This window comes from Chlorobiota bacterium (assembly GCA_016710285.1).
Lineage (GTDB): Bacteria > Bacteroidota > Ignavibacteria > OLB7 > OLB7 > OLB7.
The window spans coordinates 1-57,671 of record JADJXR010000001.1 but is presented as its reverse complement, the minus strand read 5'-3'; the positions used below and the strand labels follow the sequence as shown (position 1 = coordinate 57,671).

Annotated in this window: 45 protein-coding genes and 1 tRNA gene (1 of these 46 running past the window's edge); 32 read left to right on the top strand and 14 right to left on the bottom strand. The window is 57.3% G+C overall.

The window, feature by feature from the left end; all coding sequences use genetic code 11:
• The 23 genes from IPM61_00230 to IPM61_00120 form a co-directional block, all read left to right on the top strand.
• On the top strand, positions 1–558 hold the end of the coding sequence (locus IPM61_00230) for an O-antigen ligase family protein (GenBank protein MBK8909733.1). Its footprint begins 963 nt before the window's first position; the window shows 558 of its 1,521 coding nt (coding positions 964–1,521); its start codon lies beyond the left edge, outside the window; its stop codon occupies positions 556–558.
• On the top strand, positions 515–2,017 hold the full coding sequence (locus tag IPM61_00225) for an oligosaccharide flippase family protein (protein ID MBK8909732.1): 1,503 nt from the start codon (positions 515–517) through the stop codon (positions 2,015–2,017). The genes IPM61_00230 and IPM61_00225 overlap by 44 nt, the downstream gene beginning before the upstream one ends.
• Complete coding sequence (locus tag IPM61_00220) at positions 2,014–2,985, top strand: glycosyltransferase family 2 protein (protein ID MBK8909731.1); 972 nt, start codon at positions 2,014–2,016, stop codon at positions 2,983–2,985. The genes IPM61_00225 and IPM61_00220 overlap by 4 nt, the downstream gene beginning before the upstream one ends.
• 30 nt (positions 2,986–3,015) lie before the next feature.
• A complete protein-coding gene (locus IPM61_00215) occupies positions 3,016–4,227 on the top strand; it encodes a glycosyltransferase (GenBank protein ID MBK8909730.1) in 1,212 nt (403 codons plus the stop codon).
• Positions 4,224–5,423, top strand: a complete 1,200-nt coding sequence (locus IPM61_00210) for a glycosyltransferase (protein MBK8909729.1) — start codon at positions 4,224–4,226, stop codon at positions 5,421–5,423. The genes IPM61_00215 and IPM61_00210 overlap by 4 nt, the downstream gene beginning before the upstream one ends.
• Before the next feature lie 34 nt (positions 5,424–5,457).
• Positions 5,458–6,957: a sugar transferase gene (locus IPM61_00205; protein ID MBK8909728.1), complete on the top strand. Its 1,500-nt coding sequence runs from the start codon at positions 5,458–5,460 to the stop codon at positions 6,955–6,957.
• Between the two features lie 27 nt (positions 6,958–6,984).
• Positions 6,985–7,740, top strand: a complete 756-nt coding sequence (locus tag IPM61_00200) for a polyprenol monophosphomannose synthase (protein MBK8909727.1) — start codon at positions 6,985–6,987, stop codon at positions 7,738–7,740.
• A 33-nt stretch (positions 7,741–7,773) separates the two neighbouring features.
• Positions 7,774–9,723, top strand: coding sequence for a glycosyltransferase (locus tag IPM61_00195; protein MBK8909726.1), 1,950 nt, complete (start codon positions 7,774–7,776; stop codon positions 9,721–9,723).
• Between the two features lie 71 nt (positions 9,724–9,794).
• Positions 9,795–10,757, top strand: coding sequence for an acetyl-CoA carboxylase carboxyltransferase subunit alpha (locus tag IPM61_00190; GenBank protein ID MBK8909725.1), 963 nt, complete (start codon positions 9,795–9,797; stop codon positions 10,755–10,757).
• A 39-nt stretch (positions 10,758–10,796) separates the two neighbouring features.
• Entirely contained in the window at positions 10,797–11,711 is a 915-nt protein-coding gene (locus IPM61_00185) for a DNA adenine methylase (GenBank protein MBK8909724.1), read from the top strand.
• Positions 11,698–12,828 carry a restriction endonuclease, SacI family gene (locus IPM61_00180; GenBank protein ID MBK8909723.1) on the top strand — a complete coding sequence of 377 codons (1,131 nt, stop codon included), beginning with the start codon at positions 11,698–11,700 and terminating at the stop codon, positions 12,826–12,828. The genes IPM61_00185 and IPM61_00180 overlap by 14 nt, the downstream gene beginning before the upstream one ends.
• 143 nt (positions 12,829–12,971) lie before the next feature.
• On the top strand, positions 12,972–14,801 hold the full coding sequence (locus IPM61_00175) for a hypothetical protein (GenBank protein MBK8909722.1): 1,830 nt from the start codon (positions 12,972–12,974) through the stop codon (positions 14,799–14,801).
• Between the two features lie 150 nt (positions 14,802–14,951).
• Positions 14,952–17,420: a T9SS type A sorting domain-containing protein gene (locus IPM61_00170; GenBank protein ID MBK8909721.1), complete on the top strand. Its 2,469-nt coding sequence runs from the start codon at positions 14,952–14,954 to the stop codon at positions 17,418–17,420.
• Between the two features lie 24 nt (positions 17,421–17,444).
• The gene (locus IPM61_00165) at positions 17,445–19,931 is read left to right on the top strand and encodes a T9SS type A sorting domain-containing protein (protein ID MBK8909720.1); all 2,487 of its coding nucleotides are present in this window, start codon (positions 17,445–17,447) and stop codon (positions 19,929–19,931) included.
• Positions 19,932–20,293: 362 nt separating this feature from the next.
• The gene (locus tag IPM61_00160; GenBank protein MBK8909719.1) at positions 20,294–20,737 is read left to right on the top strand and encodes an NUDIX domain-containing protein; all 444 of its coding nucleotides are present in this window, start codon (positions 20,294–20,296) and stop codon (positions 20,735–20,737) included.
• Positions 20,738–20,786: 49 nt separating this feature from the next.
• Positions 20,787–21,584: a tRNA pseudouridine(38-40) synthase TruA gene (gene truA, locus IPM61_00155; GenBank protein ID MBK8909718.1), complete on the top strand. Its 798-nt coding sequence runs from the start codon at positions 20,787–20,789 to the stop codon at positions 21,582–21,584.
• Positions 21,585–21,673: 89 nt separating this feature from the next.
• The gene (locus IPM61_00150) at positions 21,674–22,516 is read left to right on the top strand and encodes a M48 family metalloprotease (GenBank protein MBK8909717.1); all 843 of its coding nucleotides are present in this window, start codon (positions 21,674–21,676) and stop codon (positions 22,514–22,516) included.
• A 75-nt stretch (positions 22,517–22,591) separates the two neighbouring features.
• On the top strand, positions 22,592–23,404 hold the full coding sequence (gene pyrF / locus IPM61_00145) for an orotidine-5'-phosphate decarboxylase (GenBank protein MBK8909716.1): 813 nt from the start codon (positions 22,592–22,594) through the stop codon (positions 23,402–23,404).
• A gap of 68 nt (positions 23,405–23,472) precedes the next feature.
• On the top strand, positions 23,473–24,756 hold the full coding sequence (locus IPM61_00140) for a DUF2851 family protein (GenBank protein ID MBK8909715.1): 1,284 nt from the start codon (positions 23,473–23,475) through the stop codon (positions 24,754–24,756).
• Positions 24,725–26,236 carry a carboxypeptidase M32 gene (locus IPM61_00135; protein ID MBK8909714.1) on the top strand — a complete coding sequence of 504 codons (1,512 nt, stop codon included), beginning with the start codon at positions 24,725–24,727 and terminating at the stop codon, positions 26,234–26,236. The genes IPM61_00140 and IPM61_00135 overlap by 32 nt, the downstream gene beginning before the upstream one ends.
• A gap of 56 nt (positions 26,237–26,292) precedes the next feature.
• Positions 26,293–28,692: a bifunctional (p)ppGpp synthetase/guanosine-3',5'-bis(diphosphate) 3'-pyrophosphohydrolase gene (locus IPM61_00130; protein ID MBK8909713.1), complete on the top strand. Its 2,400-nt coding sequence runs from the start codon at positions 26,293–26,295 to the stop codon at positions 28,690–28,692.
• A 51-nt stretch (positions 28,693–28,743) separates the two neighbouring features.
• Complete coding sequence (locus tag IPM61_00125; protein ID MBK8909712.1) at positions 28,744–29,394, top strand: RNA methyltransferase; 651 nt, start codon at positions 28,744–28,746, stop codon at positions 29,392–29,394.
• Positions 29,395–29,457: 63 nt separating this feature from the next.
• Positions 29,458–29,895, top strand: coding sequence for an SRPBCC domain-containing protein (locus IPM61_00120; GenBank protein MBK8909711.1), 438 nt, complete (start codon positions 29,458–29,460; stop codon positions 29,893–29,895).
• Positions 29,896–29,898: 3 nt separating this feature from the next.
• Here IPM61_00120 and IPM61_00115 read toward each other — a convergent pair whose 3' ends face one another.
• Genes IPM61_00115 through IPM61_00095 form a run of 5 tightly spaced genes read right to left on the bottom strand, consistent with a single transcriptional unit; the run spans position 29,899 to position 34,235 of the window.
• The gene (locus IPM61_00115; GenBank protein ID MBK8909710.1) at positions 29,899–30,528 is read right to left on the bottom strand and encodes an ABC transporter ATP-binding protein; all 630 of its coding nucleotides are present in this window, start codon (positions 30,526–30,528) and stop codon (positions 29,899–29,901) included.
• Positions 30,525–32,267 carry a hypothetical protein gene (locus IPM61_00110; protein MBK8909709.1) on the bottom strand — a complete coding sequence of 581 codons (1,743 nt, stop codon included), beginning with the start codon at positions 32,265–32,267 and terminating at the stop codon, positions 30,525–30,527. The genes IPM61_00115 and IPM61_00110 overlap by 4 nt, the downstream gene beginning before the upstream one ends.
• 57 nt (positions 32,268–32,324) lie before the next feature.
• On the bottom strand, positions 32,325–32,825 hold the full coding sequence (locus tag IPM61_00105) for an acyl-CoA thioesterase (GenBank protein ID MBK8909708.1): 501 nt from the start codon (positions 32,823–32,825) through the stop codon (positions 32,325–32,327).
• Positions 32,826–32,833: 8 nt separating this feature from the next.
• On the bottom strand, positions 32,834–33,589 hold the full coding sequence (bamD, locus tag IPM61_00100) for an outer membrane protein assembly factor BamD (protein ID MBK8909707.1): 756 nt from the start codon (positions 33,587–33,589) through the stop codon (positions 32,834–32,836).
• A gap of 40 nt (positions 33,590–33,629) precedes the next feature.
• Positions 33,630–34,235, bottom strand: coding sequence for a hypothetical protein (locus IPM61_00095; protein MBK8909706.1), 606 nt, complete (start codon positions 34,233–34,235; stop codon positions 33,630–33,632).
• Between the two features lie 214 nt (positions 34,236–34,449).
• Here IPM61_00095 and rpsT point away from each other — a divergent pair, with 214 nt between their 5' ends.
• The 6 genes from rpsT to IPM61_00065 all read left to right on the top strand — a co-directional run bounded on the left by rpsT (position 34,450) and on the right by IPM61_00065 (position 40,961).
• Complete coding sequence (gene rpsT, locus IPM61_00090; protein ID MBK8909705.1) at positions 34,450–34,707, top strand: 30S ribosomal protein S20; 258 nt, start codon at positions 34,450–34,452, stop codon at positions 34,705–34,707.
• 17 nt (positions 34,708–34,724) lie between these two features.
• Positions 34,725–34,801: transfer RNA gene (locus IPM61_00085), tRNA-Arg, on the top strand.
• Between the two features lie 63 nt (positions 34,802–34,864).
• A complete protein-coding gene (locus IPM61_00080; GenBank protein ID MBK8909704.1) occupies positions 34,865–36,040 on the top strand; it encodes a glycosyltransferase family 4 protein in 1,176 nt (391 codons plus the stop codon).
• 28 nt (positions 36,041–36,068) lie between these two features.
• Positions 36,069–37,127 carry a dihydrodipicolinate synthase family protein gene (locus IPM61_00075; GenBank protein MBK8909703.1) on the top strand — a complete coding sequence of 353 codons (1,059 nt, stop codon included), beginning with the start codon at positions 36,069–36,071 and terminating at the stop codon, positions 37,125–37,127.
• Positions 37,128–37,188: 61 nt separating this feature from the next.
• On the top strand, positions 37,189–38,187 hold the full coding sequence (locus IPM61_00070) for a Gfo/Idh/MocA family oxidoreductase (GenBank protein MBK8909702.1): 999 nt from the start codon (positions 37,189–37,191) through the stop codon (positions 38,185–38,187).
• Entirely contained in the window at positions 38,184–40,961 is a 2,778-nt protein-coding gene (locus IPM61_00065; protein MBK8909701.1) for a hypothetical protein, read from the top strand. Before IPM61_00070 ends, IPM61_00065 begins: the two co-directional genes overlap by 4 nt.
• Positions 40,962–41,339: 378 nt before the next feature.
• Here the strand turns inward: IPM61_00065 and IPM61_00060 are convergent, their stop codons facing one another.
• The 9 genes from IPM61_00060 to IPM61_00020 form a co-directional block, all read right to left on the bottom strand.
• A complete protein-coding gene (locus IPM61_00060; GenBank protein MBK8909700.1) occupies positions 41,340–45,839 on the bottom strand; it encodes a choice-of-anchor D domain-containing protein in 4,500 nt (1,499 codons plus the stop codon).
• A 260-nt stretch (positions 45,840–46,099) separates the two neighbouring features.
• On the bottom strand, positions 46,100–46,681 hold the full coding sequence (locus IPM61_00055; protein ID MBK8909699.1) for a septal ring lytic transglycosylase RlpA family protein: 582 nt from the start codon (positions 46,679–46,681) through the stop codon (positions 46,100–46,102).
• Between the two features lie 23 nt (positions 46,682–46,704).
• Entirely contained in the window at positions 46,705–47,790 is a 1,086-nt protein-coding gene (locus IPM61_00050; protein MBK8909698.1) for a mannose-1-phosphate guanylyltransferase, read from the bottom strand.
• Positions 47,791–47,876: 86 nt separating this feature from the next.
• Positions 47,877–48,989: an alanine racemase gene (gene alr, locus IPM61_00045; GenBank protein MBK8909697.1), complete on the bottom strand. Its 1,113-nt coding sequence runs from the start codon at positions 48,987–48,989 to the stop codon at positions 47,877–47,879.
• The gene (locus IPM61_00040) at positions 48,989–49,324 is read right to left on the bottom strand and encodes a DUF971 domain-containing protein (protein MBK8909696.1); all 336 of its coding nucleotides are present in this window, start codon (positions 49,322–49,324) and stop codon (positions 48,989–48,991) included. Before IPM61_00040 ends, alr begins: the two co-directional genes overlap by 1 nt.
• Before the next feature lie 12 nt (positions 49,325–49,336).
• A complete protein-coding gene (locus IPM61_00035) occupies positions 49,337–49,678 on the bottom strand; it encodes a hypothetical protein (GenBank protein ID MBK8909695.1) in 342 nt (113 codons plus the stop codon).
• A gap of 144 nt (positions 49,679–49,822) precedes the next feature.
• A complete protein-coding gene (gene folP, locus IPM61_00030; GenBank protein MBK8909694.1) occupies positions 49,823–50,761 on the bottom strand; it encodes a dihydropteroate synthase in 939 nt (312 codons plus the stop codon).
• 117 nt (positions 50,762–50,878) lie between these two features.
• A complete protein-coding gene (locus IPM61_00025; protein MBK8909693.1) occupies positions 50,879–51,355 on the bottom strand; it encodes an OsmC family protein in 477 nt (158 codons plus the stop codon).
• 24 nt (positions 51,356–51,379) lie between these two features.
• The gene (locus tag IPM61_00020; protein MBK8909692.1) at positions 51,380–54,370 is read right to left on the bottom strand and encodes a hypothetical protein; all 2,991 of its coding nucleotides are present in this window, start codon (positions 54,368–54,370) and stop codon (positions 51,380–51,382) included.
• A 168-nt stretch (positions 54,371–54,538) separates the two neighbouring features.
• On the opposite strand from IPM61_00020, the gene IPM61_00015 reads away from it, so the two are divergent.
• From IPM61_00015 to IPM61_00005, 3 genes are all read left to right on the top strand, one after another.
• Complete coding sequence (locus tag IPM61_00015; protein MBK8909691.1) at positions 54,539–55,162, top strand: N-glycosylase; 624 nt, start codon at positions 54,539–54,541, stop codon at positions 55,160–55,162.
• A gap of 111 nt (positions 55,163–55,273) precedes the next feature.
• Positions 55,274–56,485, top strand: coding sequence for a tRNA (N(6)-L-threonylcarbamoyladenosine(37)-C(2))-methylthiotransferase MtaB (mtaB, locus tag IPM61_00010; GenBank protein ID MBK8909690.1), 1,212 nt, complete (start codon positions 55,274–55,276; stop codon positions 56,483–56,485).
• Complete coding sequence (locus IPM61_00005; GenBank protein ID MBK8909689.1) at positions 56,451–56,996, top strand: M28 family peptidase; 546 nt, start codon at positions 56,451–56,453, stop codon at positions 56,994–56,996. Before mtaB ends, IPM61_00005 begins: the two co-directional genes overlap by 35 nt.
• Positions 56,997–57,671: the final 675 nt, after the last annotated feature.

Below are 57,671 nucleotides of genomic sequence, written 5' to 3'. Positions count from 1 at the left end.
GGGATCGTCAAACGAATGGCAACCGTGAACCAAGCCAGCAGCGACCGCTCGCTCCAATCCCGCGCACGCGAACAAGCCGCTGCGCTGAAGTATATCGAACGCTCCCCCCTGATTGGATATGGCTACGGGGTTCTTTATCACTATTACGATAACGCACCGGGCCGCCGGGGGACCATCTACTCCTCCTTCTTTCACAATGGTTGGTTGTGGCCTTTCTACAAGTTTGGGATACCGCTGGGCCTCTTCTTCCTGTTTATGTACTTCTATCCACCTGCCCGGCTGATGCTTCGGTATCCGCCAAGCAGTGATCGGTTCCTTCGGGCGGCGGCTGTCTGCGCGCTCTGTTTCTTTGTTGCTTCCTCTCTTACAAACACAACGTCCAACCAAGTGAGTGAGTTTAGCGGGACGTTCACAATCCTGCTGTTTTGGGCAGTGCTTGATTATGTGAACCGAAGCATGACAGCAGCGCAGTTGCCGCAGGCCACAACGGAGCGTTTGTTGGCGCAGCCGACGGATGGTTCCATGCCGAACGCTTCAGCCGCAACGGGGAGCATTTAAGGTGATCGCCAAACGTTTCCGTGGCGTTGGCGTTGGTCCCGATATGCTGTTGGGGGTGATCCTTCAAGGGCTGAATGCTGCCACCGCGTTCGGCCTGATGCTGGTGCTGGTGCGCACGCTGCCAAAGGAAGAATTTGGGTTATACAGCCTTGCGCTGGCTCCGTTGGGAATCGCCACCGGCATTGCCGACTTTGGCCTTGTTGCAACGCTGATGCCCCGAATGGCGGTTGCCCGCCACACCCCCAACCCAGCCTTCCGCACCGGGTTACTGCTGCGCGGATTGCTGATCCTGCTGGCATGGCTTGGGATGAACCTGTACCTGATAACCGTTGCCGAACCCCGCTTTTTGCTGCTTGTCAATTTGGGCTATTTGGCCATCTTTTTCTCAAGTAAACTCACCGGACTTCGCCAGATATTTGAGGTGGTCTGGCGGCTGAAAGGTAGGGGGTACATGGTTAGCTTGTTCGCACTGCTTGATGGGGTGCTGATCCTTGCCCTGGTGATGCTGCTTCGTTGGCAAGGGATGCTTACCCCCGAGCGTGTGATGGTCTGCATTGCGGTGGCCAGCGTCCCTGGGTTTCTTGCAATCATGCTTCCGGTGGTTGTTCGCCTGCGGGGGCGCGGGTTGTGGGTGAAGTCCCCCAAGCGATATTCCATGGCCGTGGTGCGTGCCTCGTTGCCGATTGCCCTGTTCGGGGCCGTTGCCCAGATGCAAGGGCAGATTGAAACGCTTGTGGTGGGGCATTTCGGCGGGCTTCAGCAGATTGCGGCCATCAGTGTGCCGATACGGGTGCTGCAAGGGACGTTGTTCATTGCCATTATCGCCAGCATCACGTTGGCCCCGGTGGTTGCACAGGTCTATAAACGGCAGCGCGTGGATATTTCCCTTGCCCAAGTCGGCTCGGTTGGTGTCCGTGTGATTGGGGCGGTTGGGGTGGGTATCTCCCTGTTCTGCGTGGCGTTGGCTCCGCAGATCATGCTGATCTTCGGCGCGGAATATGCCGCCGATACCCAGCTGCTGCGGCTGTACAGTTTTGCCAATATGCTCACCTTCCTTGTTGTCACGCTGGACCAGTTGCTGATGGCTATGGGCCGCCGTCCGCAGGTGCTGTACGGGGTGCTGTTCGGGCTTGCGGTCTCCATCATTTTCGAGGTGGGCGCGGTGGTAATCTTTGGCACGTTGGAGTCGGTGGTGATTGCAAAAATCTTCTCGGTGGCGATGCTTGTTATCCTGCAAACCTTCTTCCTTCCCAACGCCATGCGTGGCGCGGTGCGGAGCGCGCTGCTTCGTGTGTGGGGGGTGGCGGCTGCGGTTGCGGTTGCCGCGTGGGTTCTTCCGCAGGGGCAGGTTTGGTGGCGGATTGCATTGCTGGCCGTGGCCGTCCCGTTGGTGGCTGCTGTGGTTCGGTTGGTGACGGCAAGGGACGTGCAATTGCTTCGGACGGTGCGCGCATCATGAACATTCCTGTGGCCGGTTCTTCCCCCGATGTTAGCGTTATCTTCGTCAGCTACAACACCCGCCAGCTGACGCTGCAGGCCATTCAGTCCGTGTTCGATTCGCTGGCGGATTCGGCGGCGTTCGGCCTTGAAGTGATTGTGGTGGACAACGCAAGCCACGACGGCAGCGCCAACGCCGTTCGGGAACAATTCCCAACCGTGAAAGTGATTGAAGCCGGTGGAAATGTGGGCTTCGGAAGGGGGAATAATTTGGGCGCGGAAGCTGCCACCGGCGCGGCCTTGCTGCTGCTGAACACCGACACGGTTGTGCAGCCCGGAGCCATTCAGGCAATGGCCGCAACCTTCGGCCAGCAGGCGCAATGCGGCGTGGTGGGGGCGTTGCTGCTGAACCACGATGGAAGCTACCAGGATTGCATCCTGAACTATCCCACAGCATGGCGCACGTTCTGCGATTACTTCTGGCTAAGCCGCTTCTCCCGGTGGCTCCCGTTCCTCAGCGGATTTTTTGCGCCGAAGCCGAAGCATGGTTTTGGGGAACTCCACGCCGTCCAAGCGGTGCACGGTGCGGCGTTGATGATCCCCAGATCATTATTCCGAGACATCGGCGGGTTCGATCCCGCCTTCTTCATGTACTTTGAAGAATGCGACCTTTGCAAACGGGTCGCCGACCGTGGGTTGCAGGTGGTCCACCAGCCGGAAGCGCGGGTGGTGCATCTTATCAGCCAAAGCTCCCGAAGCCACCCGTGGTGGTTTTATCGGGTTGTTCGCCGCTCGCGCCGGGTGTTTGCACGCAAGCATCTTACGCTTCCTGGAAGAATCCTGTCGGAGGTTTTTGTTCATGTGGGGAACGTGCTGCGTGCGGTGCTGTATCCAATCGCTGGATTGGTTCGCCCAAATGCCGCCAACACCGGAAGGAACATCGCAAATTCATACCTGAAACGGGATAGCCCAATCGCTCCCATTCAATAACAGCCGCGCTGTGAATCCCTTGCTCTATCCATGAACATTCTTGGCATCACATCCCGCGTTCCCTACCCGCCAACCGATGGTGCGCGCATCTGCATGTACCAAGCGGTTCGCAGCCTTGCCGGGCGTGGCCACACGGTGCATCTGGTGGCGGTGGAGGATGAAGAAATTGATACCAGCCCGTTGCAGCCGTTGTGCCAGCTCCATCAAGTGCGGTTCACCCCGCTTCCAACCGCGATTGGCGCGGGGCTGACCTTGTTCAACGAATGCCCATACACCGTTTGGAAGAAGGACCTGGACCGTGTCTATCCGCTGCTTGATTCCTTGCAAGCCAAGCACCGGTTCGATGCCATGTATGTGGACCAGGCGCACGTTGCGCAGTATGGAGCCTACATGAAATCCCGCTACGGACTTCCCTATTTTTTGCGAAGCCACAATGTGGAGCATGAGATTTACCGCCGCCATCTTTCCCGCGTCACCAACCCGCTGATGCGCCGCTACCTTGCGCTGCAATGCCAGCGCTGGGAACGCTTCGAGGTTGCGCAGACGCGCCGCGCCGACACCTGCGCAGCAATTACCCAGCGGGACCTTGAGGCAATACGCGCCTTTGCCCCCGGGCTTCCATTGCGGACGATACCAGCCGCGGTGGACCTTTCGGCGTTTCCGTTCTGCCCGGTTGCCCAGCGCGAACCCAACTCCATGATTATGCTGGGGAACATGGCCTGGGCTCCAAACCGCGATTCTGCAATCTGGTTCGCCAACGAAATCCTTCCGCTGATTACCCAAAAATTCCCCATGGCAATCTGCCACCTTGTCGGTGCCGATCCGCCGCTGCGCCAGCTTCCCACTGATTCTCCAAACCTGAAGATCCACGGCAAAGTGAACTCCATCGGTGAGTTCTACAGCCGCGTGGGGATTGGCCTGATTCCGCTGCGCGTTGGGGGGGGGATGCGGGTGAAGATGGTGGAGATGATGTCCGCCGGAATCCCAATCGTCAGCACGGCAATCGGTGCCGAAGGGAACGATGCCGAACCCGGAATCCATTACCTTGCCGCCGACCACCCTCAAGATTTTGCCGACGCAGTGGTCCGCCTGTTGAACGATGCCGAACTTCGCGCAAGGCTCTCCGAAGCATCGCTCCAGCTTGCCCAGCACACCTACTCGCTTGACTCCGTTGGGGGGAAGTACGAGGCGATGATTGAACTGGCGGTGCAACGGTCCAAAGGGGGGAGCGTGGCCGCATGATGACTGCGATAACCATTCTGTTTTACCTGTCGGTTAGCTGGTTGGTGTATGTCTTCATCGCCTACCCATTGCTGATAGCGTTGCTTGCCAAGCTACGCCCACGACCATTGCGTTCCGGTGCGGCGGATTGCCCGCTTCCTTCGGTGACGATTGTGCTGGCGGCCTACAATGAGGAACGCTTGATTGGCGCGAAGTTGCAGAACTATCTGGAGCTTGAGTATCCCCGCCATTTGCTCCGGTTTATGATCGGTTCCGATAACTCCACCGACCGCACCGATGAGATCATCCGTGAGTTCATGGCGAAGGACCCAACCATTGAGCTTCACCGTTTCAGCCGGCGCGGCAAAGCCAGGATTGTTTTTGGATTGGCGGATCAAGCTTCATCGGATCTGATCGTGTTTACCGATGCCGACGGAACCTTTAACTCCGATGCGATGACGATCATCGCTCGCTGCTTTGCCGATCCCGATGTTGGCGGTGTGGTTGCACGAATGATCACGATTGACGAGACGGTGAACGCCGGAAACGTCGGAGAGAAAAGTTACGCGGGAATGGAGGATCGGCTGCGTGCCAACGAGTCGTTGGTGTGGACCACTGTTGGCCCAACGGGGCAGTGTTTTGCCGTGCGGCGTGGCAGCTATGTTCCCCCCCAAAACTATTCCATGTCGGACGATGCGTATCTAGTCCTTAACATCGCGCTTCGGGGGAAACGGGTGTGGTTTGAGCCATCGTTATTGATCCGGGAGATCAACCGCCGGACGCTGTGGAGCGAGACAGGACGGCGGCTACGGATTGGGCGACAATCGGCCGTAACGCTTCTTGCCTTCCCGGGGACCCGCTTTCCGTGGCGTTCGTGGGTTGGTTTCCAGATTTGGTCCCATAAACTGCTTCGGCATTTGGCATCAATCCCGGCAGTGGTGGTTTTCCTAACCAGCATCCCCCTTGCATTAGCTGTTGGGGGGATTGGCTACTACGCTGTTGCGGGGTTCTCGGTCCTGTGGTTTCTTGCGGTTGCCATTGGGCTGTTGCTTGAACGGCTGCGGATCAATATCCCGGCGGTGCAGTATCCCACCTTCTTCACGCTGATGCTGCTTGGCTTAACCGCCGGTTGGATTCGGACGCTCTTCTTCGGCGGACTTACAACCTGGACAAGCCCGCGATTGGAAGACGAGCCGGCAAGCAAGGGCACTACATAAATTCAAACGGAAAAAGCAGACAGAACGCTCGTGCATGAACAACACCATTGCTGAACATCCAACACCAAGCGGACGGATTCCCAACACCGGGGGGGGAAGCCTTGCCGGGGCGTTGCTTCGCCCGTTCCGCTCGCCGCGTGCGGTGTTGTGGTTGGTGGTGGGGGTGGATGCGGCAATGATGATGGTGGCGTTCACCCTCTTCTATCTGGTTCGTGTCAACAGCGGCCTGTTCTCGGACCTGCAAGGGATGCCCGTGTTCCCGGTGCTGATGGTGGTGGTGCTGGCCGTGGCTCCGTGGCTTCTGCTGTTTTGGTTCAGTGGTGTGTACGTTGCGGTCCATAACCGCAGCTTCTTCGATGAATTCTACCTGGTGCTGAAGGTGACGCTGGTGGGGTTTGCGGTGCTGTTTGTGGCGGTCTATCTTGATGCCGTTAGCGGAACCGGTGGTATGGAAAGCCGCCGCGTGATCTCCTTGCTTATCTACTTCGCGTTTGTGGTTGCTTCTGTTGGCATTGGCCGCAGTGCCGTCCGCCGCATCGTTCGCCGATTGCGACGGCTTGGGCTTGGGCTGCGCCGCACGGTGATTATTGGAGACTCCCCCCAAAGCCGCCAGCTTCTGCAGATGCTGACCGAGGACCCAGAGCTTGGCTACGCTGTTGTTGGAACCGTCACCACGCCAATCGGCGCAACCGATGCTTTTGCACGATGCGCGGTGGGAACCGTGGACCAGATCAACCAGATTATTGACAACCACGCCGTCGAGGTGACGATTTTTGGAATGAAGCATGAGCACGAAATGGCCATGCGGCTGATGACCGAAACTGCCGTTGCCGACACCGCAATCAAAATCATCCCCGATATGTACGACCTGGTGAGCGGGCAAGCGCGGGCGCAGCACCTGTACGGCGTTCCCCTGATCGAGGTGAACCCGCAGATTATGCCGGTCTGGGCGCAGCGGCTGAAACGTGCCTTCGACCTTGTTTTTTCCGTTGCCGTTCTGCTGCTTGGCCTTCCGGTGTGGCTGGTGCTTGGCGTGTTGATCTGGCTGGAAGATCGCGGGCCGGTGATCTACTCGCAGCAGCGGGTGGGGCTTGGGGGGAAGCCGTTTATGATCCACAAATTCCGCTCGATGCGGGTGGATGCCGAAAAATATGGGATCACTTGGGCGGCAACCAACGACCCCCGCGTTACGCGGATCGGGCGGTTTATGCGCCAATCACACCTTGATGAAATCCCCCAATTCTGGAATGTGTTGTTGGGGGAGATGAGCATTGTTGGCCCGCGCCCTGAGCGTCCGTTCTTTGTTGAAAAATATACCGGGTTGCTCCCCTCGTATCCCCGCCGCCACCGTGTGAAGCCTGGGCTGACGGGGTGGAACCAAATCCAAGCCGAAGAGCTTGTGGAAAGCGTTGAGATCGTCAGCGAAAAACTGCGCCACGACTTTTTCTACATCGAGAATATGTCGTTGCGCCTGGACTTCGAGATCGTGCTCCGCACGGTCATCCGCATCCTGAAGCGAAAAGGACAGACCTGAAAGCAGAAACCTGAACGTAGGAATCCCGTGCCGAACCATTCTGTACCGCAACGTGCGTTGGTAATCATCCCCACGTACAACGAAATTGACAACGTCCCCACCTTAATCGGCGACGTTCTACGGACCGATCCCCGGGTCCACATCTTGTTCGTTGACGATGGATCGCCGGACGGAACCGGCGACTACATCCGTACGGTGATGGAAACTGAACCGCGTGTGCAACTGCTGCAACGCCCCCGTAAAATGGGGCTTGGGACCGCCTACTGCCGCGGGTTTGAACACGCCATGGCCCAGGGCTACGACGTTGCCATGGAGATGGATGCCGACTTCAGCCACAACCCCACCATGATCCCGCAATTCCTGAAGGAGATCGAATCTGCCGACCTTGTTATCGGCAGCCGCTACGTCCGCGGGGTGAACGTGATCAATTGGCCGATGAGCCGCTTGCTTCTTAGCTACTTCGCCAACGTCTATTCCCGCTTCGTCACCGGAATGCCTTTGCACGACGGAACCGGAGGCTACAAATGCTTCCGCACCGAGGTCCTCCGGAAAATTGATCTTTCCCAAATCCGCTCCAACGGCTACAGCTTCCAGATTGAGATGAACTTCCTGGTTTGGAGCATGGGGGGGGTGATTAAGGAGATTCCGATCGTCTTTGAAGAACGCCACAATGGCGTGTCGAAGATGTCCAAAAACATCATTTACGAAGCCGCCGGGCTTGTCTGGAAACTTCGCTTCTCCAAGCTGTTCGGGCGGCTGAAAAAACGGTATTTGCCCGGGTAGCTTAGGCGCACGCTGCCAACCTTCTTTCCCCACATGGAACTTTCCGTCATCATCGTCAACTACAACGTGCGCGAGCTGCTGCTGAACGCGGTGGCCTCGCTGCGGGTTGCCATGCGCGGAATTGAAGGGGAGATCATCGTGGTGGATAACGCCAGCAGCGATGGCGCAATCGCCGCGCTCAATCGTGAGTATCCTGAGGTTATCACCATCCCGCTGGATGTCAACTTGGGGTTTGGCGGGGGGAACAATGTTGGGATTGAACGCGCAACTGGGGAGTTCATCCTGCTTATCAACCCCGACACGATCGTCCGCGAGGACACGTTGCGGGTGATGCTGGATTTTATGCGTTCCCACCCCGATGCTGGCTTCGCCGGGTGCAAAATCCTGAACCGCGATGGCAGCTTCGAGCCGGCCTCCAAACGTGGATTCCCTTCCCCCTGGTCCTCCTTCTGCCGTGTGTTTGGGCTAAGCCATTTGTTCCCGCAGTCCAAGCTGTTTGGCGGCTACAATCTTACGTGGCTGGACGACAACCAAACCAGCGAAGTTGATGCCCTTTCCGGCTGCTTTATGTTTTGCCATGGCGCGTTGCTGAAACAGCTTGGCGGCTTCGACACCGATTTCTTCCACTACGGCGAGGACCTGGACCTTTGCTACCGCGCCACCATGACGGGGAAGAAAAACTACTACCACCCGGCAACCTCCATCATGCACCTGCAGGGGGAAAGCACGCGGCGAAGCTCGCTGGATGCAATCGCGATGTTCTACCAGGCGATGGAGATTTTTGCGCGGAAGCATTTCCGTTCGCGGCTGATGCTGCTGCCGATTCGTTCCGGCATTCGCCTTCGCCGTGGGATGGCGCGGGTGAACCAGCGCATCCCCAATTGGCCGTTTGTGATTGTTGACATTGTGGCCACGCTGATCGGTTTCAGCATCGGCGCGCAAATCCAGTTCGGCGGGCTGTTTACGCTTCCGCCATATGCCTATCCTGAGGTCCTGCTGGTCCCGCCGCTGCTGTTTGTCCTAACCGGAATGATTGCCCGCAGCTACGACGAATCGGACCGGATTCCCCGCAACGCTGCGTTCGGGTTCCTGCTCGGTTTCTTTGTGCTGAGCGCGCTGACCTATTTCTTCAAATCGTACGCCTTCAGCCGCGGCGTTGTGCTGGTGACAACGGGGGTTGCGGCAAGCATCGGCGTTGCAAGCCGATTCTTGTGGCTGCTGTACCAACGGACGTTCGGCGGCGATGCCATCCGCCGCATTGCCTTCCTTACGGCCACCGAGCCAAGCGACGAAATCCAAGCTGCGGTCCGGAGGAATTTTTTTGGCAAACCGGTTTCGGTCCAGGGGCGGATTGCGCTTACCTTTGGCCAGGCCAGCGGCGGCGCAATGCCACTGCTGGGGTCCATCGAAAACGTTGGGAAGATTGCCCACTCCCACCACCTTACCGACATCTTCGTGCTTGACACCAGCGTCAGCTACGGCGATGTGGTGCGGGCGTTGGCCAACAGTTCGGGCCAGCCAACGCGGTTCCATATCTTGCGCGAAGGGGGGGAATGGCTTGCGGCAGATGCAGCGGTGCGAAGCAGCGGAACAGGGGATGCCGACGCGGGCGCGTTCCTTTCCAAACGCACCCGTGGGCGAATCCTTGCCGGGGTGATGCTCTTGTTATGGCCAGTTGTATATTGGGCGCGCCCTTCTTCCGCCACCATGCGTGCAATTGCCAGCGCGTTGTTGGGGAAACGCCCGTTGGTGGGGGGTGGGGTTTCGCGCTTTGGTGCGCCGGTCTTCACAATGGCCGGGCTGTGCGGCGACGAACGCCTAAACGAGCGCGAAGTAGCGGCCATTGAAGGCTACTACGCCGCGCACCAATCGCTGCTGCTGGATTGCGAAATTATCCTGGCAACGTTCCGAATGAGGGGGACCCAACAGCCGCGCCCCCGCCCAGCCTCACCACGATTAGGGGAGGAAGCTGGCAGGCAATAGCCGACCGCCGGGCAAAAGCAAAGGGGGGGCGAGCAACAGAAGAACAGCCGAACACAACATCAACAACAAGCATGGCCAAATACGTCCTGGAGTTCGAAAAACCAATTTTAGAGATTGAAGAAAAGATTGCCGAGATGCGGTCAATGTCCGACCAACTGGATATTGGGCCGGAGATTGAGGTGCTGGAGCAGAAAGTGGAGAAGCTCCGCAAAAGCGTGTACGAGCAGCTAACCCGTTGGCAGCGGGTGCAGCTTGCGCGCCACCCCGACCGGCCTTACACGCTGGACTACATCGCCATGATCTGCGACGATTTTTTTGAGATGCACGGCGACCGCAGCTTCGGCGACGACAAAGCGATTGTTGGCGGGCTTGCCCAAATTGGTGGTCGCAAAGTGGTGCTGATTGGCCAGCAAAAAGGGCGCGACACCAACGAACGGAAGGTGCGGAACTTCGGAATGCCGAACCCAGAAGGCTACCGCAAAGCCTTGCGGCTGATGAAACTGGCCGAGCGTTTCTCCCTTCCGGTCGTCACGTTTATTGATACCCCGGGGGCCTATCCCGGAATTGAGGCGGAGGAACGGGGGCAGGCGGAATCAATCGCCCGGAATTTGTTCGAGATGGCGCGATTGCAGGTGCCGATCATCAACGTGGTGATTGGCGAAGGGGCAAGCGGTGGCGCGTTGGGAATTGGAATGGGGGATACGCTCCTGATGATGGAGAACACCTGGTTCTCGGTCATCTCCCCCGAATCCTGCTCCAGCATTCTTTGGAAAAGCTGGGATTACAAAGAACAAGCCGCCGAGGCATTGCGCCTAACCGCCAGCGATTTAGTGGAGATGGGGATTGCCGATGGCATCATCCCCGAACCGATTGGCGGAGCACACCGGCTGCCAAAGGAGGCTGCCGACAATCTAAAAACCGCAATCCTTGAAGCGTTGGACACTCTTGCCAAGCAATCGCCCCGGCAACTGCTGCGCCAACGCCGCGACCGCTACGCCGCAATGGGGGTTTTTAATGATGGGGTAACGGCATAGCTTGCAAACATTCAAAAAGCGATTTTTCTTCCTGCAATTTTGGAGAACTCTGTAAAAAATAAACGGGTCGCGCTCCCCATCCAAAAGCTCACAAGGCCGAAAAAGCTGATTGCTTTTGGATGGTACGGTGGGAAATTCTCCCACCTTGACTGGTTGCTTCCCCAGCTTCCAGATTGCGTCCATTACTGCGAACCGTTTGCTGGCTCGGGAGCAGTATTGCTTAACCGAGAACCCTCTTCGGTGGAAACCTACAACGATGTTGACGGAGAGGTGGTGAATTTTTTTAAGGTTCTTAGGGAAGAAAAAGAAGCACTGATTGAACAAATAACCCTTACACCATTTTCAAGAGAAGAATTTGCTGCTGCCTGCGAGCTGGATCCAAACCTGTCGAATCTTGAACGAGCAAGGCGATTCTACGTTCGTGCAAGGCAGGTGCGGACGGGGTTGGCCCAAACGGCATCCATCGGGCGCTGGGCAAATTGTAAAAATACCAGCCGAGGGGGGATGAGCGGGGTGATAAGCCGGTGGCTTGGCGGGATTGAGCAGTTGGAGTTTATTGCCGAGCGGCTATTAAGAGTGCAAATTGAAAATCGCCCAGCAATTGACGTAATTAAACTCTATGATAGCAAAGAAACGTTGTTTTATTGCGACCCCCCTTATATCCATCAAACGCGGGGGGACACTAAATCCTATGGCTTTGAAATGAGCGATGATGACCACAGGATTTTAGCTGAAACACTGAACTCAATTGAAGGGCTTGCTGCGGTGTCGAACTACGAATGTGAGTTGATGGAGGAGTTGTATCCATCAAATAAGTGGCAAAAAATATACAGCCCTGAAAGGGTGATTCACTCAACAAAAGGTGTTCGGCAAGAAGTCCTTTGGGTGAATTACCAGTTGAAAGCCGTTCAAATGAAGAGGATGCATTCTTTATTCGCTGATGAGCAAGGATAATCCGGCTGAATTTTTAGAAAGGATATACCAAGCAGCAATCGGCAGTGGGTCGAAAAGCGTGGTGAGGTCTGCAGTTGTAAGGGGCAAGGTCGAGTCTGTCTGCCGGTGCAGTGTAAACAAGGCCCCTATTCGGTTCTTGCTATCATGCCTGCTTGCTAAAATTCATAACCCGAACGTGGATATTCGGAAACCATACACGGAAATCGAAGGCGAAGGCACATATTCTGGAAGATTTTACGATGAAAAATTTATTGAACCATTGATTCGTAAATATCAGCTGCCTTGTAATCCAACAACTGCATTCCTCACTCCAGCATTCAGAAATCTTGATCGCATTTTATCTGGTGATGTTGTGCTAGTTGGAAGACCAAAGGAAATCTACAAGCATACACTTGAGCTTCTAGAGGTCGTTCATCTTAAAAAGGAGACTCCTAAAAATACCTTGCAAGAAATCCTACGATTCCTTGCCCTTATTAAGCTGGAGAATGAGCGACGGATGGAGCAGCTAGTTGCCGATCTACAGCAAGCGGGTGATGCTCTGCCGTTATCAACTGAAGAAATTCTGAATTTGCTGATTCAGCATTTGAACTGTAAAGGCTCAAGTCGTCTTCCGGTTCTACTTGTTGCTTCAGCATACCAAACGGTTAAGGATCAGATCGGAGAAGTGAATAAGCTGCTACAATCGCATAACGCAGCCGACAAGCAGACAGGGGCTATCGGTGATATTGAAATCACCCTGATAAACGATAACCATATCGTCACCTGCTATGAGGTTAAAGATAAGTTGGTTTCCAAGTTAGATATTGACATCGCGCTCCAGAAACTATCAAAACTCAAACACAGTATTGACAACTATATTTTTATCACTACAGACATTATTGATATAGAAGTTGCCAATTACGCGAAATCTCTTTACGAAAAAACAGGCGTTGAATTCGCAGTGCTGGACTGCGTTGGATTTATTCGGCATTTTTTGCATTTCTTTCATAGGCAAAGAATCAGATTCTTGAATATCTATCAGGCAATGGTTCTATCCGAACCAGAAAGCTCAGTTTCTCAACCATTAAAGGAGGCATTTTTAGCACTACGAAGAGCTGCCGAGGCAGATAGAGCGTAACGACAACGGGGACAATAATCGTTACCTCACAGTGAAAAATGGGACTGATCGGAATTTAATTTCTGATTCTGCCATTTCAACGGCGCACACATCGTCATCAATGCGCCCAACCCAAGACAACTACTTTCCACCCAAGGGGAACCGTGAAACAACAACGCAACTACGGGTATGCCAATAATGGAGACAGGGCGAATGGCTACCCACAACGGAACGGCAATGGAGACCGCTCCGAACGCAAACGCACCGAAGGTGCCCACCGCCGCCCGCCACGTGGTGGCCGCCGCCCAACCATGCCACTTGTGGATGAATTCGCCACGCGGAAACGCCGCCCGCGCGTCTTCTTCCACCAAAGCAACACTCGGTTGCTGCTCCCGAAACTTCTGACAAAGGCACGCTATCTATCGCCAGCGTTGGCCAAGCAGTTTATCCTGTCCGGGCGGATTCGTATCAATGCCCGTGTGGTGACCTCACCCTTCTACGAAGTCAACCTTCGGAAGGAGCGCGCCACCATTGATGAACTCCCCACCGAATACCCCCGCCAATGCTACTACATGATCTTCCATAAACCGGTTGGAATGGCCTGCGAGCGGGGCGACCCAAAATTTGACGAACTGTTCGAGCCGGAATACACCTGGAGCTTCCCGTTTGGCCGCCTTACCCGCGCAACCTGCGGGTTGGTGATACTCACCAACGACCCCCGGTTCATTAAATCGCAGCACCGCACCGATTCCGAAATCCAAAAGGAATATCTGGTGAAAATCAACAAAGTGCTGACCGAGCAGCAACTGTGGGCATTGCGCTCCGGCGTGATGATCGGCGAGGATTATTTCGTCCCGTTTAGCGTTGAGGTGGTCCAAACCAACAAGGACTCGATGTGGCTTCGCTACATCCTGCTGGAAGATTCGTACCAGAATATCTTTAGCTCCCTGAAGGTGGTTGCTGCCGAAGTTCTCAGGATAGAACGAACCCGCATTGGGATGCTCAATACCCAGATGATCCCGAACGGGGAATGGCGCGAACTTCTCAGCTTCGAGGTTGCGGCCTACAGCCTTGATCGCTTCATGTTTGGTGAGCTTCCTCCAGAGCCACCCCCGCCCCCGCGCGAATACCGCGACCGCGACAATTTCCGCCGCCGCAAACCGGAGTCACCCAAAGAACGCCGCCGCCGCATTGCCGAGGAAAAACGCAAGGCCGAAGAGCGGGAGATGATCTTGCTGGACAACCCCAACGCAGTCTTCGACGATCGGCCCCGGTTTGGTGGGCGTGGTGGTGGTGGCGGCGACCGCGACCGCAACCGTGGGCGTGATGCCGGGCGCGACAACCGCCGCGATGCCCCGCCGCGCAGTGGCGACCGTCCCCGCGACGACCGCCAGCGCAGCGACCGCCCCCGTGACGACCGCCGCGACACCAATCCACGCCGCGACGCACGCCCCAATGGTGGCAAAGATTTCCAAAGGGAGCGTGGCCCGGGGACCGGAACAAGACCGCCCGGAAGGTATGATGGGGGAAGCCGCGACAAGCAGGAATTCCGCCGCGACAGGCCCGGCCCACCACGTGACGCACAACGGCCCGGTTTCCGTAGCGACCGCCCAGAGCGGCGCGGCGAGGGGGAGCCACGGGGAAGAGGGCCAGAGCAGTATGGTCCGCCACAATCGGGGGCGCGCCCTGAGCAACGTGCGGGCGGAAAGCCGTTCGCGCCCACCAGAAGTGACCACCGCGATGGCGGACCTCAGGCCAGGCATGAAGCAAGGCCCAGGGATGGTGGGGCAATAAGACCCGGCGCTCCGCCCCGCCCGGCTGCACGCCCTGCACCGCCCCCGCCACAGCCACCGGAACGACCGAAACCGGAGCACCGCCAACCACAAGATGCGCGCCCGCCGCAAGGACCCGCTGGGGGGGAAGGGCAACCGCAACAAGAGGGACGGCAGAAATTAGGAATGAGGTCGCGCCGCAGCGGAGAGCGAGGGGAATAGAGGCCCAGCACCAATAACTACAACAGCTACTTCCCGCAGGTGGGAAGTAGCTGTTCTTTTTTTGAGGGCTTTATCCTCGGCGATTGCACGGGAAGCAAGGAAATTGCTTGACAAGGGGGACTTGGCATAGTAGTTTTATAGCCGCTAATAATGGAGATAAATACACCGTTGCAGGATTTCAGCGTAACGATGCTAATGGACAATAACATGAAAATGCCAACGTGGTTGCTTGCGTATGTTTTTATCACTCTATTTGTTCCAACTGTGGGTGTGGCGCAGCAGAACAGTGGTTGGGAAAATCCATTTGGAATTCCCGGAACAAATGGTGAAATAACTGCGATAGCAAGATTAGGTGAAATTATCATCGTTGGCGGGAAATTCTCACACATTGGGGCGATACCAGCAAATGGTATCGCCCTTTGGAATGGGAGCCGGTGGCAGCCCCTGGGGGAGGGGAATAAGAATGGAGTAGATGGCAATGTCTATTCGATTGCAGTAAAAGGTGATGAAATTTATGTTGGTGGGAGTTTCACCAGTGCTGGCGGGTTTCCAGCAAAAAATATCGCTGTTTGGAACCGATCAACACACCAATGGAATGCAATGAAAGGGGGAGTGAGCGGTGCTGCGTTCCCATACGTTGCGGCGTTGACTGTGGAGAAGAATAACATTTATGTTGGCGGCTTGTTCACCCAAGCTGGCGGAGCGTTGGTTTCCAATATCGCCATTTGGGATGGTGAGCAATGGAAGAGAGTAGGCACTGGAACCAATGATGCTGTTCTCGCAATGGCGATGTATAATGACACCCTGTATGCTGGAGGAAAATTTTCAACAGCTGGGGGGATTGAATCTGGGAAAATTGCTGGCTTGGATATCGGTTCCCAACAGTGGTTTGGGCTAGGAAGTGGTGTGCTTGGAAATTCAATCCATGCAATTATCGCAAACGACACCGCACTTTTTGTTGGTGGAGATTTTGTTGAGGCAGGGGAGAAGCCCATGAAAAATCTTGCAGTTTGGCATCCAAGTTCCAAAAGCTGGGATAGCATTATCTCAATAACGAACAGGGTTGGCGCGTTGGCATTGCAAAGCCAAGATTTGATTATTGGCAGCACGGAGCTTCGTCGAATTCGCAGCGGGCGCGAGGTTCTTCTGGATTCTTCCGCTGCGAAGATAGCCTCAGCCGATGGAGTCTCATCAATTTCCGCACTTCACGTTGGGGCGAATAATGAGATCATTATTGGTGGTGTGTTCAACGCGGTATATTCAGCGCGGCATCAATCAGTTGTTGACACGCCTTTCGTATATGCTCAAAACCTGTGCGCACTCCACCATGATTCGATCTCCATTTTTTTTAATGGAGTAAATGGTGCAGTCCATAGCCTTGCTTCAAATCATGGGAGCATCTATGTTGGCGGAGAGTTCACCAACACAGGAACTCAGAAATCCCGAAATCTTGCAAGGTGGGATTCAAAAAACCAGCAATGGCAATCCACCGGTCTTTCAATTACAGCGAATCCAAAAATCAAGGAAAGGGACGTTGTTCAATCCATTTCAGTAATTGAAGATAGGGTGTATGCTTCTGATCTTGGAATGCTTTGGAGGTGGCAGAGCAGTGATGGAATGAAAAATCTTACCAGAGAAAAAAGCATACGTGGAGGTGTGTTGCTGAAGCATAATAATACCCTTCACGTTGCAAACGCATTCGGTTTGTTCTCTGTTCAAAACGACATCCAGACGCAAATTGCACCGATACCTCCAAGCAGTGAAGGGGATCGCTATATTTACTCAGGGTTGAGTAATGATAAAAATGTCTATTTCGGTGGATACTTCAGTTACGACACTGCCGGAAAGACAATTTCGAAGGCATTAGCACGGTGGGATAGCGAGGCCCAGAAATGGTATCCCGTTGGAGGTCCAATTGATAGAACGGTTCATGCCATCGCTGTGGGTTCAGCAGGGAAAATAATTATTGGGGGAGTGCTGAAAAAAGCTGGAGAGACTGATGTACGCAACATCGCAATGTGGGATCCAGCCACGGAGCGTTGGTCCGATATGGGGGGTGGAGCAAACGATACGGTGTTCGCACTGCTGGTGCATAACAACAACATCTATGCTGCTGGCACATTTACCGAAATTGGTGGAGTAACCGCAAACCGGATTGCCCGATGGGACGGAAAACAATGGCATCCTTTAGGGCTTGGCATCCAAGGTGGAAATGGTGTGTATGCGCTGGCAATTGGAGATAGCGGGTATCTGTATGCAGGCGGCGAATTTTCCAGCGTTGATGGAACACCCGCTTGGAACCTTGCTCGTTGGAACACCTCATCATTATCATCATCAGCAACAATAACTTTATCTCCAAATTATTTGTTAGAAGTGAAAAGCATCCATTATGGATCACCACGGCACGCCATTATTACTTTTGCAAACCCTCTGCGTGGCGAAGCAAAGGTTGAATTATTCACGATTCTTGGGCAAAAAGCAAAAACCGTAATAAGCCACGTACCACATGGCAGTAGTCAATTCCCATTGGATTTATCAGAGATTCCTCCCGGGTACTATTTCTGTAGAATTTCTGGAAATGGAGGGACAACCACTCAACGCCTGATTATTACCCAGTAATATCCACCCTATGGAGAATTGTTCATGCTTCATGTAGCACACCGTTGGCTGCTCCCGTTATTCTCTGTCGTGGCTGTTTTCTCCGCCCACGCGCAGCCCACCGATCTTGGGTGGCAAGCTGGATATGGCCGGGGTATTGAGCAGTCAGGAGTTAATGGTGAGGTTTTTGCGATTGCGGCACAGGGCAACCGCTTATTTGTTGGAGGCACATTTGACCGCCATGCTGATCTATCCCTTCAAAATGTCGCCGAATGGAATGAGGAGAACAGCCAATGGTCTCCATTAGGAAATGGCGACAGCAATGGAGTAAACGGGCCAGTTTTTGCTATTGCTATTGATGGCTCTTGTGTGTACGTCGGTGGGCGGTTTACCCGTGCTGGCGGGGTTGTTGCGAACAACATCGCTTGCTGGCGCACGGACCTTCGCGCATGGATGCCCCTGAATAATGGAGTGACAGGCGGAAGCAATGCCTACGTCGCTTCGTTGGCGATAATGAATAATCACCTGTTTGTTGGCGGCGAATTCTCGGCTGCTGATACGGTGGCGGCAAATAATATTGCTGTTTGGAATGGCGACTCGTGGAGCTGTTTGGGAAATAAAATAAATAACGGAGTTGGCGGCACCGTTACCGCGTTGACGGTTGGGCATGGAGTGCTGTACGTTGGTGGAACATTCACCCGTGCCGGAACTCTATCGACTGCAAGCTTGGCCAGTTGGGATGGAGCAAAATGGAGTTCGTTGGGGGAAGGCGTTAATGGATATGTAAACGCTCTTGCAGTTGTTGGAGATCGCCTTGTTGCTGGCGGGGAATTTAACCGAGCCGGCGATACCACTGCGAATAACATTGCACGTTGGAGCGTTACCGCCCGAAAATGGCTTCCCCTTGCTGCCCCGAAAGGAAATGACGGAGCGTCGCATAATTATCAGGGAAATGGAGTTGCAGGGGTTGTGCGCGGTATGGTTGCTGATAAAAACCGAGTGTTTGTCACCGGAACATTTCGCACTGCCGACCCGGGCGATTTAACCTCGGCTCCAGTAGCTGCGCAATACGTTGCTCGGTGGTACGAATCCGGCTCCGATCTTGATAGCGGTAATATCTGGTGGGGAAATTTAGGGCTTGGATTGAACGGCTATGGAAACGCAGTTGGGATGATAAAAACAAAAATTTTTGTTGGCGGGGCATTCTCCCAAGCGGGGCTGGTGAACGCAGGCCATATTGCCCGCTGGGATGGCAAGCGGTGGTCCTCCCTTTCGGTTGGAATTAACGGGCCAATATCTGCGCTTGCGGCCTTGAAGAATCGCGTGTGGGCTGCCGGCAGTTTTAATTCCGACGATGGTATCACCTCTACCCATCTGGCGATGGCCTCGGGAACCTTATGGCAGCTTGCGAACGGAGGAATTCGCGGTTCAATTTTTGCGCTTGCTGCCGATGACCAGCACCTGTACGCTGGCGGCCAGTTTGCCGTTGCGGGAGCCGCCACGGCGTTAAATATCGCCCGATATTCCCCCGAACTGGAACGTTGGAGTGATCTTTCCTTTGGCGTGGGCGGAGGGGAAGGGGCCGCCGTTCATGCAATTGCTCTTCATGCCGATAACGTGTATGCTGGCGGAAGATTTACCGTTGCCGATACCGTAAATGCCCAAAATATTGCTGTGTGGGATCGCCAAGCACAACGCTGGAAATCGCTGGGGAGCGGAGTGAATGGAGTGGTGAACGCGATTGCAGTTGCTGCCGATGGAACCCTCTTTGCCGGTGGCGATTTTACACGCGCGGGCGACCTTCCAGCAAAAAATATTGCCAAATGGGATGGCACGCGATGGCTCCCGCTTGCCGAAGGGGTGAACAAGCCTGTCCATGCGCTAACAATAGATGGAACCCGCTTATATGTTGGCGGCGAATTTAGCTTGGCGGGTAGCAGCCCAGCTTCATTAATTGCCAGTTGGGACCTTGGAACCCAGCAATGGGAACCGTTAGGCGATGGGCTGCGTGGGCATTTTATTCCGCACGTAGCTTCAATCGTTGTTCTGGAGGGAAAAATAATTGCTGTCGGGAATTTCTATCAGTCTGGAAATGATAGCCTTTATCATGCTGCGGCCTGGGATGGCAGCCGATGGAATCCATTAGAAAGCGGGCTTGATCGCAGCGCAAATGCTGCCGTTGCCACTTCCGATGGCCTGTTTGTTGGCGGCGATTTTCTCCGCGCCGGAACAACGGATTCCTACTACTTTGCTCACTGGAAAAACGGAGTTTCAGCAAGTGATACAGATGCGCCTGCAACGGCCCTGCAGCTTGTTCCTAATTCTGCATCGGCGGGGGAGAACGTTATGCTTACCGGAATCCCTCCTTCAGCATCCATTGCCATGTATGATCTGCTTGGAAAGCAAGTTTGGTCCCTGCAAAGCGCGGGGTCATCGGCAATGATTCCAATTTCCAATCTTCCTCAGGGCCTCTATCTCTGCTCAGTGAAGTCCAACAAAGCATCCTCCATTCTGCCACTGATTGTTCGTTGAGGCGCAGCTGGGGATTCGATGGATCGGGGTCAAGATGACGCCGAAGGCTAAAGACCTTCGGCTACCGTCGGGCTGCTGTCGAACAAAGCATTCTCCATTCTGCCACTGATTGTTCGTTGAGGCGCAGGGGGTTCGATACGCTTCGTGCTGCTTGTGCCGCGCCCCCCTGCTTCGCCGCAAGCGGCTACGCGTCCCCCCAATGCTGGGGGAAATGGGTTTTAGGAAGATTTGTTGTTCTCTGCTGCCCGAGGGCATCCTGTGCCAGCTCCTCCTCCAGAATTGGGGGAGGCGGGGAGGGGGCTACTGCGGTGGCGGGTTTGTAGGCTTCCCCCGTTTCCACGCTCACTCTAAACCGAACTCCATTGGCTTCCATTGCTACTCACTTTGTTCAGGTGCATCCTATCCGGCTGGGTGGGGGTGGGGTGGAGCATTTGCTGCTTCGCCGCGCCGGGGCCGAATCGGTCTATCCTGGCATCTGGCAGGTGGTTACTGGAAGGAGCAACCCTGGCGAAACCACCTTGCAAACCGCTCTGCGGGAAACGGTGGAGGAGATCGGTATCCTGCCGATAGAGTGGCACGCCAGCCCCCACGTTTGCAGTTTCTATTTTCAGTTGGAGGATGCGATCGTCCTGACCCCCGTCATCGTTTGCCTGCTTCCTTCCGATGCCTCCGTTCTTCTTTCCGAAGAGCATTGTGAGTATTCTTGGGCCACCGCTGCGGAAGCCGTGAGTATCTTGCCCTTCCAAACACACCGCGACGGAGTGGCGATTGCCGAGAAATGGGGAATATCTTTGTTGAAGATCTGAAGGCAACCGATTGGGCCAGCCCGTTGCAATCAACCCGTTGAATCCAACCATGACCGAACAGCCGCAACCACCTGCCCAAGAAGATGAACCGCGCAGAATCGCGATGGCCGTGGCCTACGATGGCACCGACTTCCACGGCTGGCAGCGGCAACCGAACGGAAGAAGCGTGCAGCAAACTCTGGAAGCGATGCTGACGCAACTGTGCAGCGGCACCCCCGTGACCGTTGTGGGAGCGGGCCGGACCGACACCGGGGTTCATGCCGATTGGCAAGTTGCCCATGCCGACGTTTCCACAAGGTTCGACGATGCCCGCCTGCTTCACGCGCTGCGGCGAATGGCTCCGCAAGATTTGGCGGTTCGCAACCTTGCCACCGCACCCCCTGATTTTCACGCCCGGTTCCGTGCGTTCCGCCGGACGTATCGCTACCGCATCATCACCGCTCCCAACCCGTTTCTTGCCCGATACGCCTACCGCTACGATGCGCCGCTGAACGTCCGGGCGCTGCACCGCGCCGCGCCCGCTTTTCTTGGCACCCATGATTTCACCACCCTGAGCAAGCACAATCCCGACACCCCAAACCCCGTGTGCACGGTTGAACGAAGTGAGTGGAAAGAGGTGGAGGGGGGAATGGAGTATTGGGTCTCCTCAAACCGATTTTTGTACGGGATGGTCAGGCTGCTGGTGGGAATTCAGATGGAGGTTGCGCGGGGGAAGCGGAGCGCGGAGGAATTGCCCGAGCTTCTGGCCCTGCGCGACCGCTCGCGGCAGGGAATGGCCGCCCCGGCGCAAGGCTTGTCGCTGGTGAATGTGGAGTATCCAACCCAAATTTTTCCGGCAACGGGATAACGCCAACGCCACCCCCCCCCAATGTCGCAAACCATGATTGAGGCCAAACCGTTATCTTCTCACCACAAACCGATCAACCGCTAACTACCATGAACAAGCGCACCATGTTCACGACGCTTCGACGCGCAACCACGGCACGGCTGCTGGTTGCGATTATCGCTGTTTCTTCCCCGTTTCTCCTTTCGCAATGTGGGCTAAATCTGTTCCCCGTCAGCGAGGACTCCAACATCGGGAAGCAGATGGATGCCGAAATCCAAAGTTCCCCCGACCAATACCCGATCTTGGAAAATGAGACCATCCGAGCATACGTGCAGGGGATTGTTGATAAGATCGTTCAATCGCCACAGGTGAAGTACCGCGGCAAATTCCCGTACAAAGCCACGGTCATCAACGACGACAAAACCTTGAACGCGTTCTGCACCCCGGGCGGCTACATCTATGTTTACACCGGGCTGATGCGATTCCTTGATGATGAGGCATCGCTGGCCGGCGTGCTTGGCCACGAAATCGCCCACGCCGAGGAACGCCACGGGACCGAACGGATGACCACCGCACTTGGTGCCCAAGTGGTGCTTTCGATTGCCTTGGGGGATAATCCCTCCAAACTGTCGGAAGTTGCCGGGAACGCTGCCGCGCTGCTGGCGATCCTGCGGAACAGCCGTGATAACGAGCTTGAGGCCGACACCCGCTCCTTCCAATACTTGCAATCCACGCAATATTGGCCAGGGGCAATCAAAGGGTTCTTTGTGAAGATGATCGAAAAACGTGGCGGATCGGGGAGCGCGCTGGAGGAGTGGACCAGCACCCACCCGCTGGACCAAACCCGCGTTGACAACGTCAACAAGCTGCTCCGCGAAAACAACACCCCCGCGCCAACCCAGGCCTCGCTGATGGGGGAGCAATACAAACAGATGCTGAGAAAGCTGAGATAAAAATGTGGGGGGGGGATGAGAATCCCTCCTCCACCAATCACCGATTGCCGACAACCGAAACCCAACATTCCTGATATGTCATTTCTTGATCGCTACGCCCAAGCGTTTGCGCGCACCGGAAGCCGGTTGTGCGTTGGGCTGGATACCGACCTTGCACTGCTCCCAAGCGTTGTGCGCGAAGCCGACGACCCGATGCTTGCGTTCAATCAAGCAATCGTGGATGCCACTGCCGATTTGGCCATTGCCTACAAACCAAACCTTGCGTTCTACGAAGCTGCCGGGCAACGGGGGATGGACGCGCTGCGCCAGACGCTTGCGGCAATCCCCCCACACGTCATCAAAATTGCCGATGCCAAACGGGGCGACATTGGCAACACCGCCGAACGCTACGCCCAAGCATTCCTTGAAGCAATGCCGTTCGATGCCATCACCCTGAACCCGTACATGGGGACCGACACCTTGAAGCCATACTTTAAGTTTGAAGGGACCTGCAAATTCGTTCTGGCACTGACCTCCAACCCTGGCTCGCAGGAATTCCAGCGGATTGAGTCGGGGGGGAAGCCGATCTACTTGCACGTGATTGACCGCTGCTTGGATGCCTTTGCTTCCACCGGCGACCTGGGCTTTGTGGTGGGCGCAACCCACCCGGAAGAGCTTGCCCGAATCCGCGAACACGTTGGCCCAGATATTCCATTGCTGATCCCGGGCGTTGGGGCGCAAGGGGGCGATGCGGCGGCGGTGATGGCCGCCAACAACGGCGGCGCGGCCTTCATCAACGTTTCGCGGGGGATTATCGCCGCAAGCAAAGGGGATGATTTTGCGCAGGCCGCACGCGCCGCCGCGCTGAAGTTTGCCGAAGAATTGCGCGATGGAGTTCCGGCCGCCTGAGTGGCTTCCCACAAGCCAGTTCCCCTTTTCCACCAAAGGTTGTATTGACACCGATCCCACGCGCTGCAATGGCCGAACCCTGCACCAAAGAATCCACACTCTACCCGCTCTGGACCCAGCGGGCAATCCCCGGGACTGAGTTCCTTTGCCGGGGCGGGGAGCGGATTCACCTGCTGTCGCCGGGGCATCGGAACACTGGGCCGGGGCCAGATTTTTTGGATGCGGTGATGCTGGCCAACGGCGTGCTGAAAACCGGTGCGGTGGAGATGCACCGCCACGAGAACGATTGGTTCCTGCATGGCCACCAGCACGACCCCGCCTACCAGCAAGTGATTCTTCATGTTGTTGCCCAGCCCGCAGCAACGGCGCGGTTGCCAATCCCAACGCTCTGCTGGGACCAGCTTCTTCGCGTGCCGGAAACCGAACCGCCGCACGCCGTGTTCCCCGATTCCGTTTCTGCCGATCTTCTTCGCGACCTTTCGTGGGGAAGGTTCCTGCGGCGCGCAACGGAAATTTTGCGGGCGCGGCAGGGGGGGGCAACGGTGGGAACGCACCTTCGCCACGAATTCCTTCGGCGGACGTTCGACGCGCTTGGATTCAGCCGCAACCGCGCCCCGATGCGAAGCCTTGCGGAGCTTGCCATCGGCCAGGAAGCGGACCTCCGTTCCGCTACGTTCCAGCAACTTGCGCGGGCGATTCTTGGCGGAGCGGGATACCCGTCCGAGCGGTTGCAACGGGTTGGCGAAGGGATGTTCGGGGCGGCGCGAACCCGGGCGATTCTGGCAACGCTTGGCTCCGCCGCAATTCCCGCGCTTCAGTGGGACGTGCGGTCCCGCCCGCACAACCTGCCGGAGTATCGGTTGTGGTCGGCGGCGTTGCTTCTGTTTGATCTGCATCAGCATGAGCTTCTTCCCAATCTTTTCCAGATTCTTTTGAACGAAGCAACGCCGTTCCAGCCGCTGGTTGCGCGGCTTCAGCAGTGGGGAGGGATTGGGGGATTGCTGGGCGATGACCGGGCTGGCGAGGTGGTCCTGAATGCCTTCCTTCCGGTTGCGCTGGCCGGAGGATTGCTGGCCGAACGGAACGATCTGCTCCGTGCTGCGTGCATCTGCTACCGCAGCTTGCCAACGTTCGCGACCAACCGGTTGATCCGCACGGTTGAGGAACGCTACCTTCGCCGCGAAAGGCTGGTTGGTGCGTTCTGGCAGCAGGGGGCCATCGAGTTCTACCAACGCTACGTCCAGCCGGACCGCTCCGGCCTTTCGTTTGTCGCCGATCCGTTCGGCAATCCGTACACTATTCAACGACGATTTTCCGAGTATGCCAACAGCCACATTTACCAACTTCCTTGACCGCGCCCGCACCGTCAGCGATCTGCGCGCCGCCAGTTCGCTTCTCCATTGGGATCAAGAAACCTATATGCCGGATGGAGCCGCTGCCGTCCGTGCCGAGCAATCGGCCACGCTGGAGACCCTGACCCACCAAATGGCAACCTCGGACGAATACGCCGCCATGCTGGAGACCGTCCGCCAGGAATCGGAGCGGGGAGAGTTGGAGGGATGGGAGCAAAAATTGGTGGAGGAATCCCACCGCGAGTTCGAGCGTTCCCGCAAGTTGCCCGATGAGTTCGTGCGGGAGATGTCGCGGGTGCAATCGCTGGCCCACCATGCCTGGAGGAAAGCGCGGGCGCAGCAGGACTTCAGCATTTTCGCGCCATTGCTAGAGCAGATTGTTGGGCTGAAACGCCAGGCCGCGGAGTACTTCGGCTATGCCGAAAATCCTTACGATGCCTTGATTGACCAGTACGAGCCGGGGATGTTGGCTTCGCAGCTCCGCCCGGTGTTCGACCGCTTGCGGAAAGGGACGGGGGAGTTGCTGCAAAAAATTGCCGATGCCGGCGCGCCGCCCGACGACTCGGTGCTTTTCACCGATTTCGACCCCGAGCAGCAGCTTGCGTTCTCCAAAAAAATCATCCAGCAACTTGGGTTCGATTTCAACACCGGGCGGGTGGATCTTTCGGCGCATCCGTTCTGCACCTCGTTCGGCAGCAGTGATGTTCGCCTAACAACCCGCATCTTCCGCGACGACCTTCGCAGCTGCTTGTTTGGGCTGATGCACGAGGCCGGGCATGGGATGTACGAGCAAGGATTCGCGCCGCAGCTTCTCCGCACACCCCTTGCAGCCGGGACCTCGATGGGAATCCATGAATCGCAGTCGCTGCTGTGGGAAAATATGGTGGGGCGTTCGGAGGAGTTTTGGCAGTGGGCGTTCCCAGAGCTTGCCGGAACTTTCCCTGACCGGCTTGCCGGGTTCGATTCACTCAGCTTCTTCCGGGCCATCAATGTGATGAAGCCAAGTTTCATCCGGGTTGAGGCCGACGAGCTGACTTACAACATGCACATCATCCTCCGGTTCGAGATTGAGGATGACCTTATCAACGGGCGGATGAGCGTTGCGGAGATCCCCGCAGTCTGGAATCAGAAATCGCAGGAGTATCTGGGCATTGCCCCCCCGAACGATTCGTTGGGCTGCTTGCAGGACATCCATTGGTCCTTTGGTGGGTTCGGCTACTTTGCCAGCTACACGCTGGGGAAACTGTATGCCGCAATGTTCTTCAACCGCGCAACGGAGCAGCTGCCGGACTTGCGCCAGCAGATTGCGCGGGGTGAGTTCGGAAGCCTGTTGGGGTGGCTGCGGGAGAACCTGCACCAGTGGGGAAAATCCAAAAACGCTGCGCAGTTGGCCAACGACATCTGCGGCCGCCCGCTGACCGAAACGGACTTCCTTGCCTACCTTGATCGGAAGATTGAGCGGGTGTACGGAAAGGGATAACAGGGGAGCGATATGAAATCGGGAGGGCCGGAAGCGGGTTATCAATCAGTTGAATCATGGTGACGAAAAAGAATAAAGGAGCAACATCTGAGCCATCCCCAAAAGGGAACGGCGTGCGGAAGGCCGAGCGGAAAGCTGCGGTCGCGCCCCCGGCTGCCCCTTCCGCTTCCGGTACCGACCACCCCAACGGCCTTCCCGTTCACGAGCCGGTGGACCTTTCGGCCAAGCACAAGGCGCAAGCCCGCGCCGCGCTGGGGACCTTGCTAGAGTTCGCAAAGCGGAACCTTCGGAACTGCGATGCGGATTTAATCAGCCGTGCGTTCTACCTGTGCGTTGATGCCCACAAAAACACGATTCGCGCCTCGGGCGAGCCATACTGGACCCACCCGTTCGCCGTGGCGTTGATTGTGGCAAAGGAGATTCCGCTGGATGATGTTTCCGTTGCTTCGGCACTCCTCCATGATGTTGTGGAGGACACCCATTACACCATCGAGGATATCCGCGCCGAGTTCGGCCCGGTGATTGCCGAGATTGTTGACGGCGCAACCAAAATCACCGATGTCTTCAAAAGCCACGAGGTGACCCAGGCGGCAAGCTACCGCAAACTTCTCCTCTCGATGGTCAACGACGTTCGGGTGATGCTGGTGAAGTTTGCCGACCGCCTGCACAACATGAGGACCCTGGAATACCTTTCCCCGCAAAAGCAGCAACGCATGGCGAAGGAGACGCTGGACATCTTTGCTCCGTTCGCCCACCGCTTCGGGTTGGGGAATATCAAGTGGGAGTTGGAGGACCTGTCGTTCAAGTACTTGAATACGGAAGCCTACAATCAGCTAAAGCTCAGCTTGAACGCAAAACGGCAGGAGCGGGAGGCGTACATCGAGCGGTGCGTCCAGCCAATCAACGAGCGGCTGACCGATGAGGGGTGGAAATTTGAGCTGATTGGCCGCCCGAAGCACCTGTACTCCATCTACAACAAGATGCTGATTCAGGGGAAGACGCTGGATGAAATCCACGACCTGTTCGCCATTCGGGTGATCCTTGACACCGACCATCCGAACGACTGCTTCACGGTGTACGGCATCATCTCGGAAATCTACACGCCGGTCCCCGAACGCTTCAAAAACTACATTTCGGTCCCAAAAAAGAATGGCTATCAGTCCATCCACACCACGGTGATCGGGCCGGATGGGCGGCAGCTTGAGGTCCAGATCCGCAGCCGCAAAATGCACGAGATTGCCGAGAAAGGGGTGGCCGCGCATTTTATCTACAAGGAGACCTCCGTCAACCCGCTGATCCAGGAAGATCACCAGCTTGAGGAGTGGGTCAATTGGATTCGGGATGTGTTCGAGACCACCTCCGGCGAGGATGCTCCGGGGCAGGTGTTGGAGAGTTTCCGGCTGAATCTTTTCCAGGATGAGATCTATTTGTTTACCCCCAAAGGTGAGCTTCGCATCCTCCCGAAAGGCGCAACCCCGATTGATTTTGCGTTCGATATCCATTCCAAAGTGGGGTGGCATTGCATCGGCGCGAAGGTCAACGGCAGGATTGTCCCGCTGGATACCGAACTGAAATCGGGGGATCAAGTAGAAATCTTGACCTCCAAAAACCAAACTCCCAGTGCCAACTGGGAGAAGTTCGCCGTCACCCACAAGGCTCGCAGCGGCGTGCGGAAATGGCTGAACGAGGACCACCGCAAACGCATCCAAGCCGGGCGCGAGGCGTTTGAACGCCGTGCCAAAAAGGAGAAACTCCACATCAACGATGATGAATTGGAGCGGGTGGCGCACCAGCTGCGGTTCGAGAATCGTGGTGAATTTTTTGCGGAGATTGGCTACGAGCGGATTGCGCCGGAAGCCGCCGTCGCCATGGTTCGCGACCGGATGAAGGCCGCATCCCCCGCGGCCCAGCAACCAAAGGAGGAGGTTTCCGCGCTTGACGGGCAAGCCATCTACAACCGGTTTGTGAACGATGCCCGCACCACCACCACCGGCATTATCGTTGACGGGACCTTGCAGGGGATGAAATACACCTACGCCGGATGCTGCAACCCAATCCCCGGGGACCAGGTGATTGGCGTTGTCACCACCGGCAAAGGCGTTACCATCCATCGGGTAACGTGCAGCAACGTGCTGGCGATGCTCCGGAACCCGAAGATGAGCAACCGGATTATTGACGTGCGGTTTGCCAGCGCCGATGGGTTCGAGTTTTTATCGGCAATCAAGGTGACGGGGGAGGACCGCCCGGGAATCTTGAACGACTTGACCCACGCCATTCTTAGCTACCAAAACACCAACATCCGAAGCGTCAATATCGAGTCGCAAGACTCGCTGTTCGAAGGGGTGCTGACGGTGATCGTGAAGAACATTGACCACCTGCACCGGTTGATGGAACGCCTGCGGAAAATCCGCAACGTCCAGAACGTGGAGCGGTTCGAGCAGGGGAGCGGGGAGTAACGGCTCGGCGACGGGAAGCCTGCGGTAACGCCCGGCATATCCAATCCACAAATGCGAAAAAACTACGACGACCCAATCCCCGAGCCACCCCTTGATCCATTGGTGGTGGATCCCACTGCGTTCCGAACCGAGCAGCGGCTTGCGCGGCTTCGGGCCACCATCGAACGCCGCCAGCCAACGCTCCATCTGGTGATGGAAGATGTGCACGATCCCCACAACGTTTCGGCAGTGCTCCGGACCTGCGAAGCGGTGGGCGTGGGGATGGTGCATCTGGTCTATGTGGAGGAAAAATTCCCGAAGATTGGCCGCACAAGCTCGGCCAGCGCGTGGAAATGGGTGAACATCCAGCGGTACGACTCCATCGAGGAATGCTACGGCGCGCTCCGTTTGCAGGGCTGCCAGATTTACGCCACGGACCTTAGCGAGCGGGCGCAAAGCCTTTACACGCTGGACCTTGCCAGCCCCGTGGCGTTGGTGTTTGGGAACGAGCATCGCGGGGTGTCGCCCCAGGCCTCAAGCCTTGCCGACGGGAACCTCCTGATCCCGATGACAGGGCTGGTTCAAAGCCTGAACATCTCCGTTGCCTGCGCCGTCACCCTGTACGAAGCCTACCGCCAGCGCGAAGCCGCCGGGCTGTACGCCAAACCACAGTTCCCCCCCGAAATGGTCGAATCGCTGGTGATGGAATGGGCAAGAAAATGAGGGTGCGGAGAAGACACGCCACCAGGTGCAGCCGCCCCAGAACCAACAACTACCGAAGAAGAAATGAAAGAACTTCAATTCTCCGTTGAGATCAATGCCACGAAAGAAAGAGTTTGGGAGACTTTGTGGCAGGACGAATCGCTCCGTGAATGGGCAAGCATCATTGACCCGGGAACGTACATGGTGGGCGATTTGAAAGAAGGGAGTGAGGTCCAGTTCATCTCCTCCGAAAGTGGCTACGGCGTAACAAGTTTGGTGGAGAAACTCACGGTGAACGAGTTCCTTCTGCTCAGGCACCGTGCCGACACGCAGGAAGAAGGGGCGCAAGAGCGCGACAATGAGTGGACCGGCGGCGAAGAAACCTACGCACTCTCAGAAAGCAACGGGGCAACAACGCTAACCGTGGCATTTGATGTTCCGCCGGAATTAGAAGGGTATTTCAAGACCAACTACCCCAAAGCTCTGAACCGAGTAAAGGAATTGGCGGAGGGGGAGAAGTGAATCTTACCCCAACCCCAACCGCAGCGAGCACATCGTTAAATCATCGGCATCGTTGGTGGCGATGATGGTGATGCGGTTGGGCGCGCCTTCGGCCACAATCTGGCGCATGGCTTCGATTCCCTTCTCGTCCAGGTTGGTGGTTGGTTCATCAAGAATTAGGAACGTTGGCAAGTGGGCCAGCGCGCAAATGAACTTCACCCGCTGAAGCATCCCACTGCTGAACGTGCGGAGCAGCTCGTGCTCCCTTCCCAACAATCCAAACCGCTGGAACAACTCCTTCCCATACTCTTCCCCAAGCGGAAGCCCGCGCAGTTTTTGCACCATCTCCAAATGCTCCCACGCGGTGAACTCGGTGTAAAGCTGAAGGTAGGGGGCAACAAATCCCAAATGTTGCGGCAGTTGTTCATCCGGCAGGGGCGTTTCTTGCAGGCTCCATTCCACGGCCCCTTCGGTGCGTTCGGCCACGTTGGCCAGCACCTTCACCAGCGTTGATTTCCCCGAGCCGTTGTTCCCCGTAACCGCCAAAACATCGCCCGCAGCAAGCTGGAAAGTGATGTTGGAGAAAATCGTCCGCAGCCCGAATTGTTTGGCAATGCCGGCGACCTTCAGTGCGGGGCGGGGTGGGGCGGTCATGGGGCAATCACCGCCACTTTGCCAAGCGTTGGGGTCCCGCCGTTCACGGAAATTTCGTAGAGATAGACCCCGGTTGGAACCAGCCGCCCGGCGTTGTCGCGCCCGTCCCAAACCACCCCAAGCAGGTTGTTTGCCCCCTGAAGCTCCGTCTGCTCAAGCTCCCGAACCCGTGTGGCTGCGGTGGAGTAAATCCAAACTTTGATGTTCTTTATCAGCTGGTCGGTTCTCTCAACCGCGAACACCAGTTGGTTCCCGCCATCGGCAACAAAAGGCTGGGGCGAGGGCTTCACGGCGATGAAATTGGTCTTGGACCCGTTGACGATTGGGTTGATGCAGAAATGCTGATGGGGAAGGGTGAGCTTGTAGAAAACCACCGTATCCTGCCCGGCGGTGATTGCCGCGAAACCGGAACGATCCTCGGCGTCGGACTCCAGAGTGAACTCCTCCAGCTTTGCCCCCGGCCCACCGGCTCCGTTGGCGATGTCCCATTTTGCGTTCGTCACCACGTAGTCAACGGTGTCGCGCACGTTCGGGTTTTCGGTGGGGATCACCAGCCGGTACAGCCCGAAACTGAGGGGATAGAGAAGGTCCGAGGCCATTGCCGCGCCACTGCTAAGCGATGCCGTGGCCGCCGTTCGCATCCCACGCGAGCGGTTGAGCGTGGCCGCGTCGTAGAAATATTGGGTGTCGCGCGTGCGCTTGCCGGTGTAGTAGCACCACTCGGCAAACTGGCACCAACTGTTCTGCAGGTTAAAGCTCCGTTTGCGAAGCGCGGCATCAATCGCGCTTAGGCTTTCGCGGCTGCGGAATTCTTCCCAAATCTCCCGCACAACGCTCTTCCCAAACTGCTTGGATAGATATTCCAAGTAGAGCATGTGGGCGTATCCGGTCACTCCATCATCAACCTCATTGGTGGCAAAGCCATATTTCTGCGGGGCCTCCAGGAAAGCATCGGTGTATTGTTCGTAGTCATCAACATCGGGATGGACGACGCGCTCGAACCAGACCGAGGTGGCTTCATACAAGGCCTTCTGGCTGATGGTGGAAAGCGGGGCAATCGCGCAGCGGTAACCGAACTGGACCATGTGGTTGAACTCATGGGCAGTGGTGACTTTCAGCGCAGCAATGCCGCTGGTTTGCTTGTAGATAGCGGGGTCGTAGTCGTTATCCACCACAAGGAAGGAGGGGACGCGGCCATCGGAAAGTTGGTTCTGCGTTTCGGGAAATGCCGCGCCGTAGAAGCCGCTGGGCATATTGCAGACATAGACATCCAAACGGGAATCGGGTCCCCCTTCTCCAGACTTCTGATTGTCGGGCGGGGGGGCTTGGAAGCCGTATTCCTCAATCTCAATCTGCCACGCATACTCCATGTAGAAATCCACCGAATCAATGTAATCGGGGATGCCGTTGGCGTTGTTATCAACCTTGCTGACCGCATCGGCACCGGTTTGGGTGTAATGGATCAGGAAATGGTTGTTGCGGCTTGGGATCGAGAAGGGCAAGAAGGGGCGCGAGCCGTCGAAGTTCGATGCCGCAGATGCGCCCTGCAGTTCGGCCGATAGCTTCTTCCGCTCAGTCTCGGAAGCAACCACGAACGTGAGGCAGCGACCGTGCGGCGTGGCTTCGGCGGTTTCATCGTGCGTTTGCGCCGCCGCCGTCGGCCCGCCAACAACCAAGCCACCAACTACGCCAAGCAGAAGGAGGAAGCAACGAAGCAAGCGGTCGGCACGATGAAGCATGATATGTCCGGAAGAGTGTGGCCGGCGGCCAGTGGGAGAATGAGAGTGATGTTTCTTTTACAGCAACGCTTCGATCCGTTTGCGGTTCTCAAGCCGCCCGGCGCGGCGGATTCCGGCGGCATCGTAGCGGCGGCGTTCGTCGTCCGTTTCGGGGATCACGGGCAATGCTGGCAACGGTTTCCCCGCTTCATCAATCCCAACAAACGTCAGGTAGGCGGTGTTGGCGTGGAGCAGTGTTCCGGTCTGCGGATTCTCCATTTCAACCCGGACCCCAACCTCCATCGAGGTGTTGAAGACGCGGTTGACCGAGGCCTTCAGGATCACCACATTTCCCAGCTTGATCGGCGCATGGAAGCTCATGCCATCCACCGATGCGGTGACGCACACGCGGCGCGAGTGGCGCATGGCAACCAGCGCGGCGGCGATGTCAATCCAGTGCATCAGCCGCCCCCCCAGCAGGTTGCCAAGTTGGTTGGTGTCGTTCGGCAGGACCAGCTCGGTCATCACCACTTGCGATTCGGCGACGGTGCGGGGTTCGGCGGAAGAGATGGTATTCATGGAGAGTGTTAGCGTAAAAGTTCTTGTTGCACTTCTCGGATTCTTCCAAGAAGCGGGTTTGTGGGGTTTTCATCAATGAATTTCTGCACCGCGCTCATCGCTTCCTTGTCGCGGCCCAGCAGCTTCAGGGTGCGGGCTTTTTCCTCCAACGCTGGGACCTGGTAGCGGCTGTCGGGATAGAGGTCTATCACTTTTTGGTAGTAGATCAGCGCGGCGCGTGGGTCGTCCAACTTGCGGTACTGCTCGGCAATCGAGAATTCTTTCTGCGCCAGCTTATCACGAAGTTCGGCCACCCGTTCGCGAGCAATGGTGTTTAAGCTGTCGTCCTCGGGATAAAGGTCGGCAAAGATTTTGAACTGCCGGATTGCCGTTTCGGTGTCCCCCTGGTCGCGGTCGAACTTTGGCGACGACTCAAAGTAGCACATCGCCGTTTGGAACAATCCGCGCTTGTAGTAAGGGCTGCTGGGGAAGGAGCGGAGCAGTTTGTTGTAGTGGAACGCCGCCAGCTTGAATTGCTCGTCGCGGTAGTAGGTTTCGGCAAGGTAGAACTGCGCGTCGTCGGCAACGTCGGCGGCGGGGTCCTGGGTGACGATAACGTCGAACAGTTCCGCAGCTTTGATATAGTCCTTGTCCTCAAGCAGCCGCATGGCTTCTTGGAACCGTTCGGCGGTTGTCATGGTTTGGGTGGAGTTCCCCGATCCGGAGCAACCGGAAATGCTGGCAGCAGTGGCCGCAAGCAGAAGAAGCAGAGAGAGATGACGCATCAATTGCATTCTACGAAATGGCGAAAAATTGAACGCAGCCTCAGTTGCTGCGGACTGTGAAAAGCAAGATCACCGAGACGGCTGCCGCCCCCAGCACGATTGCTGGTTCCATCACCGTATCCCAAAAACCGGAACTGGGGGGAGCGACGTTGACACCGTGAAGATAATCGTAACCGGGCTGCTCAATCAATGGCAATGCCGATGCCGCAACGGTGTCGTGGCGGACGGCGGTGAACTCCTGCTGGCGTTGCGGGGCGGACCCGGTTGGGGCGAATATCGCCGCAATCGTCACCCTGCATTCCCGTGCAATGGTTTCCGATTCGATGCCATTGCGGTACAGGATGCGTAGCTCGGTAAAAGCAAGGGTGATTGCTGGCACGCCGCTTCCGCAATCCCGCAGCCCGACCCCCCGTTGCGCGGCTTGTTTCACCGCTGCTTCCTGCAGCAACCACGCTGCCGGATGCTCGGCCACCGAACAGCACGCCGTTGGGCCGTTCGCCATCGCGAATGCCGAATCGGCAAGGGAGCCGGCGCAATCCCGAACCAGATCAAGGTTGGCGGGCTGGGACCACGCCGCCGCGCCAGCTATCAGCAACAGAAGCAGGGGGACCCGGCATCGGTTGGCAACAATCAAGATGGCAGACATGGCCGCGTTTCCGGTTCCTTCATTCAGTGGGACAACGTTGGCCGTTCCTGCCAATCCAATCGGCTGAAACGGGGGAGTGCAAAACTACAATCTTAGCAACACTGCCCCAATGAAGGGCACATCCTGTAAACAATCATAAAAACGTTTGGAAGCCGCAACCCCAACAGCCTATATTCGCAGGCTCTGAAAGCAACCGACGCTTAGAATATATCCAATGCCTCAGCACGTATCAGCAGAAAAACGAGTTCGCCAGACGGCACGCCGCCGCGCCCGTAATCGCTTCAACAAAGTGATGATGCGCAATGCGTTGAAAGCCGTGAACACCGCCGCCACCAAGGATGAGCTGGCCGAAAACATCCGCCAAGCAACACGTATCCTTGACCGCTTGGCAACCAAGGGATTGATCCACAAAAATTTTGCCGCAAACCGCAAGTCCAAAATGGCTCACAAGTTGGCCGCGATGGCTGCGTAAGCAAGCAACGGAACAATGCAGCCGTAGCTCAATTGGATAGAGCATCTGACTACGGATCAGAAGGTTTGGGGTTCGAGTCCCTACGGCTGCGCCAGATCAGGCCTCACAGAAAATGTGAGGCCTTTTTTATTCGTGAACTTCTGCTCCGTATCTGCCCATGAGGATTGCCTTCGTATCGCAAACGTGGCCCGAGAACGCGACCGTTGAGTTCGCCGGCTCCAGCGTGCAGGTCTATTATCTTGCCCAGGAGTTCGCCCGGCGCGGCCACGAAGTCCTGCTGATCCTTACCCACCAGATAGACCCCGTCAACTCCCCCTATCCCACCTTAACAATCCAAACCACCCCAATCGTTTCCGGGCTGCGGAACCATTTGGGCACATCGTGGCAACGCTCCGTCCAGAACTATCTCTCCAACTTCCAACCGGACATCGTCTATCAGCGGGGGAAGCTCCCTGAGTCGGTGGCGTGTGCTGCCTATTGCAAAAAGAACAACGCCCTGTTTGTGTGGCTAAGCAACAGCGACGAAAGTGGCAAGCGGAAAAAATTTCTGACGAAGCGGCGGAACCACCCAAACCCAAATGCCATCCGGCAAACGGGGCGGATTGTGGAGGCCGTTGCCGCGGATTGGCTGATTGAACGCGCCATTCGCACCGCCTCAATCGTGATTGCCCAAAATGCTTACCAGGCCGATCTGCTCCGCAAAAATTTTGCGATGGACCCGATCATCCTCGGCTCGGGACACCAGATTCCAGCAAGGGACGAACGCCCGCCAAGCAACGAACTCTCGGTGCTGTGGCTGGCAAACGTCACCCCGGTGAAACGCCCGCTGCTGTTTGTTGAGGTGGCGGAACATGTATCGGGCGATCCCATCCGCTTCACCATGGCCGGGGCAATGCACAACCAGGAGCTACGCCAGGAAATCCAGCAGCGAACCGCACGGCTGCCACGCTTCACTCTGGTTGGCCACGTCCCGTTCCACCAGTCAAATTCCTTTTTCCGCGCGGCTGATGTTTTTGTCACCACCTCAAGCAGCGAAGGGTTGCCGAACACGCTGGTGCAAGCCTGCATCCATGGCGTGCCGATTATCAGCCTGCAGAACGATCCCGATGGTGTCATCAACAAGCATGGGTTCGGGATTGTGGTGGGGTCCGTTGCCGAGCTTGCCAACGCCCTTCGCCAGCTTGCCAGCAATCACCAAGCAAGAAAAGAAATGGGGCGAAGAGCAAGGGAGTTTGCCGAGGAGAACTACGATATTCGGATATTGGTTGACAAGCTGACGGAGGTGTTCCAGCAAAGGCTCCATCGCCAAAAATTTGCTGGCAGCATTCCGTAATCCGATTATCCATGAGTTGATCCAGAAGATGTACGCTGCCGTTCCCACCTCCATTGCCCACCGGCTTGCTTCCGGCGTGGTGATCCCCGCGCACCCCCTTGCCCTTACCCCCGAACGCCGCCTTGACGAACGCCGCCAGCGCGCCCTTACCCGATACTACCTTTCGGCTGGCGCAGGGGGCGTTGCCGTTGGGGTTCACACCACGCAATTCTCCATTCGCCAGCCGCAGCACGGGTTGTTCCGTGCGGTGCTGGAGCTTGCGGCGGAAACCGCTGCCGAGTTCCAAGCCAGCACGCCGGTGCTGGTTGCCGGCATCTGCGGGCGGACCCAGCAAGCCGTTGCCGAAGCCGCAACCGCTGCCGAGCTTGGCTACCATGCCGGGCTGGTTTCCCTTTCGGCATTTGCGGGCGCAAGCGAGCAGGAGGCGTTAGAGCATTGCCGTGCGGTTGCCCAGGGGATTCCGCTTTTTGGTTTCTACCTTCAGCCAGCGGTTGGCGGGCGGGCGTTGTCGGCGGAATTCTGGCGGCAGTTTGCCCAGATTCCGAACGTGGTGGCGATTAAAATTTCCCCGTTCAACCGCTACCACACCATTGACGTTCTGCGCGGCGTGATCGAGTCGGGAAGGGGGGACCAGATTGCGCTGGTTACCGGCAACGACGACGCAATCGTTGCCGACCTGCTGGCGGAGTACCAGATGCCGCACAACGGCATGATCCACCGCAAACGGATTGTTGGCGGGCTGCTTGGCCATTGGGCGTTTTGGACGCAACGGGCTGTTGAGCTTTTGAAGCGATGCCATGCCGAGTATGCCAGCGGCGCAATCACCCCAAGCCTGCTGACGCTTGGGGCGCAGATCACCGAAGCAAACGGCGCGTTCTTCGATTTCGCCAACGGGTTTGCCGGATGCATCCCGGGAATCCACGAAGCGTTGCGGCGGTCCGGTTTGCTGGCCAATCGCTTCTGCTTGGACCCCCACGAGGAGCTTTCCCCGGGCCAGCTGCGGGAGATTGACCGCATCTATCAACTCTACCCCCATCTTACCGATGATTCCTTCGTCCGCGAACACCTTGACCACTGGCTGAGATGACCGCTATCTGAACATGCTCCCTAACTGAGATACCAGCAACGAACCCAACCGCTGCCAAACAATGGACCTTTTGCAACCCCCGTTCAACATTGGGATTATCGGCTGCGGCGCGATTGCCCGCGAGCATCTATCCGCCATTCAAGCGATTGATGGACTAAGGCCCTACGCCTACTGTGATGTGCACCCCGAGCGAGCTACGGCACTGCTGCACGACCACGGCGGAAGCTACGCCACCGCCGCGCCGGAACGCCTGCTGGGGGACCCGAATATTCAAGCCCTGTACATCTGCACCCACCACGACACCCACACCCAGCTTGCCGTTGCCGCCTGCAAGGCAGGGAAGCACGTGATGATGGAAAAACCGCTGGCACTCACCGTTGAAGAATGCGCCGAAATCGGTCAGGCTGTTGAGGAATCCGGGGTGAGGTTTATGACTGGCTTCAAGCTCCGCTACAACCCTGTGGTGCTGAAGCTGCGGGAGTTTCTCCCCAACCCAACGTTCGTCATGGCGCAAATTATGGACACCCGCTGGCCGGATGATTTTTGGGCGCAGGACCCGCAGAAAGGTGGGGGGAATGTGCTGTCGCAAGGGTGCCACGCCATGGACCTTGCGTGCCACCTGAATGGTTCCGATCCAACAGAAATTTTTGCCGAGTGCGGAACCCGCAGCCACACCGGAACCGAGGTGATTGATTCCCTTGTTGCCACCATCCGCTTTGCCAACGGAAATTTTGCCAGCGTGGCGATTGGCGACAGCGGAACCGTCCCCTATCTCTCCAAATTCACCTTCCAAGCCGTTGGCGGCGGGCGTTCGGCATTGCTGCACGACCGCTTGAAACGCGGGGAATATTTCGATGGCGAGGCCTCCCAGACGGTGGTGCAGGAGCGCGAAATGGGGATGGAGGGGGAGAACCGTGAGTTCCTTGCCGCGCTGGCCGAGGGCCGCCCGCCCGCAACTGGTTGGCGCGATGGTTTGCGGGCAACGGCAATGGTCCGCGCTGCGTTCCGCGCCGCCGAAACACGCATGGCGCAACCGCTTACCCTTCCCACAAACCGATGACCACACAACCGCCACCGGGGGATTGGCCCAGCTTCCGCCACGACCCAGAGCTAAGCGGGCACCAGCCGCTGGCCGGGGCCATTCAGCACCCGGCGGTGATTGCTCGGTATCCAATCCGTGGCCCGGTCTTCCATGCCGAGCCGTTTGTTCTGCGCGGCGAACCGCTGCTGCTGATGCTGTGGGGCGGATCCCTCCATTCCCTTCGGCTGGATGGAACGCTCCGTTGGAAATCAATCCCGATGGGCTTTGAAGGGGTTGTTGCCGTGGACGATCTGGACAACGATGGCCGGGTGGAAATCGCCCTGACGAACGGGCGCACACTTGCCGTGCTGGATGCCGAGAGTGGCGCGGTCCTGTGGCAGGAATATCTTGGCCCCCCGTACTCCGCTGGGTTCATGCCCACCGGCGCGCTAGTTCACCATTTCCCGCAGATTGGCCACGGGAAGCAGTTGGCGATTGGCTTGCTGAGTTCAAAGGAAGTGCTGCTGTACGATTTCACGCCGGGCGCAAGCAACCCGCGCCGGCTGCACACCCTTTGGATGGATGATTTCTTCCACCCAACGCTCCTTGCCTGCGACGTTGACGGCGACGGCCGGGACGAGCTGGTCGTCACCAAATACGCCGCCATTTACACCTTCGATCCCCTGACCGGCGCGCAGAAATCGGCTTGCCACTGGTCCAGCGGTGGGTCCGCAAAACGGAACTACGGCTTGTTCGTGGCGCGTGAGCTCGGGACCGGTCGGCTTGATTTTGCGGTTCTTTCCAACCGGGTTTCCAAGCACCTTGCGGTGGTTTCCAACAACGGGCGTGGGGAGCTTTCCATCGCCTGGGATCGCTTCATCGAGCATATCTATCCCACGGACCACCAGGAGCTTCGCTACAGCTTCAACTCCTGCGCCGACCTTGATGGGGACCGGCAGATGGAGATCGTCGTCAGCACCTTCAACACGTTGGGCGATGGGGCGTGGCATCTGGAAATTTTGGACGCACGGTCCGGCACGGTGCGGCTGGATTGCAAGGGGCTGATGCTGCATGGCGTGCAGAAAAATTCGCGGGGGGAATGGATGATTTTGGCAAGCCACCAAACCGAGCGGCAGCCGATGGAGTTCGCAACAATCGGGGCGTACTGCTACGATGGGCGCGGGCTTCGGATGGTGTGGGAGTTGGGGGAAGGCGCGTTCGTTGGGCGGTTCTGCGGGCATGATTCCACCACTTCCGTTTTCCGCTCGGAGCTTCCCCCCGAAGATGAGGTTTGGGCTGTTCCGGTTGATGGACTTCTCACCGTTCCCATTCTTGAGAAGGATGGGACGCTGCGGCTGTTCCAGGAGCACCGGGATGGTTGGAAATGGCACGCCACTTTCGCCGCCGGGAATGTGGCCGCGCTGCTGCTGTGCCAGGACCTTGACGGCGACCAGCGGACCGAGCTGTTGCTAAGTTGCTGGGATGGAACCTGCCAGATACTCCGCGCCGATGGAACGATTGCCAGCAGTTGGCAAACCGGGCTGCGGCTTCGCCCGGGGACCGGTCCATACTACCTTTCCCGCCCGATGCAGACCCCAACGGTTGCCAGCATCGGCGGCGATTGTTTCTGCGCCGTTCCCGATGGTGGGAACGGCATCCACCTGCTGAAATGGAGCTGCGAGGCCGAAGGCTTGGTTGCCAATTCCGTGCTGGCTGGGCGCGGGCGGATTGGCCCCGAGGAGACGTTTCACTCTGCCGATTTCACGATGCGGAGCAACCGATGGACGCTGCCACTAATCACCGTTGGTGGCGGGCGCAGTGCCTTGCGGTTGCATGAAGTTGGACCGTGCGCGGAAGAGGAACGGGGCAAGGAGGAGATCATCCGGTGTGATGAATTCCCAGCCGTGCCGGCGCAGCCTCCTGGCCGGATTGGGCTAAGTGAGTTCGCTTTTGTGGAAGCTGGCAATCGGCAATGGTGGGTGCTTTCCGGCTACGCTTCCGCCTCGATGAACAGCGAGCGGACGCTGGCCGTTGAGGCTTCGCCACCCCACACGCTGCTGTGGCAACGGGAGCTAATTGGGGAAGGGGAGGAAGGGCGCGGCTTCGGGCCTTGGAGTGCGTTGTCGGTGGCGGAAAAAAGGGATGGAAGGACCAGCCTTCTGTTCTTGGCGAAGGATACCGTCTGCGAGGTTGACGCGGCGACCGGACGATTTCTGGTTCCGCCGTGGCAGCTTCGCCAATACAACACCGCCCAGATGAACCAGCGCGGGCTAACGATGGATGATTTCGCGGCGTACGGCGCGCTGGTCCCCTGCGACGTTGATGGCGATGGAGTTCAGGAATATCTGGTGGCTGGCGCGTATGGCGGGGTTGGGGTTATCAACGCCGATCACACGATGCGCTGGTGGATCACGGCCCCGCTTTCATCGCTGTGCGGCAGCTTCCCGGGCATTGCTGATGTTGATGGAGATCGGCTTCCAGAACTTGGCCTAAGCTACGCCAACGGCGATTTCGTTTGCCTGCGTTCCAGCGATGGATTGGAGAAATGGAGGGTGCATCTTGGAAGCCAGGCCACCGGCGTTATCACCTGCGACAGCGATGGCGATGGCCGCCCAGAATTTGTGCTGGCAACGCAAGGGGGTGAACTGGTTGCGGTGGGTGTTGCCAGCAACGGCGTTGGCATCGTCCGGTGGCGGATGAAGTTTGGCTACACCCTGGGCCAGCCCATCGCTGCGGACATCAACGGGGATGGCAACAGCGAGGTGATTCTGGTAAGCGGGGAGGGGGAGGTGATAGTGGTGGGAGCAGGATAAAGGAGGGATGGGGTAGCGGCCCCGACCTCCGTCGGGATTAATAACAGGTCTTTAGCCTGCCGTGTCTTTTTGGGAGCGAGACGCCGAAGGCTAAAGACCTTCGGCTACCTCTTCCGATAGCTGTCCTGACCGAGTCGGGTAGCGGCCCCGACCTCCGTCGGGATTAATAACAGGTCTTTAGCCTGCCGTGTCTTTTGGGGGATCGAGAGGTAGCGGCCCCGACCTCCGTCGGGATTAATAACAGGTCTTTAGCCTGCCCAGCCAGATACGCCGAAGGCTAAAGACCTTCGGCTACCCTCGTGTCGGTGATTTTTGGGGATAAAAAAAGCGGCGCATCTGGGATTCAGATGCGCCGCTTGCGTCTTCAGATTGAAAGCGTTATTTGCTTAGAATCATCGTGTTCGTTTTGGTCCAATGGCCGGAGTTCAGGCGGTAGTAGTACAGGCCGGATGGGTAGCCGGAGGCATCCCAAGTGACGGTGTACTGGCCTGGCTGCAGGTATTGGTTCACCAAGGTTGCTACGCGCTCGCCAACGGCGTTGTAGATCACCAGCGAGGTTTGTCCATCAAGCCCAACGCCGAATGTGATATCGGTAGTTGGGTTGAACGGATTTGGCTTGTTCTGATCCAGGGCGTAGTCAATTCCGGTTGCTGTAATCAAGCGGAAGTTCAGGCCGCAGACGGAGTCAAGACGTGCCGCACCTGGCGAGGTTATCACCGAAGCGCAGCGGTCGCTGCCGATCAACGTAATCTGGAACGGCATGGCGGTTGCCATGGTGTCACCCAAGAAGGTGAGGAATTCCAGATAGAGCAATGGTTTGCCGTTGCCTTGCAGGAACTGCCCAGCCGGAGCCGTGAAGGTGGCCGTGAAGTTGCCAGCCGTTTGGTTTGGCGGTCCCATGGTCCAGCCTTCCATCAAGGTTCCTTGCAAGGTGACTGGTGGGGTCTGCAACGCCATCATTCCCTTCTCATAGTTGATCGTGAACTGCAAGTTGGAAATCTTGGCTGGATCCAAATTGGCATCCTCCAGCACCACCGGCACTTGCAGCTTGGTTCCTGGGTAGCGGACGTAATCGGTTGCAATGCTTGCCTTGGCCTGCACCACAAACGCCGATCCGGTGATCGGGGCAATCAGCTGCGGGTCAATGACCGTTGTGCTATCGCCGCTGTAGATCTCGAAGTGGACCTCTGCCGGATAGGTTCCTGGCGTCAGCGGTGCGTATTGGACCTCGAACTGCTCGGAAGCACCTTTCGCCACGCGAATGGGGAAGGTCTTCGTCGTCAACGGGCCGATGTAGTAGCCGCTGTTGGTAAGGTCAACCAGCGTTGCCTTCGTGATCTGGATGTCATCTTCGCCAGTGTTCGTCACGGTGACAAATCCGGTGCCGTTTTCGCACGTTAGGATGCTGCCAAAGTCGTGACCCTGGGCCGATACCCCAAGCGTGTAAGTGCGCCCTGCCAAGTTGCCGACGATCTTCGGCTCGCACTTGGTGAAGTCACCTTCAAGGATAACGGTGGCGGTGTGGTCGCCGCTTACGCCTGGCACGTACTCAACGCGAAGATCCACCGACGAATCGCGTGCCAACACCCACGGGCTGTTGCCCGGGTATTGTGGCAGCAACACATCTTGCCCGGCTGCCCAACGGAAGTTCGGATCCGCCAGCTCGATGCGGGTAATCGTTGTTGGCCGCGAGGATGCTGGCGATGTGATTGTGATCGTTCCCGCAACGTTCACCGAACCTGCTCCCGTGAACAGGTGGCGACCGAAGTCGTTATCGGTGATGCTTACGTGCGATTCGATCCCTTCGCCCAGCAGCACGTCCTCGATGGTTCCCGCGCTTGTGATCAGGCGAACGGTGCAGCTGTACGTGCGCTCATCTTTTGGATAGAAGAAGACGCGCTGGTACTTGTAGTTCGGGTTGTTCGGGTCGAACACCGGGATAACGTCGCCAGGGCTGACGCTAAGCGTTGGATCGCTCTTGTCCATCACGAAGTAGCCATCGTCAGCATCTTGGCCAACCAACAAGATGTCGGTCACGGTGAAGGTGCTGGTTCCGGTATTCCAGACAGGAACAACGGCAACGTACACGCCGGAGTCGCTCTTGGTGCAGGTGTTTTTGATGTTGCTAAGCCACCGTTTCTTCCAGTCGTAGCCGCTAATGTTTGGACCCGGCTTGGTGACGCGAGCAATCCAGACGGAGGTGTCGCGGCAGTCGCGGACGTTGGCCCAGAAACGTGCCGTGGTTGTGAAGACGCCGGTTTGATCGTTTGGCGTGAACTTCACGTTGATCGTGGTGCACTCGCCCGGGCCAAGCACGGTGTTTTTCAGCCGCTCAATCTCTGCCGGATCAACGGTGAACAGGCTGTTCAGCCATTCCACCACTGCCTGCCCGCTTGGGTTGGTGAAGAACACTTTACCGGAACGAGCTTGGTTGCAGATCTTCAGTTCCTTGGTACGGCCTTGCTTGTCAACGTCGTTCGAGAGGTCGAAGGTCCCGAAATCAAGGTCGTCAACGTAGATGCACGGTTTGGAGGTCTCGCCCCGCAGCCCAATCTTGAACTCGCCGCACTCTGTCTTGATCTTCACAGAGTCTTCGTACAAGCGGTTCTCAACGTTTGGCGTGATGTGCGCCTTGATCTCGAAGCACTCGCCTGGTTGCAGGGTTCTGTCAAGCGTGAATTTGTCGCCTGCTTTGCCGTCATGAACGATCTCAAAGCGTTGGGTCTTCAAGATGAGTTCAATCTCTTTAATCAGGATTGGGCGGCCAAGCGGGTTGCAGATTTTGATCGTGCTATCGGCCGATGTTGTGTTGATCGTTACCTGACCGAAGTCAATCACGCTGTCGCGTTGTGGTGTCAGCTCCAAACGCTCGGCAAAGTACTTGTAGGGGATACGGGTCTTCTTGCCGGTGCGGTCGGTGATGACCACGGTGGCTTCCGCATCCTCGTACTTGTTGATTGGCCGAACCTCAAACTCCACTTTCGTTTTGCGGATCACAAGGTCGGCACGAACTGGGTCAATAAAGACCAGTTTTGTGTTGACCGACCCTTTCTCCAGCGCGATGTTCCGCAGTCCAACGGGATTCTCGTTGATTGCCCGTGCTTTGACCTTCATCAGGTCGCAAACCTGCTCAATCTCTAACAACAGCGAGTCGCCAGGACCCAACGCGCAGCGCGACGGAGCCAATGGATAGGCGTACGCCATTGCGTTGTACTCTTCGTACTCAGAAGGATGGAGCAGCTTGCTGCCAGGCTTGTTGCCACCCGCACCGGCGGTGTTCGGCGAAGGATTCTTCTTGATTTTGCCTGGGCGGTACAGCTCCGTTCCTTTTAGGTTGCCATAGACAAAACCGTAGAACTTCACGTTCTCGCTGTTGCCACGAACGTAGTAGTCAATGCCTGGATTTGGACGGATGGTTCCCCAAATCAAGTCAGTGCCAGGAATTTTTCCACGGTTGAAGACGAACGGTTGTTCGGCGCCGGCACCGATCTTAATAAAGACGCTATCCTTGTACCGCTCTTCGGTGGTTAAGTTGAAGTAATGGCTCATCGCTCCATTTCCACCGTCGGTGGGATATGCGGGAGTATAGAATGGTGCAAAGCTGACCCACTGTTCGCGTGGGGTCATTTCCACCATCCAGGGTACCCCAAGCGCGTCGTAGCTGGCACCGATGTAGTTCCCCCAGTAGAGTGTGGTTCCATTGAAGCGGACCGCAGTGCTGGTGGAGTGCATGGCGATGGCTGCCGTATCGGTTTCGTAATACCGTGGCGAAGGAACACCGATAAGCGAGGTGTAGTTCTTCTGGTAGTCAATCTTGAAGTCGGAACGGTCGCCAGTGGAGCCGTTGGTTTCGTAGCCGTTGGTCTCGTAGTCTTGCTGCACGCCAACGATACGGACGATTTCGTGCGGGCGTTTCTCTTCGGTCTTTTCGCCTGGCTCGCCTGTTGGGCGGTTGCTATCCCATGCCGGCAGATAGACGAACTTTTTCCCCAACTGATCCTTCGATGCCATGGACTCCATCAGTGGATTCTTCATGGAGTTCTGCCCCAAGCCTGCGCCTAAGTCGCGGTTTGGTGTGCGGCTGGTGGTAGCGATAACGCCGATAGGATTGTTGGAGATAATGATGGATCCAGCAAGGTCCGGTTGTGGCGTGCCAAGATTCTCGGTAGCGGTGTCCACATAGCTTTGAACTTGGTATGCCTGATAGGCTTTCAACTCCACATCTACCGTTTTGGGGAATCCGTCCAATTGGGCCGTGTTGTAGATGGTGATGCGGGTGTCGTCGAATGCCGCAAGAACGGTGATCTCTGCCGGAGCAGTGCGCGGGAACCGCTGGTAGTTGAACTCACCACCTGGGTTCAAGTCGTTGATTACCTCACCTGGCATCATGTTGGCAAAGTACTCGGTGCCCCATGATTCCACGGGGATCGGGGTGAATGCCTCGCCACCGAAAGGGGTAGCGAAGTAGGCATAGACCACGATCGGGTAGTCGGCCTCGATCTTGAAGGTGTTGTAGGATGGCGTTCCGGAGAAGTTGACAACCGGGTTCGGTTGCGCCGGAACAATTTCGAATTTGCCTGCCTGCGGCACAATGGTCCGCGATGCCCCCGCGCCCGATCCCACACGCACCCTGTTCCCTTCCACCGATGAGTAGATAAAGAACTCAAAGCGTGGCTGGAATTTGGGCTGATAACGGTTGTCGAACGTGTTGGTGGAGGTGTCCGGGAAGGCTATCACGTACGTTAAGCCACCCTGGCACTCTCCAATGGTTGGTGCTTGCGCACGGAGCAGCCCCGGCAAGCAGGCCGCAAGGAACAACGCAAACAAAAAGGCCGTTATGCCTTTTGTTCGGTTCCTGCATGGAGTAGTTCGATTCATGCTGAAGTTCCCCAATAGGTTGAAGATTGGAAGTTGTATGAGCTGAGAACTGTCTGTTGATTCGGTAGAACGGGCAACCCGCGTGGCGCAGGTTGGCAATAAACAACAATCTGAAGGTGCGGCCCAGCCGTTTGGGCAACAGATACAAAGACCCTAGAGCGGGGGAAGTGTTACCGGAAGAAAGAAGAAAAAATCAGATGCACCAAATATAGCAGCATCTCCCTATTTAACAGATAGCTTCAACCCAGAAAAAAGTGCGATTACGGCCCCCAACGCAAAATTTCTATGCGAACGTTCGCAACCCCCGCGTTCAGCATCCCCACTTGCTCGGCAGCGCATCGGGAAAGGTCAATGATTCGGGACGGTTTCCATGGCCCACGGTCGTTGATCCGGACAATGGTATGCAGCCCCGTGGTGCGGTTCATCACTTTCAGAATGGTTCCAAATGGGAACTCACGGTGGGCTGCTGTCAGCTCATCCTGCTGGAACGTTTCCCCGCACGAAGTCTTCCGCCCCTCAAACTTGTCGGCGTAGTAGCTGGCCTCCCCCTCAAGCTGGATGATGATCCCTTCTTCAAGAAATAGAGTGTCGGGGGATACGGTGTCGGGAAGTAGAGAATCTAGAGTATCCGAAAGGAACAGCGTGTCGGAAGGGGCAAGAAGCGTGTCGGTCACGATGGGGCGTTCCTCGCTCACCTGCCACGTGCTATCGGCCGCTTCCTCCAACGCTTGCCCCTGAAGTAGAGATGGAAGCAGCAACCAGCCCAGAAACCCCAGCAACAGCAGTGGCGATAGCCATGCCCGCGTGGCTCCGTTGGATCTGTCGAAAAAGAAGCTGCGCACCGGCCACCTCCTTGCAACATGGTTTACAGCAAGCTGCTGATCTTTTTCCGCCGCAGGTAATCCACCACCCCTTGCACCCGCTGCGAATCCCCCCGGTGGCAGATCAGGAGCGCGTCGTCGGTGTCAATCACAATCAAATCTTTGATCCCCACCGTGGCGATCATCTTCCCTGCGGTTCGGATGAAGCTGTTGCTGGTATCAATCGTGATGACATCCCCAACAATGGAGTTCCCGTTGTTGTCCTTGCGCGACAAGCGGTAGGTCTCGTCCCAGCTTCCCACATCGCTCCAGCCGAATTCGCACTGGGTTACATACACCCGCCGGGATTTTTCCATGATGCCGTAATCAATCGAGATTGGCGCGATCTGGCCATAGATATTCTCCAACTGATCGGCGTAATAATCGGAGCCAATGGCGGCGTGGATGGACTCCGCCTGCTCCATCAGCTCCGGCAAGTGCTGCTGGAATTCCTCGATGATGGTATCCACCCGCCACGCAAACATTCCGCTGTTCCATAAAAAATCGCCGCTTTCTAAAAACTCTTGGGCGGTGGTCAGGTCCGGCTTTTCGGCGAAGGTTTTCACCGGGCGCAGGCCCTGCTCAAAAAAACGGTTCGCTTGGTCGGCACGGTCCAGCCATTGGATGTAGCCGTAGCCGGTCTCCGGTCGGGTGGGGGCGATTCCCATCGTGACAAGGCACCGCATCTCCTGGGCGGCTTCGCAGGCAAGCCGCAATTTCTGCTGGAACTCCCCAACATTCTGGATCCAATGGTCGGCCGGAAGCACCACCATCACCCCTTCCGGGTCCCTGTCGCGAAGGATCGTGGCCGCCAATGCTACGCAGGGCGCGGTGTTCCGCCCGAACGGTTCGGCAATAATATTCTCCCGAGGAATCTGCGGCGTTTGCTGGTGGATCGCCTCCACCTGGCTTCGGTTAGTGACGATGAAAATATCCTGGAACGGAACCATCGGCTGAAGCCGCGCCACCGTGTTTTGGATCATTGTCCCATCGCCAAGGATGTGGAGAAGTTGCTTCGGGCTGGCCTCACGGCTTTTGGGCCACAAACGTGAGCCAACGCCGCCGGCCATAATCACTGCGAAAATTTTCATCGGGAGGGCTCGATTACTGGTTTCAGGGACTGATGTCAGGTTGATGTCTGTTGAGAGAAAGGTTCTTGGGGGAATCCGCTGCGTGCTCACCAATTGGCGGCAATGCGCGGGACCCGTGCCGAGACGTTCGTACAGATTTCGTAGGGGATGGTCCCGGCAGCCTCGGCAAGCTGGTCGGCACCAATCTGGCGGTTCCCGCTGCGGCCAATCAGCACCGCAGTCTCGCCAGGTTGAATTCGGGAATCGGGTCCCAAATCCACCATCACTTCATCCATGCAGATGGTCCCGACAACGGGGAAGCTGCCGCCGGCAATCAGCACATTCAGGTTGTTGGTCAGCGTCCGCATCAGTCCGTCGCCATAGCCGATTGGGAGCGTGGCAATCTCGGTTTCCTGCTTTGTGAAATACCGCCGCCCGTAGCTGACCGATACTCCGGCGGGGAACCGCGTGACGTTGGCAACGCGGGTGTGCAAGTGCATCACCGGAAGCAAGCCACTGCTGGCATGGCGCGATTGGGTGGGGTGGTAGCCGTACAGCGACAACCCCGGGCGAACCACCGAATAATGGGAATCAGGGAAATTGAAGATGCCGCCGCTGTTCGCCAAATGAACGTCGCGGAACCGGAAGCCGGCATCGGTTGCTTGGCCAAGCGTGGTTCGGAAAATTTCGATTTGCTGAAGGGCGAACGGGTTTTCCGGCTCATCGCTGGTGGCGAAGTGGCTGGCAAAACCGACGATATTCAGCTGCGGCAACGTTGCGATCAATCGAAGCAGCTCCACCGCGTCGTTGGGGCGTGCGCCGTTGCGCGCCATGCCGGTGTCAACAAACAGGTGGACGTTCACCGAAGCTCCAATCGGGGTGGATTCGGCAAGCTGCGTGGCCATTCGTTCGTTGCTGACCAATGCCTCCAGCCGGTGCTGGCCGTAGGCCGCCATGCTTCCCGGAATCGGGGGGCCCAGCACCACAATCGTTCCTTCAAGCCCCGATTGCCGCAGCCGCCGCCCTTCCTCAACATTCGCCACCCCGAACAGATCAATCCCTTCATCAAGAAGGACCGGAACGGAGAGTTCGGTGGAGTGGCCGTAGCAGTTGGCTTTCACAACGCCCATCACCCGGGTTGTTGGCGGAATCGTGCGCCGGATAACGCCCAAGTTGTTCCGCAACGCGGCCCGATCAATCATTGCGCGGGTTGCGCTCATTATCCCCCCCTCCGTGGCGGGTTCGGTTCCGGGCCCGGCAGCTTCTGGTCGGCAAGGGTTCGGAGCATTTCCCAGCTGTACAATCCCCACTGATGCCCGTCCTCCCAAATGATCTGCAACTGGCGGCTTCCAATCAGCACCAGCTCCCGGATGGTGGTCATGGATTGGGTAAGCAGGCTGCGTCCGTTCGTTGGAATCAAGTGTGCGTTGGAACGGCAGTTTGTGCAAGGGCAATGCTGGCGGAGTAAGGTTGTGGAAATGGTTGACGTTGTTTCATCCTGCCACCGGATGGCAAGCAGTTCGGGGGAGGGCTGCTCAAAATTGAGTGGATGCACGCTGGTTGGGCCTTAGAAAATCCGTTTCCGTTCGGTGGGTTGCACCGCCACAATCCCGATTGCCAGCAGTGAAATGGCCGCCAACACCGCCGACAATCCAGCCGGATAGAACCCCGCGCCATCGGCGAAGTAACGGAACCCAAAGTAGCCGCCAATCGCAAGCGAAAGGAGCAGGCAAAGCATCATGGCACGGCGTGAGCCTTTCTGCATGGCAAGGCCGTTAATCAGCAGCAGCAATCCGCCGGCGGCGCCAATCAGCAACGCGACCACGGGGTCCCCCTGAATGTAGCCAACAATGCCGCCAATGATAGAAAGAAGTCCAAAAAGGAGTTGATAAAGGGCTGCGGTTCTCATAAGCCGCAAAGTTACGGGAACGGTATCCATTTACTTTCCCGAAATTTTGCAACAGATAAAGCTGCATCCCGGCTCCCCAAAACCCTCCGCGCCGGCCCATTTGGATTGCCCAGCCGTTCCGGCAGGGAAGGGAGAGGCGGGGGGCTAACCTTCCGGCCCCAGCAGCCCCGCACGTACGGCGAAAAAATCGCGGGCTGGGCGAACGTCGTGGGCGCGAATGATGGACGCGCCGTTGGCAACGGCAATCTGGTGGGCGGCTAAGGTCCCGAACAACCGCTGGTCCGGCGGAACCCCGCCCAGCAATCGGCCAATGAACGCTTTCCGCGACGCGCCCACCAGCAACGGAACCCCCAACGCCAGCAGCTGGCGATGCTCCCGAAGCAGCTGGCAGTTCTCCGCAAATCCTTTCGCGAACCCGATTCCGCAATCGGCCACAATCTGCCGGACCCCCGCTTCCCGCGCCAGCGCAATCCGCCCGGCCAGCCACGTGCGGACTTCGGCAACAACGTCGTGGTAGTGGTGCTCGGCTGCGGGGCGGTGGTCGTGGGGGTTGTGGCCGTGCATCAGGATGTAGGGAACGCCGGCGCGGGCCGCAACGCCCCAGATTTCCGGGTCATGCTGGCCGGCACTGACATCGTTGATGATTGCTGCGCCAGCCGCCACCGCCGCCGCCGCAACGTCCGGCTTCATGGTGTCAATGGAGATAATGGCATCGGGGCGGTTTCGCAGAATCCCCTCAATCACCGGAATCACCCGTCGCAACTCTTCTTCGGGAGCGACGGCTTGGCTTCCGCTTCCGTAATCGGCCCCGGGCGGGCGCGTTGACTGGCCGCCAATGTCCAGAATATCAGCCCCTTCCTCCAGCAGTCGCAGCCCGTGCGCAACGGCATCATCGGCGCGAAGGAACGCCCCGCCATCCGAAAAACTGTCCGGCGTGACGTTCACAATCCCCATGATGCACGGCACGGCACTGCCAGGCCGCCCTGCCGGTGGCGACGTTTCTGGCGACGTTTCTGGCGACGTTTCTGGCGACGTTGCCAGCAATGGTGCTGAAAAAAGCTGCTGAAAGAGTTGTTCCGCCAAAAGCATTTCTTTGGGTTGAACGTTGGTGGGTTGGTGGTTGGTGGAGTGTTGCCGCAGGGAAATGGTGGCAAACCGTGGGAAGCGGATGCATGGCCGTTCAGCCAGCACGCTCAGCGTTTACGCGCCCAGTTCCCCTGCATCCTCCACGATAACCGGGCATTGCAGCGTGTTGGCGATGTAGCAAGCCTTGTGGGCGGCATGGTGAAGTTCGTGAAGCTGCTGCGGGGTGGGCTGGGTTCCCTGAAATTGGATCTGGGGCCGCAGGGCAATGCGGGTGAATCGGGTTGTGCCGGTTTCATCGCTTTCCAGAATGCCGTGTGCGTGGTCCTTGTAGCTCTCCACAATCAGCCCTTCCTGTGCTGCCAGCCATAAGAACCAGAGCATATGGCAGCTGGAGGTTGCGGCCACCAATGCTTCTTCGGGGTCAACGGCGTTCGGGGATGAGAAGGGTGGGGGAACCGATAATGGAGAGGCGGAGGCGGGAACCACCACCCCTCCATCAAAGGTCCATTCATGCACGCGGCTGTAGCGGTTGTCGGCGAACGTTGCGCCGTTCCGCTCCCATTGGATTGTTGCCGTGAAGGTCTCAGTCATCGGTCAGTTCAGCCATTGGTTGTGCTATCGTACAATTACCAGCCCGGTTGTTGCGCTTTCCCCTTGCTCGGTGCGGAGCCGCAGGCGGTAGCTTCCTTCGGGAAGGGTGCTGCAATCAACGCGAACCGATTCGCGACCCTTCACTTCCCCTTGGAATGGAGTTGCCACGCGCTGGCCCATGCTGTTGAACAGCTCCACCCGAACGTCCGCCCGGTCCGAAGGGGTGCGAATCTCCACAAACGTCCGGCTGGCGGTGACGCTCGGGAATGCGGTGATGGCCAAATCGGTGGCGTATTCTTCGCCAGGTGCTGCCGATGCGTTGCCGGCTTGGACGGAGTACCACATCGCTTTCGTGGTGCGTTGGTCAATGGTTGCCGTGAAGAATTTGCCGCTGCGGGTTGCTTGAATCGGCGTTCCGTCTGGCATTCCTTCGGCATCCAGTGGGGTGATTGTAAGATTGGTGATGGAGGTGTCCAGCGTGAACGTGAGTGTTGCGCGGACGGGATCAATCACCATTGGCCCTGCGCCCCACTGCGAAGCGTAGGTGGTGTCAAGCCAGACCATCCCGGTTGGTTCGGTGCGGCTGGCAATCACCAGAAGCGATCGTCCCGCTTGGTCCAATTTTTTTGTTGGATCGTTCGGGACCCACAGGAAGGTGCTGGTCTCGTTGCCACTTTGCAGGTCAATCTCCAAATTCTTCAGGATGATGTTTTCCGAGCGGCCCAAATATCCGGTTGCCCCTTGGACCCGTGGAGCGTTCAGGCTAAGGTCGTAGGTGGCGGTTCGCCAGTTGATTTCGCGGGTGTCGCTTATCAGCTCGCCGTCGGCAACCTGTGGGTAGCCGATGTCGTTGGCTTGGGTGGGATACTCGGCGTTCAGCGAGTCGCTGACCACGCGGTTAATGGTCATCATGTACCCGTTGAAGCTCCCGGGAACGCCATACACCGACCACTGGTTCTCCATGCGTGGCATCAGCTGTACGTTCCCCACGGAGCGTTGTAAGCGGATGGGGGAAGTGGAGGGGGCAATGGCAAAGTTCCGGTAGAACTGCGAAGCTGCCGGAAGGAGCGCGTTCAACACAGGGTTTTTGGCGATGGAGTAATAATCCAAGCTGTCAATGGTGTTCCCGCGGAGCAGTGGATTGCTGGCATTGGCGAAATACCCCCACATCACCCCGTCCCAATCTTGCAGCGAAGAATACGCGGGAAGATAGAGCATGGACTCGGCTTGGTAGCGGTTGGGGAACGGGTGGGAAAACAGTGCCATGTAGGGCTGGTTCTGCAATGCGTTCATGGTAAGATTGTACAGCGGGCCGGCGTATCCCAGGTTGTGCAAGTAGGAGTAGTTCCGGATACGCCACTTCTCTCCATCCAAATTTTCGTTGTAGTCCCATCCAGCTTCCGACAAACCGAAGTCCATCTTCTGCTGGGCTGGCGTTTCCATGAAGTTGCTGGCCCAGAAGTAGCTGGCTCCGCTGATCGGCTGGCGCACGCCAACGGTTTCGGCAAGGTAGCGTTTCACATCCTCGAAATAGCTTTGCTGCAGGTCCAGATAGAAGGCCGATTGGTCTTGGATCCGCTTGCTGCTCAGGATGTAATTTGCACCATTATTCCAGGGAACCCGGGCGATGGTGGCGTTCTCGATTGCCTCCCCAGAAAGCAACCCGGGGGCAATTGCCGGGCGCAGCTTGATGTCGTCGAAGCTGATGTCGTCGTTGGTCGCGCCAAAGTAAAACCCTAGCACCGCCGGCGCGTTGGTTCGGATCGGGCAAAGGAAGTACACGGTGTCTTCCTTCCAATATGGATTGATCGTGGCCTGGCGCGACAGCCCAACGCCAGCACCATCGCTTGATTGGGAACCAGCAATCAACATTGCCGTTCCGTTCGGGTTGCTGGTTTTGGCTTTGTAGGTTAGCATGTACAAGGTGTCGAACCCAACCTGCACAAGCTGCCTCATGTAGGCCGTATAAATTCCTCCCGAGCTGTTTCTTACCCGCAGCGTCAGGGCATATTTTCCGTTGGGGACGCTGTCGCTGGTCAAGATTTTGCTGATCGTCGTCTCGTTGTAGGCATTGATGTCCCACACGCGGTCAAAGTCCCCTTCAAAGCTGGATTCTTCCGTACGATTGGGGAAGCCACCTTGCGGCGGGGTCATCGTCCATGCGGTGTTCAGCACGTTGGTGGACCCGTATCTTGCTTTTAGATAGTCCGCAAACAACGTGTCCAGCCGGCGGCTGTGGTGGTAGCTGAAGGAGTACGTGCTGGGGTTGTGGGTGATATAATTCGCCCGCCAGTACGGGATCAACCCACCTTGCTTGTGCAGCTCGACCATGGCAACTGCCGGGTCGTTCTTGTAGGCGACGTTGGTCCAGGGGTTCACCCGTTCCATCAACAATCGGGCAATCAGTTTGTGAGTTGCTTTGGCTTCTGGATAGAGGTAGTTGAAGCCTAAGCCGTAGTAGAGCGCGGAATCGGCCAGCCACCCAAGCCCATCTTCGCGGCGTGGTGCGCGGGCCGCTTGCACGGTTAGCGCGGTGTAGATTCCCCGCTGCTTCAGCTGGTAGATAAACCAATCCAGCTTCCGCATCTGCACTTCGTTGATGCTGCGGAACCCCGTGGTGGCGTCAAGGACGGAATAGACTGCGGCCCAATCGTAGGAGAAGTCGAAATACTCAAACTTCACAAGGTTCACCCCAAGTTTCCGCAACCGTGCGGCCATCACGATTGCATTGGCACTGTCGGGCAGGCAGGCGGTAAGCTGCATTGTCACCCCGAAGAACCGTGCAGGCGTGCCGTCGTCGAACACGAACCCGCCCTTGCCATCATTCTTCAAAAAACCATGCTGCCCAGCCGGACCTTGCGGCAGCTGTGGCAGATAGGGGCTGGCAGCGGTGTCAAGAATGCTGCTGTTGTACGGTATCCCGTTGGTGATGCCAATTTGCGATTGCACGGCGGTGGCGGCGGCAAACAGCAGCAGCCCAGCAGAGAGGACGGCACGGAGTAATTTGGTTCTCATCGGTATGTTGCTCCTGGCCACACTGGTGTGGCCGGCTGGATAGAGTTAGCAGTTGGTCAGCAAGGCGGATCCGTTGGAAACGGTGGCGCAAGATAGAGAAACCAAGCGCGTCTTGCCAGAACCCAGCCATAGTATCCTGAACAATTTATTCATCATCATGCATCACCGATGAATCTTCCCAACCGCTACCGCCAGCACTACCGCCGCCACGCCGCCACCATTGCCGAACGATTGCAGCAGTTCCAGCAGGTCCCCGAAACCGAGTATCTAATGGAGCTTTGCTTCTGCTTGCTTACGCCCCAATCCAAAGCCGAGCACGCCCAGAAAGTGATGGCGCGGCTGATGGAGCTTGGGTTCCCCGAAACCGAGCTTGACCCCACGCCAATCCTTCGCGACCCGGCCCACTACATCCGTTTCCACAATCAGAAAGGGGAGCGATTGCGGCGGGTGGCCGCCCGCCGCCAGCAGATCACCGACCAGCTGGCAAGCAGCGAACCAACCCAAGCAAAACGGGAGTGGCTGGTGAAGAATGTGAACGGGTTAGGATGGAAAGAGGCCTCGCACCTGCTGCGGAATATCGGCCACCTGGACCTTGCCATTATTGACCGCCACATCCTGAAGCATATGCTTGGCTGCGGTGCAATCGCCGAAATCCCCGCCACCATCGGAACCCGCCGAACGTACTTGCAGCTTGAGCAAGCATTCTTCCACCTTGCCGAATCCTTCGGCCTGCAACCGCAAGAATTGGACCTGCTGTTCTGGAGTTTGGAGGAGGGGAGTGTGAGGAAATAGGGGATGGAGAGCTGAGGAACGCCACACCCCCAACAGGGACCGCCACAGACCCTAACCAAACAGATCCCGCGCCCCCTTCATTGTCAAAATATCCTCCCCTATCTTTGCCCCATGAACAAGCAAACCGTTTCGCTGCATACGCTGGGGTGCAAGCTGAATTATGCCGAAAGCAGCACCATTGCCGAACGCTTCCGCCGTGAAGGGTTTCGGGTGGTGGAGTTGTCGGAAGGGGGGGACGTTGTGGTCATCAACTCCTGCACCGTCACCGAAAACGCGGACCGCGAATGCCGCCAAGTGATCCGCCGCGCCTTGCGTGCCAACCCAGATGCCTATGTGATCGTCACCGGATGCTACGCCCAGCTGAAGCCGGAAGAAATCGCCTCGATGGATGGCGTTGACATGGTCCTTGGCTCGGCAGAGAAGTTCCAGATTTTTGAGCATTGCGGCCATTTCCAAAAAGAGGCAACGCCCCGAATTGCCGTTGGCGAAATTGCCGAGGCAACCGGATTCGGCCCGGCATTCACCGGCGAAGGGGACAGCCGCACCCGCGCATTCCTGAAGGTGCAGGATGGATGCGATTACAACTGCGCCTTCTGCACCATCCCGCTGGCACGTGGCGGAAGCCGCAGCCAACCAATCCAGGAAGCCTTCCGCCAGGCGTGCCAACTGGTGGAATCGGGCTATCAAGAAATCGTTATCACCGGGGTGAACGTGGGGGAAGGGGAGGGCGAGTCGTTTCTGGACTTGCTGCGGCGGCTTCACGAGGTGCCACGGTTGCAGCGGCTGAAAATTTCCTCCATCGAACCAAACCTTCTTACCGATCCCATCATTGAGCTTGCTTCGGCCAGCGACCGGATGCTCCCCCATTTCCATATCCCGCTGCAAAGTGGATCGGATCAAATTTTGGGAAAGATGCGCCGCCGCTACCGCAGCAGCGTCTATCGCGACCGCGTTGAAACCATCCTGCGGCTGATGCCCCACGCTGCAATCGGCGTTGATGTAATTGTGGGATTCCCCGGCGAGACCGAGGAGCATTTCCAAGAAACCTACTCCTTCCTGAACGAGCTTCCGATTGCCTACCTTCACGTGTTCACCTACAGCGAGCGGCAGAACACGCCGGCGGCGGAGTTGGCGGAGCGCATCCGGTGGGGAACGCCGCGACCGCACCCGAAGGCTTCGCATCCTTTCCGAAAAAAGCGGAGTTTGCTGCGACCCACGGGACATGATCCGCCGGAATTGGACCTGGCTTGTTGGAGCCTTGCTTCTTGCCTCCTGCGTTTCCAAACCGATGGAGCAGAAGGGAAGTGGAGGCCCGGCTGCTGAATCAATCCAGACGACCTCCGTCGCCAAACCGCCCCAACCTTCCACCACTGCCGCTGCTGCTGGCGAATCTCTGCCACCGCTTCGCGCACGCCTTGCCGCCCATATTGATTCGCTGGCCAATGCAGGGGGAACTAACAGCCGCGTGGTGTTCACCCGGGGAAACCAGTGGAGCGTTGGCTACATCTTCCGCCAGCTGCACGCCTTGCGCGTTGCGGTGCGGCTTGACACGTTTGGCACGCCACGGCGCAACGGAAAGGATGGACGGCTGGCCAACGTGGTTGCCGTGGTGCCGGGGGCAACCGATTCCGTTGTGATCCTTTGCGCCCACCTTGATGCCTCCGCCAGCCGCGACCCAGGATGGAAAGCCCGCTGGGAGACGGCCCCGGCCCCCGGCGCAACCGACAACGCATCGGGGATTGCGGCGTTGATTGAGGTTGTCCGCAAGGTTGCCGCCGCGCAACCACGCTACACCCTGATTGCGTTGCCAGCAATGCCGAAGAAAAAATCCTGAGTATGCCGGGCATCATCACGGAAGCCGTGCGGTTGCCAATTGGTTGCGGCGGAAGGAAGAAGGTTCGCGGCGTGGTGGTGATGGATATGGTGGGATGGTCGCCCAACCATGCCCCAGACAATGCTATTTGCCGATGCGCGATCCGCCCCTGGCCGCGCTGCTGCGGAAGCTGAACGATTCGCTGAAAACGGGGCTGGCGATCGCAGACAATCGCACCATGCCGCCACAGCGATAATGAGTCGTTTGCCAACGCTGGCTTCCCGGCAGTCCTCTTCATGGAAAGCTGCACCCCGTGGCGTGCAACGAGTTTGTCCCCGCAACCCCACCTACCACACCCGCGACCTTCCACCCACGGTGAATTTGTCGGTGACAGAAGGAGTGGTGGGTTGGTACCAATTCGTCGGGGGAAGGAAGCGGCTGACGAAGATCGGGGTAGCGGCTTCCGACCTCCGTCGGGATTAATAACAGGTCTTTAGCCTGCCGAGGATAAGGAATGAAGATTAGCGTAAGGCTAAAGACCTTCGGCTACCTTCAACGACTGCATCGGGGATGCTACATTTCCCTGGGGGGCATCAGAGTGGCAAGGAAAAAGTAGATTTGCCGGCATCATCAAGTAAGGCTATTTCACAGGAGGTCAGCATGGCGGAACAGATTTCACCAACCCAGAAAAACCAG

Excerpts from the sequence above, each read along its gene's own strand:
- IPM61_00110 (MBK8909709.1), bottom strand. The coding sequence starts at position 32,267 with ATGCTTCATCGTGCCGACCGCTTGCTTCGTTGCTTCCTCCTTCTGCTT.
- IPM61_00195 (MBK8909726.1), top strand. The coding sequence starts at position 7,774 with ATGGAACTTTCCGTCATCATCGTCAACTACAACGTGCGCGAGCTGCTG.
- IPM61_00130 (MBK8909713.1), top strand. The coding sequence starts at position 26,293 with ATGGTGACGAAAAAGAATAAAGGAGCAACATCTGAGCCATCCCCAAAA.
- IPM61_00035 (MBK8909695.1), bottom strand. The coding sequence starts at position 49,678 with ATGAGAACCGCAGCCCTTTATCAACTCCTTTTTGGACTTCTTTCTATC.
- IPM61_00210 (MBK8909729.1), top strand. The coding sequence starts at position 4,224 with ATGATGACTGCGATAACCATTCTGTTTTACCTGTCGGTTAGCTGGTTG.
- IPM61_00135 (MBK8909714.1), top strand. The coding sequence starts at position 24,725 with ATGCCAACAGCCACATTTACCAACTTCCTTGACCGCGCCCGCACCGTC.
- IPM61_00140 (MBK8909715.1), top strand. The coding sequence starts at position 23,473 with ATGGCCGAACCCTGCACCAAAGAATCCACACTCTACCCGCTCTGGACC.
- IPM61_00150 (MBK8909717.1), top strand. The coding sequence starts at position 21,674 with ATGAACAAGCGCACCATGTTCACGACGCTTCGACGCGCAACCACGGCA.
- IPM61_00125 (MBK8909712.1), top strand. The coding sequence starts at position 28,744 with ATGCGAAAAAACTACGACGACCCAATCCCCGAGCCACCCCTTGATCCA.
- bamD (MBK8909707.1), bottom strand. The coding sequence starts at position 33,589 with ATGCGTCATCTCTCTCTGCTTCTTCTGCTTGCGGCCACTGCTGCCAGC.
- IPM61_00095 (MBK8909706.1), bottom strand. The coding sequence starts at position 34,235 with ATGTCTGCCATCTTGATTGTTGCCAACCGATGCCGGGTCCCCCTGCTT.
- IPM61_00060 (MBK8909700.1), bottom strand. The coding sequence starts at position 45,839 with ATGAATCGAACTACTCCATGCAGGAACCGAACAAAAGGCATAACGGCC.
- IPM61_00065 (MBK8909701.1), top strand. The coding sequence starts at position 38,184 with ATGACCACACAACCGCCACCGGGGGATTGGCCCAGCTTCCGCCACGAC.
- truA (MBK8909718.1), top strand. The coding sequence starts at position 20,787 with ATGACCGAACAGCCGCAACCACCTGCCCAAGAAGATGAACCGCGCAGA.
- IPM61_00120 (MBK8909711.1), top strand. The coding sequence starts at position 29,458 with ATGAAAGAACTTCAATTCTCCGTTGAGATCAATGCCACGAAAGAAAGA.
- IPM61_00080 (MBK8909704.1), top strand. The coding sequence starts at position 34,865 with ATGAGGATTGCCTTCGTATCGCAAACGTGGCCCGAGAACGCGACCGTT.
- rpsT (MBK8909705.1), top strand. The coding sequence starts at position 34,450 with ATGCCTCAGCACGTATCAGCAGAAAAACGAGTTCGCCAGACGGCACGC.
- pyrF (MBK8909716.1), top strand. The coding sequence starts at position 22,592 with ATGTCATTTCTTGATCGCTACGCCCAAGCGTTTGCGCGCACCGGAAGC.
- IPM61_00180 (MBK8909723.1), top strand. The coding sequence starts at position 11,698 with ATGAGCAAGGATAATCCGGCTGAATTTTTAGAAAGGATATACCAAGCA.
- alr (MBK8909697.1), bottom strand. The coding sequence starts at position 48,989 with ATGAGCGCAACCCGCGCAATGATTGATCGGGCCGCGTTGCGGAACAAC.
- IPM61_00215 (MBK8909730.1), top strand. The coding sequence starts at position 3,016 with ATGAACATTCTTGGCATCACATCCCGCGTTCCCTACCCGCCAACCGAT.
- IPM61_00075 (MBK8909703.1), top strand. The coding sequence starts at position 36,069 with ATGTACGCTGCCGTTCCCACCTCCATTGCCCACCGGCTTGCTTCCGGC.
- IPM61_00205 (MBK8909728.1), top strand. The coding sequence starts at position 5,458 with ATGAACAACACCATTGCTGAACATCCAACACCAAGCGGACGGATTCCC.
- IPM61_00190 (MBK8909725.1), top strand. The coding sequence starts at position 9,795 with ATGGCCAAATACGTCCTGGAGTTCGAAAAACCAATTTTAGAGATTGAA.
- IPM61_00170 (MBK8909721.1), top strand. The coding sequence starts at position 14,952 with ATGGAGATAAATACACCGTTGCAGGATTTCAGCGTAACGATGCTAATG.
- IPM61_00025 (MBK8909693.1), bottom strand. The coding sequence starts at position 51,355 with ATGACTGAGACCTTCACGGCAACAATCCAATGGGAGCGGAACGGCGCA.
- IPM61_00015 (MBK8909691.1), top strand. The coding sequence starts at position 54,539 with ATGAATCTTCCCAACCGCTACCGCCAGCACTACCGCCGCCACGCCGCC.
- IPM61_00220 (MBK8909731.1), top strand. The coding sequence starts at position 2,014 with ATGAACATTCCTGTGGCCGGTTCTTCCCCCGATGTTAGCGTTATCTTC.
- IPM61_00115 (MBK8909710.1), bottom strand. The coding sequence starts at position 30,528 with ATGACCGCCCCACCCCGCCCCGCACTGAAGGTCGCCGGCATTGCCAAA.
- IPM61_00005 (MBK8909689.1), top strand. The coding sequence starts at position 56,451 with ATGGAGCAGAAGGGAAGTGGAGGCCCGGCTGCTGAATCAATCCAGACG.
- mtaB (MBK8909690.1), top strand. The coding sequence starts at position 55,274 with ATGAACAAGCAAACCGTTTCGCTGCATACGCTGGGGTGCAAGCTGAAT.
- IPM61_00105 (MBK8909708.1), bottom strand. The coding sequence starts at position 32,825 with ATGAATACCATCTCTTCCGCCGAACCCCGCACCGTCGCCGAATCGCAA.
- IPM61_00225 (MBK8909732.1), top strand. The coding sequence starts at position 515 with ATGGTTCCATGCCGAACGCTTCAGCCGCAACGGGGAGCATTTAAGGTG.
- IPM61_00070 (MBK8909702.1), top strand. The coding sequence starts at position 37,189 with ATGGACCTTTTGCAACCCCCGTTCAACATTGGGATTATCGGCTGCGGC.
- IPM61_00020 (MBK8909692.1), bottom strand. The coding sequence starts at position 54,370 with ATGAGAACCAAATTACTCCGTGCCGTCCTCTCTGCTGGGCTGCTGCTG.
- IPM61_00050 (MBK8909698.1), bottom strand. The coding sequence starts at position 47,790 with ATGAAAATTTTCGCAGTGATTATGGCCGGCGGCGTTGGCTCACGTTTG.
- IPM61_00165 (MBK8909720.1), top strand. The coding sequence starts at position 17,445 with ATGCTTCATGTAGCACACCGTTGGCTGCTCCCGTTATTCTCTGTCGTG.